We start from the raw sequence: 57671 nt of genomic DNA on the forward strand, positions 1-57671 counted from the left end.
CCAGGCCGCAGGCGAGGTGCACCGCCGCGAGCGGGGAGCGCGCCAGGCGCAGGGCCTCGGAGAGCAGGGCCCGCGGGAGAGTCATGCGCGGCGTCGGGTCGGAGAGTCGTGTCATGGCCATCACCTCTCCTCGGAGCGCGCGAACCAGGCCGCGCCCGCCGCCGTGAGCGCGGCGAACGCGAGCGCACAGACCGCAAGGCCCGCCAGCGTGAGCACGCCGTCCGCCGCGAGCGCCCCGCCGAGCGCCATGTCCGCCGCGAGCGGCTCGCCGCTCGGCAGCACGGGAATGAAGCTCGTGGGGATGACCATGCTCGCCGACGGCGGAAAGAGCTGCGGCAGCGGCATCAGCGACCAGGCGAACCCACCCACGAGCTGCGCGGCGAGCGGGCAGAAGATGCCCGCGAGCATGCCGAGCCTCGCCGTGAGGAAGAGCCCTGCGGGGATCATCCACGCCGCGGTCACCGTGTTGGCGAGCGCGCAGAGGAGCATCGTGAGCGTGCCCGCGGCCGTGAGACCCTGCGAGGAGAACGCCGATCCCGCGAGGTAGATGCCGAAGACCACGAGGTTCGAGAGCGTGCAGAGCGCGAGGCACCAGAGCGCCTTGGCCCACCAGGCGCGCCCGAGCGGGAAGCCCAGGCCCAGAAGCCCCCGCATCCGCGTGCGCGCGTCCGCCCGCGCGACGCACGCCACCACGAGCGAGAGAGACACGGGCAGGAAGAGCGCGTACCAGTAGTTCCACGCGCTGAAGATCTGCACGCCCCGGTAGGGCATCGCGCCGAGCAGCGGCATCGGCAGCGCCATGAGCACGGCCAGGCGAACCGGCGCCGCGTGGCGCGACTTCAGGGCCTCGGCGCGCAGGCCCGCGAGCAGGCCGCCTTTCTCGCCCGTCATGCCGCCACCTCCCCGCGCGCTCGTCGCCCTTCCCGGCAGAAGCTCATGAAGAGTTCCTCGAGGTCCTGCCCGGGACGAAGCGCATCCTCGTAGGCGAGGCGCCCCCCGCAGATGATGCCGATGGTGTCCGCCATCTGCTGCACCTCGGAGAGGATGTGGCTCGAGACGATCACCGTCGTGCCCGACGCCGCGAAGCCGCGGATCTGGTCGCGCAGCTCCTCGATGCCGATGGGGTCGAGGCCGTTGGTGGGCTCGTCGAGCACGAGCAGGCGTGGCCGGGCGATCAGCGCCAGCGCGAGCCCCAGGCGCTGCCGCATGCCCATCGAGAAGCGCCCGGCGCGCTTCTTCCCGGTGTCCGCGAGGTCCACGGCGGCGAGCACCTCATCTATGCGGCTCTCGGGAAGGCCCAGCAGCGTGGTGCGCACGCGCAGGTTCTCTCGCGCGGTGAGGTTGGGGTAGAGCGGCGCCTCCTCGATGAGGCTGCCGATTGCGTAGAGGTCCTCGCGGCGCCAGGCGTGCCCGGCAAAGAGGATCTCCCCGGCCGTCGGCCGCAGCATCCCGCAGATCATCTTGAGCGTTGTCGACTTGCCGGCGCCGTTGGGGCCGAGCAGCCCGTACACCTCGCCCTCGCGGATATGAAGGCTCACGTCGGCCACGGCGTCCTGCGCCTGGTCGCCGCGGCCGAAGCGCTTGGTGAGCCCGCGCGTCTCGAGCATGTAACCCATGGGTTCGTCCTTTCTCTTCCGGGCGCGCGGGCCGAGCCATCGTGCCCGCGCGCCTCACCTTTCGGGTTCACCATCCATGGTGGGGCGCGTTTCTAACGAAGCCGTAACGGCCGTTGGGCTCTTTTGGCGCCAACCCTTCTCGACCCGCACATCATGATTAATTTGCTTAAAGCAACAACTTTCCCGATCGATGTAATCACCGAATCAAAACGTGTACGTCAGCCATCAAAGATGCCGAAAAATGTCATATTTGGAGGCTGATGTACACAAATGCAGAATCCCGCACAACCCAGTAGCATCCTCCATATGTCTGGACTCTCTATGCTTACGCTGGATAGACATCGCCGGAACGGGTATAGTAGCGAAAGTTTTGTCGTTAACCAGCGGGGGAGTCCTGTGGGCATCAAAAAGAAGATCAAAAAGGAGCTTATCGGCACTTCCGATTACCCGTCGAATAAGATCTTTACGATCTCCAATTTCATCACCTTTACGCGCCTGATCCTCACCCTGGTATTTCTGTACCTGTTTGTGGCGGATAACAACCGCGTCATCGCCATCGTTATCTACGCCGTTGCCGCCTCTACCGACTGGATGGACGGTCAGATCGCCCGCATGACCAAGACGGTCTCGTGGCTCGGCAAGGTCATGGATCCCATCTGCGACCGTGCGCTGCTGTTCACCGGCGTACTTGGGCTGGTGGTCCGCGGAGAGCTGCCCATCTGGGTCTGCGTGCTCATTATTGGCCGCGACATCTATCTGGGCATCGGCACGCTTATCGTGCGTCATTATCACCGTCGCCCCATCGATGTCGTCTTTCCCGGAAAGATTGCCACTGCACTGCTCATGACTGGCTTCTCGCTCATGCTGCTCGGGTTCCCCGTTATTGACGGCCTGCATCTTTTACCTTCAACCCTTACGGCCTTCCCGGGCCTCAACGGAAGCTCGGTGCCCCTCGGCATCTTCTTTGTGTACGGCGGCGTGATCTTCTCCATGCTCACGGCTGTCATCTACTCCATTAAGGGCGGAGCGGCCATTAAACAAGCTCTCACGCATCCCGAGGACGAGGACATCGACTTTCTGAACCCTGAAATCGAAGACTGATTCGTTGGGGTATGATTACGTACGGTTCATTATTTGCGGCACGTCCGCGATAAGTTAGGGGTTGTCATGGACAACATGGTTAACAATATGCCTCACAATGATAAGACTGCTGACGCTACCTGCGTATTCCGCGTGCCTTCAAGCGACGTCACCGTTCCCGACCTCATGGCCAACGTGCGCATCACCGCCCCCGTTCTGTCCATCGTCAAGGGTCCGCAGACTGGTGCCGCCTTTGAGCTCGAGGACGACGTGACCACCATCGGCCGCGATCCTGCGAACGGCATCTTCCTCAATGACATGACCGTTTCGCGTAGCCACGCGCACATTATTCGCGAGGGCCTCGGCGCTCGCATTGAGGACCTGGGCTCGCTCAATGGCACCTGGGTCGACGGCGCCATTGTCAATGCGGCCCCGCTGCACGATGGTTCTTCCGTCCAGATCGGTACGTTTACGCTCATCTACCACGAGAGCACGCCGGAGCGCATCGAAACCGGTGAGTAGGGCATGGCCGAACGCAACTATCTGAGTATCGGCCAAGTCGTCAACCTTCTTCGAGGCGCATACCCCGATCTTTCGAACTCAAAAATTAGATTTCTAGAAGATGAGGGGCTCATTACCCCTCATCGTACGCCTAAGGGATACCGTCAGTACTCCAAGGAGGACGTTGATCGCCTGGAGGTCATTCTGCACTTGCAGAAGACCCGCTACATGCCGCTCAACGTGATTAAGCAGCGCTTGGAAAACGCCACGGACCTGTCAACGCTCGCCTACGAGGTGGGCTTGCTGTCCGATGTTCCGCTTAAGACGGAGCCCAAGGAGACCAAACAAAAGCTGCATCCCATCGAGACCATTCCCGATATGCTGGGCGTCGAGATCTCGTTTATCCGCTCGCTCGCCGAGAACGACCTCATTCGCATCATCAAGAGTCCGCAGAACCGTGAGCTCGTCGATGGTCGCGATTTTCCGATCATCCGCTACTGCTCCGAGCTGTCACGCTTCCATATCGAGCCGCGCAACCTGCGTCAGTACGTGTCTTCCGCCAACCGCGAATCCTCGATGTTTGAGCAAGTGCTCGTAAGCATGCTCGGCATGGACACCTCCGATGACGAGCGCGACGCCAAGCTCGAGCGTGCGTTTAAGAAGCTTCACGACCTGACGGAGGGTGTGCACACTGCGCTGCTCAAGAACCGCGTTTTTGAGTCGCTCAACGCCGTGGTCGAGGACGCCGACATCGATGCACTCGATGAGGAAATCACTCGCTCCGAGTTCACCAAAGCAAAAAACGAAGAAACTGTCGCGCCGGCTTCGCACGAGGATTCTCTCGTAAAGCCGCTCAAGGTCGTCGCCCCTTCGCAAACCGGCACCGCCACCGCGGGCAAATAACAGCTGCCGCTTATCCGGCAACCCATTGAAAGGTCATGCAATGTACGACTTCGAATCTCAAATCGTCGACATCCCCGACTATCCCGAGCCCGGAGTCATCTTTAAAGACATCACGCCGCTCTTTGGCAATCCCGAGGCGCTCAAAGCCATGACCGATGCCCTCGCCGAGCACTTTGCCGGCATGGGAATCACCAAGGTCGTGGGCCCAGAGGCTCGAGGCTTTATGGTTGGCGTACCGGTGGCTGTAGCCCTTGGCGCCGGCTTTGTTCCCGCACGTAAACCGGGCAAGCTGCCGCGCGAGACCGTGAGCCAAAGCTATGAGCTCGAATACGGAACGGATTCCATTGAGATCCATGCCGACGCTATCAGCTCTAAAGATACCGTGTTGATTCTGGACGACTTGGTCGCGACGGGCGGAACCGTCGAGGCAACAGGTAAACTGGTGCGAGATATGGGCGCAAAGCTTATCGGTTACGGTTGTATACTTGAGCTTGCGTTTCTCAACCCGCGCGAGAAGCTCACGCCGTCTGATGACGATGTGGAGCTCTTTAGCCTGGTGACGGTAGACTAGCCGTTACCCTTAGTTACTGGAAAGGAAGCTACATGCGCACAGCAAACACGCACAAAAACATGGCACGCTGCGCTGCTACGGCAACCCTCGCTTGTGTTTTGGGCTTGGGCCTCGCGGCTCCTGCCTACGCCGATACCGCATCCGACCTTGCCGCTGCTCGAACGAAGCTCGAGCAGATCGGTACCCAAACCCAGCAGATTTACGATGAGCTCGCCACGCAGACGCAGGCGCTCGATCAGACTGCTGGCGAGATCACGCAAAAGCAGCAGGAGATCGCTGACGGTCAGGCCAAGCTCTCGACCTATGTCGCCGGCGAGTACAAAACCGGCGGTCTGAGCCTGCTTCAGGTTTTGACGGGTGTCGATGATCTGAGCGATATGCTCAACCGTCTGTTCTACTACGGCAAAGTTTCCGATAAGCAAGCTCAGACCATTCAAGAGGTCAAGGAGCTTAAGCAGCAGCTCACCGATAAGCAGGCCGAGCAGGAGAAGAACGTCGCCACCACGCAAAAGAAGGTCGATGAGCTTAACGCCCAGCAGGCTGAAGCCCAGAGTGTCGTGAACTCCCTGGATTCACAGTTGCAGGCCGAGCTTGCTGCTGAGGCCCAGGCCAACGCCGCGCTGCAGGCTGGCATAAATGCTAGCACCGCCGAAAAGGCCACGGTGAGCAACGACACCGCCGGTACGAGCGAGAACACCAACAAGGGTGGCGGTACGACCAACGACGGCGGCGGAAACACGCCCGCGCCCGCTCCCACTCCGCAGCCCCCGACGCCCGCTCCGGCTCCGGCTCCGGCTCCGACGCCTTCCGCACCGAGCCAGTCCGTTGACGGCGGTTCCGTTGTTTCGCGTGCCTATAGCAAGCTCGGATACGCTTACTCTTGGGGTGGCATTGGGCCGAACAGCTTTGACTGCTCCGGTTTTGTAAGCTATTGCCTCACGGGACGCTACTGCCGTCTGGGCACCACGGTCGACTTCATGGGTTGGACCCGTGTGTCCGATCCGCAACCCGGCGATGTTGTGGTTAACTCCTACCATACCGGCATCTATATCGGTAATGGTCAGATGATCCATGCTTCCGACTACAAAACGGGCGTCATCATCAGTTCCGTCGCAGCCGGTATGAACAACAACTACATTTTCGTGCGCTACTAAGTCACTCTGTATAGCGAACGAAGGTGAACCTCGTGGCCTTTGAGCTGCGAGGTTCATTTATTTATGACCGTGCTCCATACATGATCCTAATGTGCTAGTTTTCAATACTAGATGCACGCTTCATCGGTGAGCAATATAGCTATAATGATTGAGAAGCATATAGAAAGGACCCTCTATGAGCTGGGCACTTATCTCCGATTCAAGCTGCAACCTCCGCGATTGGCAACCGACCGCGCCCCATACCGCCTTTGCATTTGCGCCCCTCAAAATTCGAGTGGGGGAGCGTGAATTCGTCGATGACCTTTCACTCGATGTACATGAGCTCAACTGCGCTGTTCAGGCGGAGACGAACGCTTCTTCGAGCGCTTGTCCCAGCGTAGGGGAGTGGGCCGAGCTCTTCAAATTGGCAGACAAGACCATCTGCATGCCAATCTCTGAGGGCGTGTCGGGCAGCTACAACGCAGCAGCCACGGCTCGCGATATGGTTCTTGCCGAGGAGCCCGACCGGCAGATTCATCTAGTCAATTCGCGCGCAGCAGGCGGCAAGATGGACCTGATCTTCTTGCTGTTTGATCGTTATCTTGCAAGCAACCCGGATGTCTCATTCGAGGACGCTTGCGCATACTTCGATAGCCTTGAGCAGAACAGCAAAATCCTCTTCAGCTTGTGCAATTACGAAAACCTGGCCAAAGCCGGACGTATCCCTAAGGCAGCCGGCGTCATTGCCAACAAGCTCAATATCCGCATTTTGGGCACGGCGAGTGAGGCCGGTAAAATCGAACTCGTCGGTCACACGCGTGGCGAAAAGAAGATGCTCAACAAGATCATCGACACCATGGAAGCTGAGGGCTTTACGGGCGGTGAGGTCGTTATCGACCATGTCGAGAATGAGGCAGGCGCCCAAGCACTTGCCAGCCGAATTGTGGAGCGCTGGCCCGGCTCCAAGACCATCATCATGCCCTGCAACGGCCTGGATTCCTATTACGCCGAGATGCACGGCCTCATCATCGGCTACGGCATGGACGTGGCTTCGGGCCAATAAAGTCCAACCAAGCAAAAATACGGGCGGGACAAAGTGACAGATGACCCTTTGCTCCGCCCGTTTTATACGTCGGCTAGCTATTAAACCCATTAAACTTTAGATAGCTCATCAGGTACGCCTTCGAAACGAAGGATGAAACCGCACTGCGCACAAGCAGCGACTCACGCGTTACCTGATGCGCCGTATCGGGAACCGGCGTCTGCTCGACGGAAAACGCCGAACGAATCGATGCCTCGAGCTGATCGACCACATAATCGAAGGCCGTCGGGGCATCGTAGCTCAAACGCTGAATGTTAAAGAGTGCCTGCACCGCAGCAATAGGTAACACCTGCTTAAAGAGGCAGATAGCGATCAGGCGGGCAATCTGCTCGCGGCCATATTGCTTTTTGACCGGAGCAGGCACCAGGCCGACCTTCACGTAGTTATTGATCATCGATGGCGTAATGACAGGGTGCTCAACGCAAATGGACAGCGGCTCCATCCACAGCGCAACATACTCAATGACCTGGTCGCGGTAGAGCGTCACATTGGGCAACTGGTTATAGCGCGGCAGACTCAACGTATTGAGTTTACGCACGATATCGGACTGAATGAATGCATCGGGTAGCACCGTGGGCTGAATATCCTCAGGCTTAATACTGACCGACGAATCGGACATCGGAATAACGTGTTTAACGTGGTTCATAAAGGTCCTCCGTTCATTTTCTATATTGTATTCTAGGTTATCTAGTTTTGCATACCACATAGCCGGCAAGTAAAAGTGGTTGGACAACACATTGATGCATCGTCCAACCACTTTGTGTAAAGATAGCAACCTTACATAAGATATATTATCGTACTTATTCACGGAGAAACGCGTATGCGCTCGTTGCTGCTATGGCTCCGTCCGAAACGGCGGTCACAACCTGGCGTAAACGCTTGGAACGGATATCGCCGGCTGCGAATAAGCCGGGCGTACGGGTGGCCATCGAATCGTCGGTGACAATGCCGCCGTCAGGAGCCAGATCGACTAGATGCTCAACCAGCTCGGTATGCGGCAGCATCCCCGTAAAGACAAAGATGCCAAACGAGCCAGGTTCAAATGACTCGGTATGAGTCTCATCGGATGCATTGTCCTTAAAGGTGATCGTCGTTGGCATTGCTTCGCCCGAGAGCTCCACAATACTAGTTTGGTACCTAACTGTAATATTGTCCTTTTCGAGTACTTTCTGAACAACACCATCAGGCGCACGAAACTGGTCGCGGCGCAGCACGATGGTCACGCTGGTGGCAATGTCTGACAGGAACAGCGCCTCTTCGCATGCCGAATTGCCACCACCGATTACAAAGACCTGTTTGCCGCGGAAGAACATGCCGTCACATGTTGCGCAATATGAAACGCCACGACCGCGATACGTATCCTCGCCTGCGAAACCTGCCGGACGCGGCGTGGCACCCATGCAAGCGATAACGCTCGAGGCCAGCGTATCGCCCATATCGTGATGTACCGTAAACAACGCTGCATCGGCATCGTAATCGATACCCGTAACCATGCTCCATGTAACCTGTGCTCCCAGGCCCTCTGCATGCTGCTGAAAACGCTCGCCGAGTTCGGCGCCACTCAGGAGCGGGAAACCCGGATAGTTCTCGACCTCATTGGTTGTGGCGATCTGCCCTCCCGACATGCCCTGCTCAATCACGGTCGTCGTCAGGTTGGCACGCGCAGCATAAATGGCGGCAGCATAGCCCGCGGGGCCGCCACCGATAATCGCAACATCGATCGGCTTATCGGTAGTCATGAAGCGTCCTTTCGTCGAAACGTTGTCGTTCTTTGCGCTCGTACCCAAATTTACGTGAACGTGACACTCATGCACTACAATGATAAAACCGTATTGCAAAGCTGAAGGGGAGTTATCGATGGACCAGGCGCAGACGAGTGACGACGCTCCCCTGCTCACGCACAGCACTCCTCAATCGGAGCAAACCACGCTCCTGGCTCAGCAAAAACCTCTCGTGACCATCGTGCACGCCTCCGTTGGCTCGGGCCACAAGGCCGCCGCAAATGCGATAGCGCAGGCCTTCGACCTCATCCGCGGCACCAATGGCATCCCCGAGGATGTTGAGATTGAAGTGCTCGATATCCTTGATTTTGGACGTATTAAATTCGACGGTAATAAGACCGCGGCTTCTTTTACGGGAGCCACGCGCCCCATTTACGACCTGACCTGGAGATATACACTTACGGGACATCTTCTCTGGGGTGGCGGCACGGCATGGTCGCGAATCATGTTCCCCGCCTTCAACGAATATATTCGTAGCCGCAGGCCCATAGCCGTGGTCGCAACGCACATCACAGCAGCCAATGTTGCCGTGGGTGCCCGCATAATTACGGGTATCGATTATCCAGTCATCTGCGTACCGACCGACTACGAAGTCGAGGGCTGGTGGCCCCACAAGGACACCGATCTATTCTGTGTTGCCAACGAATTTATGTCCGAAACGCTGCGTCCGCGCAAGGTGCCCGAGGCAAAGATTCGCATTACCGGCATTCCTATTCGCGCCGGATTCGACACGGATTACGATCGCGAGGAAGAGCTAGCCAAGTTCAACCTCCCCACCGACAAGACCGTCGTGCTGGTTATGGCCGGCGCCAGTTTACCTCAACCGTACGTCCGCTTTCGCGCGGCGATGGACCAGACCCTCCCCTTCCTACGCAGCTTTGAGGACATGCATTTTGTCTTTTTGCCGGGCAAGGATGAGGAATACGCCGACCGCCTCAAGACGCTCTTCGACGCCATGAAACTCGAAAACGTTACGGTTCTGGACTACGTGGACGACATGGCGGCCCTCATGCACGGCTGCGACCTGGCAATTCTCAAATCGGGCGGACTCACCGTCACCGAGTGCCTGTGCGCGCATCTGCCGATGATCCTGCTGGGCAAGTCCTATGGCCAGGAAAAGGCCAACACCACCATGCTCACCGGCATGGGCGCCAGCATGCATGTCACCACCGCACGAGAGCTCATCGTGACGTTGCGTCATCTCCACGATCATCCTGAGTCGCTCAAGGCACTGCTCATCAACGGCGAAGTACTACGCCGCCCCCACGCAGCCGAAGACATAGCCATCGCAACCATGGAGCTCGTAGGCAAACCCCAAAAGCGCAAACGAGCCTTCTGCCGCTTCTACTGGGGCGAAAAACCTGCGCATATCCGCTAGGCGATAGTCCGCTGCTCGGCGGGAGCCGCCCATATATCATTCCATGCTCAAACATTCTCGCTGCGCAGGGCGCACTAATCCCGCCCGTCCGGGGCTCACCCATATCATTCCATGCTCAAACATTCTCGCTTCGCAGGGGCGCATCAATCCCGCCCGTCCGGGGCTCACCCATATCATTCCATGCTCAAACATTCTCGCTTCGCTGCGCTCGCTGCGAAACTGCGCGTGGAACGATATGGGTGAGCCCCGGACGGAAGGCTTCTTGCTTGAAAACAAATTACAAATCTAACCAGTAAGCCGATGCGACAAAGGAGCCAGACCTTTGTCGTATCGGCTTACCAATTAGGCATGATTTTTGGCTTCTAATGAAGGTGAGGCATGGTTAGTCGCGAGAATGTAAACGTAGCTCACCAGTGGGAGGGGCCTATATATCGTCCCGCGCGCAGTTTCGCAGCGTAGCGAGAATGTTTGAGCACGGGATGATATATAGGCCCCTCCCACTGGTGAGCGGACGATTGAGTTTAGGCGACGCCGCTAGAACCGAAACCGCCGGCTCCTCGGTCGGTTTTGTCTAGTTCTTCTACTTCTATGAGGTTGACCGTGGGGACTTCTTGGATGACGAGTTGGGCTATGCGGTCGCCTTTGTTGATTTGGATGTCGTTGGTGGGATCCAGGTTGATGAGGATAACCTTGAGTTCTCCTCGGTAGTGGGCGTCGATGAGGCCCGGCGTATTGACTATAGACAGGCCCTGCTTGATGGCCAAGCCGCTGCGGGGCTGGACGAAGCCGGCGTAGCCATCGGGCAGGGCGATGGCCAGCCCCGTAGAGACCAGACGGCGTTCGAAGGGCTTCAGGACGCAGTCCTCGTTGGAGCGCAAATCCAAGCCGGCATCAGTGGGATGGGCGTATTTGGGAAGCTCAACGGTGGGATCGAGACGCTTTATGTTGACGGTAATGTTGGACATGGAATCACCTTAGCTTGTCGAGCTCTTGCAGAAACTCATCGACGTCTTTGAAATCGCGGTAGACCGAGGCAAAGCGGATGTACGCCACCTTGTCAATCTTGGCCAAGCGCTTGAGCACCATGTCACCCAACTCATGGGACGTGACGGCCGTCAGTGTGCGAGAGCGCAGCTCGACCTCGATGTCGTCGATAATCTCATTGAGCTTCTTAGTGTCGATATCGCGCTTGATGGTGGCGCGCATCAAGCCGACGAGCAGCTTATTGCGATCGAACCGCTGCTTGGTTCCGTCTGACTTAATGACCTCGATTGGGTCTTCGCATCGCTCGAACGTTGTAAAGCGATAGTTACACGAGCAACATTCGCGACGGCGCTTAATGGTGTTATTTGACTCCTGCATACGAGAATCAACGACGCGGGTATGTGCCTTGCCGCATTTGGGACAGCGCATGGTACCTCCTCTTAAACGATAACAAGGGTACCATGCGCAGCGCGATAATGATTACGAACGAGCAGGAACCTTAAGATGCGCACCGGCGGCGAGCGAACCATGCTCCAGATGATTGACGTTACGGATCATGTCGGAAGTCTCTTGCGTGGAAAGGCCTTCGATTGGATATTCCTCGGCAAGCGACCAAAGAGAATCGCCAGTCTGAACGCGAATGGTCTCGTAAGTAATGTTGGAAACGGACTCGGCATACGCGGCGTGACGAGAGCTAAAGACCGAAGTAGCGAGGACAAAGAAGAGCGTAAGCGCAACGGCGACGGCGACAATCGTCGGAACCTTCAGGGCAACGCGGGCCGGCGCGACTACAGCCTGCTGATTGCGCGCAGGCTTTACGGTCAAAGGTTGAATGCCGGAGCGGCCACCCTGAACAACCGTAAAAGTGGGTTCTGCAGGCGTCTCGAGCTTAAGGGCGAGGTTTCCCTGGACCATATTCGTTGCGTTCATCATGTTCTCCTCTCGCGTGTTTTGCTGAGAACAGTTTTATCAAGCCGCGCGGACAAAAATGTCTAGCGCGAGAACGAATGTTCGGTTATTATTATCTTCGAACAGTTGTTCCTGTCAAGCAAAATTCGAACATTTGTTTGACATGGGTAGAGAGGATGCCCTGATGGCTCGCAAAATTACCAAGCGTCAGCAGCAAATTTACGACTTCATCAAGGAGTATCAGCAGGAGAAGGGTTATCCGCCCAGCGTGCGCGAGATGGCTTCTGCCGTGGGCCTTTCCTCCCCCAGCACCGTGCACGCCCATCTCTCTGCCCTGGAGGCGCGCGGGCTGCTCAAGCGCGATGCCACCAAGCCGCGTGCCCTGGAACTCTTTAACGAGGATGGTTCCTCTGTCTCAATTTCTAAATCTGACGAGCCCACCGCACCTCGCGGAACGGTCTCGCTACCGCTCGTTGGTCGCGTCGCGGCTGGGATTCCCATTCTGGCCGAGCAGAATATCGAAGACACGTTTACTATCCCGACCGAAATCGCCACTGATCAGGGTTCCTTTATCCTTGAGGTGCATGGGAGCTCAATGATCAATGTCGGCATCTTCAATGGCGATTACATCATCGTCCGTGAACAAAAGAGTGCCATGAACGGCGAAATTGTCGTGGCCATGATTGATGGTTCGGCGACCGTCAAGACGTTCTACAAGGAGCAGGGGCGTGTGCGCTTGCAGCCCGAGAACGACACCATGGAACCTATCTATGCAACGAATCCCGTTATCCTGGGCAAAGTCGTCGGCTTGATGCGCCGGTTCTCGTAATGCAAAAACGCATAACCATATTTGATACCGTCCGCGGGTTTACGATGATTTCTATGGCAGGTTTTCACGCTTGCTATGATCTCGCCTACCTGTACGGCTGGGATATGCCCTGGTTTACCCAGTCAGCCTTTCAAGACATCTGGCGCGCCAGCATCAGCTGGGTATTTTTGTTTATCGCCGGTTGGATGTGCACCCTTTCGCGCAACAATATCAAACGTGCCGCCAAATACGCCTTAGCAGCACTCGTTGTCTGGTTGGCAACAACACTTGTCTCAGTCGACGATTCGGTTAATTTTGGCATCATCTACTGCATGGCCGCATGCACCGGCATCGTGGCGTTGACCGATCCCGTCCTTAAGAAGATAACGGCGAGATGGGGCATGCCCCTATGCCTTATGTTGTTCGCAATCACCTGGAGCATCCCCAAAACGATCTACCCTGTCCCCTACCTGGCGTGGCTGGGATTTCCGAGCCCTGGGTTTATCTCAGGTGATTACTACCCCATCATCCCGTTTATCTTTATGTATCTTGCAGGATACTTCGCCGCACACATAGCGCAGGGAATCGATAAGACCGTCCCTAGCTGGGCCTACGCCAACCCCCTGCCGGCGCTCGCCAGCCTTGGACGTCACGCTCTCCCCTTTTATCTGCTGCATCAGCCCATCATTCTGGGCATTTTGGAGCTCGTCTACTCGGTGCGATAACGCTCGAGCCGCGGTGCAATACGAGCCGGCAACTTCGCCACAATGCGAACGCCGTCCTCGAGATATTCCTCATGCAGAAGGGTTCCCTGCTCATGCACCAGCGTGATGAGAGCGCCCTCGCGATACGGGATATCAGCGGAGAGCAACACATCGGTGGCAGCTGCCTCGCGAGCAATCCGGTCGACGAGATCGTCGAGCCCCTCGCCCGTTTGGGCCGAGAACAGAACGGCCTCCGGATAGCGACGACGGAAACTCAATCGATCGACGCTATCGAGAAGATCGATTTTATTGAATACGGTCAGCGTTAAACGCTCTCCGGCGCCGATCCCATCAAGCACGCGGTCGACAGCCTCCAGCTGCCGCTCATAGTCCTCGTCAGACGCATCTACGACTTTGAGAATTAGATCGGCACCCAAAACCTCGGACAGCGTCGATTTAAAGGCATCGACCAGACCATGCGGCAGCTTTTGAATAAAGCCGACGGTATCGGTAATCGTCATGCCGCGACCGCCGGGCAGACGATACGAACGCGTCGTCGGGTCGAGCGTAGCAAACAGCTTGTCCTGCGAAAGTACCGTAGAGCCGGTCAGACGATTGAGTAACGTCGATTTACCGGCATTGGTATAACCGGCTAACGCGACGCGAAACGCCGGTGACTCAATGCGACTCTTGGATTGAACATCGCGACGCTGTTCAACCTGCTTGAGCTCACGACGAAGCGCAGCGATCTTATTACGAATGAGGCGACGGTCGACCTCGAGCTGACTTTCGCCCTGACCAAAACGTGAGCCGATGCCGCCGCGCGTCTGCTCCTTGGCGAGATGGCTCCACATGCCACGCAGGCGAGGCAACAAATATTGAAGCTGTGCCAGCTGTACCTGCAGGCGTCCCTCACGCGTCTGAGCATGCAGGCCAAAGATATCCAGGATCAGTGCTGTACGATCGATAATCTTTACCGGCTCGCCCACGGCTTTCTCCAAATAGGATTGCTGCGAGGGGGTCAGGTCGTCGTCAAAAATAACGACATCGGCATCCATGCGATGCACCAGGCCGCACAGCTCTTCAACCTTACCGGAACCGATAAACGATTTAGGATACGGCTTTACCAAACGCTGCGACAAGCGTGCCACGCACCGGGCACCAGCTGTGTGGGCAAGACGCTCCAGCTCATCAAGCGAGCGATCGAGCGGCCATGCATTGTCGCGCCACTCAACACCAACTAAAATGGCACGCTCGGGCTCGGGTGCCGTGGGAACAAGGGGGAAACGGGCCATTAGGCAGCCTCAATACGATGCAGGATATCCTCAACGACCTCATCGATCGTACATTCATCCATATCAAACCACACGATACGGTCATCGCGCTTAAACCACGAAAGCTGACGCTTGGCATAACGACGCGAACGCATCTTAATGAGTTCGCGGGCCTCATCCATGCTCATCATGCCATTGAAAGCATCGATGATCTCTTTATAACCAATTGCCTGCATCGACGTCAGGGCATCTCCCAGCCCCTGGTCCATAAGACCACGGACCTCATCGACAAGACCCTGCTCAAACATCAGATCGACGCGCAGATTAATGCGCTCGTAGAGCACCTCGCGATTACGCGTCAAACCAAACCATAGGGCATGATAATGCTCGTGCGGAACACTAAACTGCGACTTTTGCTGCGCATAGGAGACGCCATCATCATGCATCTCGAGCGCACGAATCACACGGCGCACGTTATGGGGATGAATAACAGCAGCCGATTCTGGATCGCGCTCGGCAAGCAAGGCATGCAGTTCTTCCTCGCCAATACGCTCGGCAAGCTCCTGATAGCCCGCACGACGATCGTCCTCAAGTTCACCCGAGGGAAAGTCCATCTCATCGAGGGCGGCCTTGAGATACAGCCCCGTACCTCCGCAAAAAACCGGCAGGCAACCCGAACCAAGGAGACGTTCAACATGCGCGCGAGCGTCGGCCTGATAAAGCGCAGCAGAATATGCCACACCCGGCTCTACAATGTCGACGAGACGCAGCGGCGCTGTGCACTCATCGGGCGCCATCTTTGCGGTACCGATGTCCATGCCGCGATAGATTTGCATCGCATCGCACGACAGCACTTCGGACGAAAGACGAGCTGCCAAACGGTCGGCAACATCACTCTTACCAACCGCCGTCGGACCGACGATCGCAACGGCGGAAAGACCTGACCCGGGAGAAACCATTAGCGCGGCTCGCCCACAACGGAGCCGGACAAATACCAGGTCTTGGCAACGTCAACGTCAACATCAACGATCTTGCCAACAAGCTGATCGATGCTGTAACCCTCGGGGATAGGCGCATGCACGGTCTGATTCTTGGGACTCTTGCCCAGCAGGACCGCGTCGTTCTTTTTACTCGTTCCCTCAATGAGCGCCGGAACCACAGTATGAAGCTCACCCTGGTTATACTCGTGTGCCGTGGTCTCGATAACCTTAACCAGACGGTTGAAACGCTCGAGAATAACCTCATGCGGCGTAGGATCGTCAATCTCGGCGGCCGGGGTACCGGCGCGCTTGGAATAGATGAAGGTATAGGCCTGAGCATAGCGGACCGTCTCGGCAAGTGAGAGCGTCTGCTCAAAGTCTTCTTCAGTCTCGCCCGGGAAGCCAACGATAATGTCGGTCGAGAGCGCGATATCGGGCATGCGGTTGCGAATGCGATCGACCAGGCCCAGATAGTCCTCGCGTGTATAACGACGATTCATCTCTTTGAGGATCCGCGTCGAACCTGACTGGACGGCCAGGTGCAGTTGCGGCATAACGGCAGATGTCTCGGCCATGGCGTCGATGGTCTCGGGCAGCAGATCCTTGGGATGCGAAGACGTAAAGAAGATACGCTCCACGCCCGTATCGCCCACGGCACGCAGCAGATCGGCAAAACGCGGCTTGCCAAACAGATCGCGACCATATGAATTAACGTTTTGGCCCAACAGCGTAATCTCACGCACGCCCTGGCGCACCAAACCGGTCACCTCGTCGACAATCTCCTCGAAGGGGCGGCTCTTTTCGCGACCGCGCACGTACGGCACGATGCAATAGGTGCAAAAATTATTGCAGCCCGTCATGATGGGCACCCAAGCGTGATACTGAGTCTCGCGATGCCACGGCATGCTCATGGCGTCCGTATCCTCATGCTCATTGGTGCGGATATGACGCTTGCCATCAAGGAACGCCTCGGCAATGAGCTCGGCCACATGCGCGATGGAATGCGTGCCAAAGATGACATTGACGTTATCGACGTTGGTGAGCAGGCCCTCGCCATCGCGCTGCGCGATGCAGCCACCAACGGCAACCACGCGCTTGCCAGAAGGCGAAGGCGGCAGGCTTTTGCAGGAATTGCACTGACCGTACAGGCGAGTATCGGCGGCCTCGCGCACGCAGCACGTCATGAAGACAACGATATCGGCATGCGCGGGATCGAGCGCCATGAGGCAGCCATACGAATCAAGCAGACCGCTCACGCGCTCGGAATCGTGCTGATTCATCTGGCAGCCAAAGGTGCGGATAAAGTAGGTTTTACCGGCAAGAATATCGCGTACGGAACGCTGGTCCATGTGCATAAGTCCTAACGATGGGGAGCGAAACAAAGCAAGCAGAAGCTATGCCACAGGCTTAACATCATCAATGACGACGTTATCCATAGCAGCTCGATTGATCTGGTGAACGTAGATAGAAAGGCGGATGGCCGTGCGCGACTCCCCGTTAATGAGGATGTCGGAGAACACGGGCGCGCAGGAAATATCAAAACCGGTTGGAATCAAAAAACCGCGCGCGATAGCAACGGCCTTAATGGCCTGGTTGACGGCACCGGCGCCGACACACTGGATGTTGACGGGTACACCATCCTTGACCATGCCGGCGATGGCGCCGGCAACGGACGCGGGCGATGATTTGCTTGATACCTTCAGGCAATCCATGAAGAAACTCCTGCATTTAAAAGTACGTTTTAACTGCAATAACTGTATCGTACCGAGTGGACTCGGTAAAGGCACTATTCCTCTTTGGCAAGATCAAAGGTCACGGTGATTCGATCACGCGAAACGCGAATCTTTGGGTCGCCGCAAAGGTTGAGATAGTACCGGGCAGCAAGGTCATTAAAATCGCGCTCCACAGCACGCGAAAACTGTGCCATGTCATCCTTAGCAATACGTAGCCCGCGACGATCCTTCGCGAGATCGACAGGAGCCGGCGCATGCGAGGACGAGTCGCGCTCGCGCAGCAGACGCGCGGTCACACCGCGAACAGGCTTAATCTGCCCTGCCAAAATGCGATGGGCCGTGCGCTCGGACATCTCAAGACCCAAACCCGAACAGATACGGATAAAGTCCTCGGCATCAGAAGCAAGGCCTAAACGATCGACAACCGGAAGCTCGCTCTCGTCATCAATGAACAGGAGACGAGACGTATCAAGCCGGCTTGACGCCTGAGCATAAAGGGTCGCGGCAATCTCGGACGGAGAACCAAGATAGACATCGCAACCACGCAACTCCTCGAGCGCAAACTCACAAGCAGCGCGAATAATATTATGCGGACCGCGAGCACAGACATAACGTCCGTCCTCATCCTTGACGGCCTGGGGCCAGCTGGACTGATCGGCACGCTCACTGAGGCGGTCGGCCGCGACGCTCACCTTAAAGGCTGAACCAAGATCGACGCCGGACGTGACCACACGGGCCTCATCGGTGTTCTGCTTGATCGAAAACAATGCCATGCCACGACCGTGAACGCCCCAACGGTCCATCTTCATGCTCTCGAGCTTGGAGGTAACGCGGGCATCAAAGATTCGCTCTTGCATATCCTGCGGAACGCCCGAACCGTTATCCAGAAAGACAAGCGTGCGGACGCCGTCTTCCTTGGTCGTGGCGAGATAGACCTTGTCGGCGCCGGCATCGCGAGCATTACGGAGCATTTCGATGACGATATCCTCGACATGCTGAATGTCGTGCTTTGCCTGGCGCCGCTCGGCCTCCGAAACGCGGAGGCGGACATACCCCTCGCCAAGGTTCTCCTCGACGCGAAGGTTGCCCTCCCCCGACATCGACGCGATAAATGAGATGAGCTCGTTCGCGTCGCTCATGTTATTTAGCGATATCGACAGCGCGGCTCTCGCGAATCACGACGACGCGCACCTGACCGGGATACTCCATCTCTTCCTCGATCTGATGGGCGATATCGTGAGCCAGGACCGTGGACTGGGCATCGGAAATCTTGTCCGGCTGGACCATGACGTGGACCTCGCGACCGGCCTGCATGGCATAGGTACGTTCGACGCCGTCATGGGAGTTGGCGATCTCCTCGAGCTTATCAAGACGCTTGATGTAGTTCTCGGCAGACTCGCGACGGGCACCGGGGCGAGAGGCAGAGACAGCATCGGCGGCCTGTACCAGGACATCGAGCACCGTATTGGGGTCGACATCGGCATGGTGAGCCTCGATAGCGTGGACGATAACGGGCTTCTCGCCATAACGGCGGGCAAGCTCGGCGCCGATGACGGCATGCGGGCCCTCGACGTCGTGGTCGATTGCCTTGCCCAGGTCGTGCAGCAGGCCGGCGCGCTTGGCGGTCACAACGTCCAGGCCAAGCTCGGAAGCCATCACGCCGCACAGATCAGAGACCTCGAGGGAATGCTGAAGCACGTTCTGACCAAACGAGGTACGGTAGCGCAGGGCACCAAGGGTCTTGACGATCTCGGGGTGCAGATCGTGGATGCCGGTATCGAAGGCAGCCTGCTCGCCAGCCTCGCGCACGCGCTGCTGAACCAGGTCGGCGGCCTTGTGATACATCTCCTCGATACGGGCAGGGTGAATGCGGCCGTCGGCGATGAGGTTCTCGAGGGCGACACGGGCGGTCTCACGACGGACCGGGTCGAAGCTCGAAAGAACGACGGTCTCGGGCGTGTCGTCGATCACGAGGTTGACGCCGGAAACCTGCTCGAAGGTCCGGATGTTGCGACCCTCGCGACCGATGATACGGCCCTTGAGGTCATCAGAGGGAATGTGCACGGAGGTAACGGTGACCTCGGCAGTGTGATCGGCAGCGCAGCGCTGAATCGCCAGAGACAGAATCTCCTGGGCGGTCTTGTGGCACTCGGCGCGAACCTGCTGCTCGGACTCGCGAATGATCGTGGCGGCCTCGTGGGTGACCTCGCCGCGAACCTTATCGAGGAGCTCCTTGTGGGCGTCCTCGCGGGTAAGGTCGGCGATACGCTCGAGCTCGGAGGTCTGCTTTGCGCAGAGCTCCTCGAGCTCACGGGAGCGCTTCTCGACCTGACCGGCCTGGCTGGACAGCTGATGCTCGCGCTTGTCGAGAGCGTCGTTGCGGCGATCGAGGGATTCCTCGCGCTGCATCACGCGGTTCTCGAGCGTACGAATCTCGTTCTTACGCTGCTTGTCCTCGGCCTCGGCGGCCTGCTTGTTCTTGATGATCTCCTCTTTAGCCTCGAGCAGAGCCTCTTTTTTGAGGGTCTCGGCCTGACGCTTGGCATCACCGATCAGGGACTCAGCCTGTGCGTGTGCCGACTGGATTTTTTCGTCGGCCTCGTGAAGACTACCCTGCTTGGCGGTGCGCATGTAGGCAATGGCGGCGATGGCACCCAAAACGATGCCAACGAGCGCTGCGATGATAGGCATGCTCACTCCTTTTTATGGATTCGTTACACAACAAAGCGAACCGTCCTTACGAACGGCTCGCGACATTTGAGTAATATGGGCGCAGCTTATGCGGGTCGGATACAGATAAACATATAAACAAACTCATCACAGATGAGCACATATCACAAAGCAAATGACAGTGTTTATCGTACGTTGAACCACAACAACTGTCAAATAAATGGCCCCAGCACGGCGGCTAAAACGCGGTGAACGGCAGGGCCACAAAACGCATACGCCTAAACCGCACATTCCTCACGTTCGGCATCGAGACGTGCCTTAACGGCATCGGCGGCGATGTGATACGAGAAGCCCTTGCCCATCAAAAACCGAACCAGTTTTTCGAATCCGCGCGTCTCTGGAACACGCCGCTTGGCGAGCAGGGCTGACGCACGCGCCAAATCGTCTTCGACGGCAAAATAATCCTCCGGATAACCGGGAATGTCATCGAGCACGACATGAAGGCGCTTGAGCTCGGTCTCGATTTTACGCTGTCCCCAACCGCGCCGCTTGCGTTCCTCGATAAAGTACGAGCAAAAGCGGTTCTCGTCTAAAAAGCGATACTCGGTGGCGCGCTCGACGGCGAAATCGATCGCGGGCTGGCGAAAGCCGTAGCGTGCCAACTTGTCACAGACCTCACCCGTCGCATGGTCGCGTCGCGATAGCATCTCGGTCACCATGGTAAGTGCACATTTACGCTCGATGAGCTGCACCGCTTCACGAAAGTTATCCCAATCACAGGGAAGATCGGGGCGATTTTTGACATACAGGCGCGCAACCCGCACGGGAATCCAAATGGACCGCTCAAAACCGCCCTCAAGCTCACAATCGATATGTGCGCAAGGCTTTTTGGACGCATACCCGCTCGAGAACGAGGAGGCCGCCTTCTTATCGGGAAAGACGACCGTGGCCTCGGTCACCGTATACGACATGAGCGTAACCGCTACTCGTCGTCATCATCGAGCATGGCGGAACCATCGATGGCGTAAAGCTCGTCAAACTCCTCAGGCGCAGGCTGATCGGTCAGCTCGACCTCGGACGGAGCATCGTCATCAAACTCAAGCCCGCAGGCAAGGCGGACCTTATGCTCAATCTCGTCGGCGCAATCGGGGTGTTCGCGCAGGAACGCCTTGGCGGCCTCGCGACCGTTGCCGAGCTTGTCCTCGCCATAGGCAAACCAGGAGCCCATCTTCTTGCAAATGCCGCACTCGACAGCCATGTCCAGAATCGAGCCCTCCTTAGAGATGCCCGTACCGTACATGATGTCGAACTCAGCAGAACGGAACGGAGCTGCCACCTTGTTCTTAACGACCTTGGCACGCACGCGGTTACCGATAACCTCATCCTTGAGCTTAATGCTATCGATGCGGCGAATGTCGATACGCACCGAAGAGAAGAACTTAAGGGCGCGGCCGCCCGTCGTGGTCTCGGGGTTGCCGAACATGACGCCGATCTTCTCTCGCAGCTGGTTAATGAAGATGCATGTCGTGTTGGACTTGGACAGCGAGCCGGCGAGCTTGCGGAGCGCCTGACTCATCAGGCGAGCTTGCAAACCGACCGTGGTATCGCCGATCTCTCCCTCGATCTCGGCACGCGGGGTCAGCGCGGCGACGGAGTCGACGACGATGGCATCGATGGCGCCGGAACGCACGAGCATGTCAACAATCTCGAGCGCCTGCTCACCCGTATCAGGCTGGGAAATCAGTACCTCGTCGATATCCACGCCAATGCGCGCGGCATACGTGGGATCGAGCGCGTGCTCGGCATCGATAAATGCCACCACGCCACCCATTGCCTGGGCCTCGGCCAGGATCTCGAGCGAAAGCGTCGTCTTACCGGAGGACTCGGGACCGTAGATCTCGACGATTCGGCCGCGCGGCACACCGCCGATACCCAGAGCGGCATCGAGTGCCAGAGCGCCCGTGGGGATGGCCTCGACCTCGAGCTCGGGGCCACCGTCGCCGTACCTCATGATGGAACCCTGGCCGAATTTCTTCTCGATCTCGGCCTTGGTGGTGGCGATCATCTCATCGCGCTCTTTACCCGTCGTGCGAGCATGAACGGTACGTACGGGACCTGAATTCTTGGCCATGAAAAGCCCTCCTCTTAACAACCTGCATCGATAATAAACGAACGGCTGTTCGTGGTCAACCGTTCAGATAAATCATATGCAGCCGACCTTTCCAAAACCCAACCAAACGCCGACCAAACACTGACCAAATGCTTGACCACAAAGGACCAAATATGAACAAGGCAGGCAAAATTACGTCTACAACCAGCACAAACGCCAAATGAGCCTAAGGTCCCTATCTCCACAATTAAGGGGCCCGAAGGCCCCTTAAAACACGTCTATTCCATAGAGTTAAGCACAAGGACAATGCGTCCCAATGCCTCCGCGACCGCATGGGCACGAACACACGAACGGTCGCCCTCATAGTGGCAGCGCACAGAGTCCACGACCGGCACTTCCCCATCAGCCGCGCGATACGCCCAGCCAATATAGAAAGTGCCAGCCGGATCGTCCTCAGTGCCGCCGCCGGGGCCGGCATAACCCGTTGCGCTCACTGCAATATCGCTCTGGTACAGCTCCAGCGAACCCGCCGCCATCTCGCGCGCGGTCTGATGCGACACCGCGGTATAGCGGTCGAGCGTCTCCTGATCAACGCCCAAAACGCGATGCTTGATCTCATCGCAGTAGGTCACCGCACCGCCACGCAGCACCGCCGAGGCGCCCGGGATATCGGCAATCGTCGAGGCGATCATACCTGCCGTCAGCGACTCAGCCGTCGAAACCGTCACGCCCCGAGCGCTCGCGCGCTCGACAATATGACGCGCCAGCTCCTCGTTATATGCGGAAATCTGCTCAAAAGAGTCCGTCATACCCACCAGGACCTAGACCGAAAAGACGATCTTGCGGCAGTTCCAGAAGTACTGGGCGCCCGAGATAACGGTCAGGACAACGGCAACGGCGTACAGGAAGCGCGACACCGAGTAGATGCCGAGCGTCAGCGCCAGCGGGCCAAGGTGCAAGCCGGCCATCGCAAAGACGCACAGGTAACCGCAGATGGAGACCATCGTGGTCGCCGTCTTGTACTTGCCAAGCTTATCGGCGGCAACGACCACGCCGGCGGCACTCGCAACCATGCGCAGGGCGCTTACCAGCAGCTCGCGGAACAAGATGATGAACACGGACCAAACCGACACGGCACCAAAGTCCAAGAATAGCAGCAGGGCCGAGAATACGAGCAGCTTGTCGGCGATGGGGTCCAAGAATTTACCGAAGTCGGTAATCTCGTTGCGCGAGCGCGCCAGGTAGCCGTCAACCTTATCGGTGCACGACAGGATGACGTACAGAATGAAGGCAGCGGCGGCGAGCGGGCCGTCGAAGGTGCTCCAATCTGTACCGGCAACACTCGTGTGAGAAAGCGCCGACACAATCATGAACACCGGGATAAAGACGATGCGAACGCACGTCACGATGTTGGCGGGCGTCCAAACACTCGTCAGTTCCTTATTGCTCTCGTTTGCCACGATGCTCTCCTACTCCACAACATGGCCGATAAGCTCATAGCAGAAGCTATCGGTAAACTCGACCGTCAGAATATCGCCCACGGACGCCTCGCTGGCGTCCAAGTGCACCGCGCCATCGGAATCGGGCGCCTGGAACCAAGCATGGCCGATCAGCTCGGCGCCGTCCTCGGTCTCCTCGATGCCGTCGACGATCACCTGGGCGCGCTCGCCCACATGTGCGGCGGTGGCGGCAAAACCGAGCGACTCGGCCAGGTCCATGGCCTCCTGGGCGCGCTCGAGCTTGACCTCCTCATCGACCTGACCCTCCATCTTGGCGGCCAGGCTGCCCTCCTCCTGCGAGTAGGCAAAGACGCTCGTGTAGTCAAAGCCGACGGTGTCCATAAAGTCGATAAGGTCGCGGAACTCGTCGTCGGTCTCGGTCGGGAAGCCGACCATGGCCGTGGAACGGATCACGATGCCGGGGATACGCTCACGCAGATCGCGGAACAGGTCCTCGAGCTCCTGGCGCGAACCAGAACGGCGCATAGCCTTGAGGATGCGCGCGTCGCAGTGCTGCACGGGGATATCGATATAAGGCAGCACCTCGGGCGTATCGCGAATCGTATCGATAAGCTCGTCGGTCATGCCCTCGGGCTGCAGATAGAGCACGCGGACCCAGACGTTGTGCGGGCGCACGGCCTCGGCGACGGCATGCAGCAGCTGCGCCAGATTGCGCGGCGAGCCATCGGTGACGTCTTCGTCGGCAAAGTCGGTGCCCCAAATACCCGTGTCCTGGCCAATCAGCACGATCTCGCGCACACCGCCGGCAACCAGGTCGCGTACCTCGGAGATAATGCTCTCGGCATTGCGCGAATGATAGCGACCGCGAATATAGGGGATCATGCAGAAGCTGCAGAAGCGGTTGCAGCCATCGGAAATCTTGACGTAGGCGACAGCGCCCTCGACAGTGCGCTTTACTTGCGGAATATAGGCAGCGATCTCACGCTCGACACCCAGCACGCCATCGATGACCGCCACGATGCCGTCCTCCTCGTCGGCCTTCACAAAGGCAGCGACCTCGGGCAGCTCGTCAGGCAGGTCGTCGCCATAGCGCGACGGCACACAGCCGCACATGACGATGGGACAAGAACGAACGCCGTCCTGAACCTCGTTGGCGAGCTCGAGCGTGGTCTCGATGCTCTCGGACGTTGCGGAGGCGAGGAACGAGCATGTATTGACGATGGCGATATCGGCATCCTGTGGGTCGAATGCCTCCTCGTAGCCCGCGGCGGTCAAAAGAGAACGCATGCGGTCGGTGTCAACCTCGTTCTTAGCGCACCCGAGGGTGATGTAGAGCACGGAGCCCAACGGTGTATCCATGTTGGAGAGCAGTCCTTTCGAATGATATTAGCGGTAGTTGGTGAACTGCAGCGGCTGGCCGTAGTCCTGGTCGCGCAGGAACTGGATCACGGTCTGCAACGCGTCCTTCGAAGCAGAGGAAACACGCAGCTTGTCGGCCTCGATAGTCACCTTGACCTTGAGCTTTTGGTCCTTGATGTCCTTGTTGATCTTCTTGGCGGTCGCCTGGTCGATACCCTCGACGATATGGCCGAGCACGCGAACGGTGCCGCCCGATGCCGCCTGCGGAGCATCCCACGCGACAGCCTTGAGGTCGATGCCGCGCTTGATGAGCTTGGAGCTCAGCACGTCGATAATCTGCTTGGAGACAAAGTCGGCCGGGGCGTTGATCGTAAAGAGCTTGTCGCCCTTCGAAAGCTCGATCGTGGCGCCGGAATCCTTCAGGTCATAGCGCTGGGAAATCTCGCGCGTGGTTTGCTGGAAGGCGTTGTCGACCTCTTGCATGTTGACCTCGGACACGACGTCGAAGCTGGAATCTTTAGCCATGATGTTTCCTTTCGCGTACGAGCGGCTTAATAGCTATCGTACGAATAGTCGGTAGAATCGGTGGGCGTCTGGCCGTCAGTTGCGGTATCGGCGCCATCCGTGGACTGGGCATCGGTGCCGTCGGTGGTGTCGGTACCATCGGTGGTGTCGGTACCATCAGAACTTTCACCATTCTCGGAACCAGTCGTCTCCTTCTTGGGAACGGTGATCGTCACACGCGCCACGCCCGAGGTCTTGGTATCGTAACGGACCTTTTCGCCGTTCTTGGTAACGGTGACATCGGAAGGCTTGGACGTGGTGATCTCGATCGAGGACTCAGGCGTGTACTCCTGCTCAAAGGGGCCAGTCGCCTGGGCGCCATAGACCGACTTGCCATCGACCTTGACCTCAATCCACGCAGTCTTTCCCTTAGCAACGGAGACTTTGACCTTCGTGACCTCGTTCTCTTCCTTCTTGGCCGTCGTCTTGGTAGCGTCCGAATCGGTCGACTCATCCGTCGCCTCATCGGTGTCCTCATCCTCGTCGACGATTTCGGTCTTCTTAGAAGACTTCTTGGTCGTCGTCTTGGTAGCAGTGGGCGTCTCGGGCGTGGTCTCGGGCGTCGAAGATGCGCAGCCGCGCAGAAGTACCACGATGAGCACGATCAGCAGCAACGCCACGGCACCGATACCGGCGTAGACGATACGCGGATCGAGCCCGTTGTTTTGAGGAGCACGGGAACCGCCGCGTCCACGACTGGAACTGCTGCGGCCGCCTCCCTGAGGCATACGGCCACGATGGCTATCGGAACGGCCGCGATAGCCACCCTGGCCCTGAAGGCTGCGCTGACCCGATCGGGGCGCAAGTTCACCGCGGCCTTGATAGCCACGCTGGCCCGCACGCGGAGCCGAAGAGCGCTGGCCATACGGCTGTGATTGAGAGCGAAGACGCGGCGTCACCTGCGTGGTATCGGCGTCCGCATAGCCGCCGCGAGCACGACCGGCAGAGATACCACGGTGACCGCGATCGGAATAGCCGCCGTCGCCGTAGCCGGCACGAGGGTCACGCGCCACGCCGCGGGCAGCGGGAAGTGCACGGTCCTCGGGCATCGGCGTACTGCGGAACCGGTCACGCTGCGAGCGAATCTCCTCGCCCGAACCCGTCTCGGTAATATAACCGGCCTGCTGAGGACGCTGTCCATAGCGAGTCGAATGACCGCCCTGAACCATCAGGAAGCGCCCGTTATCGACAGAGGAACGCGAATTGACGTAGCCGGCGGCGTCCTGGAAACGACCGCCCTGCTGCGACGTCTCGCGTTCGTATGCCATCAGTTCGTCAAAGTAGGCATTGACGACCTCGCGCGGATTGAGGCCCAAAAAACGAGCATAGCTCGAAATCATGCCCTGCGCATAGCCGCGCGGCGGCATCGAAGCAAAGTTACCGGTCTCGAAAAACTCGATGATCTGCGGCCTGATTTTGATGGTGTTGGCGACCTGCTGAATGGAAAGGCCCATTCGGCGACGCTGCTCGAGCAGCATGTCACCAAAGCGTGCAGCCATCAGAATCCTCCAAACTCACGATCTTCACGTGCCATCTCGGCGTCGACAGATTCCAGCGCGGCAAGCCCTTCCTCGTCCAACAGGACCTCGCGCGGCTTGGAACCGTCGGGCGGGCCGACGACACCCTTTTCTTCCAGCATGTCCATAATACGCCCGGCACGCGCATAGCCAACCTTCAGGCGGCGTTGCAGGCCAGATGTGGAGCCCAGCTGCGATTCCACCACAATATGGGCGGCTTCCCAAATGAGCGGATCATCGTCTTGCGGCTCGGCGACTCCAGTGCGGACAATGCCGCCACCAGCCATGGACATGGAAGCGGGCGCCACGGCGGACAGAATCTCCTCGTGGTAGTCGGGCTCGCTCTGCGACTTGACGAACTCGACAATCTCGTTGATTTCGTCGTCCGAGACAAAGCAGCCCTGGATACGGCGGGGCTTGCCCCAGTCGACCTTGGAGAACAGCATGTCGCCCAAACCGGTGAGCTTCTCGGCACCCATCTGGTCGATGATGACGCGCGAGTCGATGCCCGTGGCGACGTTAAAGGCGATGCGGTTGGTGATGTTGGCCTTGATAAGGCCCGTCACCACGTTGGAGCTGGGGCGCTGCGTGGCAACGATAAGGTGAATACCGGCGGCACGGCCCAGCTGTGCAATACGCACGATCGAGGCCTCGACATCCTTACCGGCGACCATCATCAGGTCAGAGAGCTCGTCAATGATAATGACCAGGTAGGGCATCTTTTGCGGCGGGTTGTCGTAATGCTCAAACTCGCCAGCAGCCTGCTTTTCGTTGTAGGTCGAGATCTTACGCACGTTGAGACGCTCGAAGACCTTCAGGCGACGCTCCATCTCGGACACAGCCCATTGCAGAGCGCTCGCGGCCTGCTTAGGCTCGGTCACCACGGGCACATAGAGATGCGGAAGACCGTTATAGCCCGCAAGCTCGACGCGCTTGGGGTCGACCATAATCAGGCGAACGTCCTCGGGAAGGGCGCGCATGAGCAAGGTCGTGATGATGGAGTTGATCATCACCGACTTACCAGAACCGGTCGTACCGGCAATCAACAGGTGAGGCATCTTGGCGAGGTCGGCGACAACCGGCGTGCCCTCGGCGTCGCGGCCGATGGCGAGCTCGAGCGGACCGCCCTTCACATAGGGCAGCACGTCGCCCAGATTGACGTTCTGGCGCTTGCGGTTGGGAATCTCGATGCCCACGAGCGAGGTGCCGGGGATCGGGGCAAAGATACGCACCGACTGGGCAGCGAGCGAAAGCGCGATATCGTCCTCGAGGCTCGAGATTTTGCTCACGCGCTCGCCCTCACCGGGCTGCAGTTTAAAGGTCGTCACCGTGGGGCCGGCGATCCAGCCGACCACGCGGGCACTGCGGCCAAACTCAAGCAAGGTGGATTGCAGTGACTCAGCGGTCTGCTCCAGCTCCTTGTCCGAAGACGCGGCGGAAGCCGACTGCGGGTTGGCATGCAGGATTTCGAGCGGCGGAAGCTTGAGTCCGTCCTCTTCTTCGCCCTCGTTATCTGCGGCGCCGTCGTCCACTCCCCCATCACGAGCCGCAGCCGATTCGATAGCACTCGTGGCAGGCGCACCGGCAACCTTGGGATGCTTCAGGAAGTCGGGAATCTGAGGTGCGGCCGAGACGGGATTCACGACAAACGGCGGCTCGGACTCGTCGATCTTATCGGAGTCGTCTTCCATCGAAAGCTGGCCGGTTACCTGGCCGCGCTTTGCATGGCGACGCGGCAGCAAAGTTGTCTTTGCGGTCTCAATCGGACCCTCGTCGTCCTCGTCATCGCCCTCGGTGAGCTCAATCTCGCTATCGGACCAAGACGGGTCGGGCTCACTCGTATTGAGCTTAGGCGCAGCCTTGCCCTTCTTGGCATGGCGACGCGGCAGCAGCGTGGTCTTGGCCCGCTCGGCTTCAACCGACTCGGATACGTCGACAAACGGGTCATCGTCCTCGTCGTCATCCAAAACCGGGTCGACATCGCCACCCATGACCGTGGTCACCGCGGCGTCAGTCCCCTTCTGGCGCAGAATGCTCAGGTGCGGACGAGCGACGCCGGGAACAGACAGGGCCTCTTCATCGCCCCACGGGCTGGCGTTGACATCGGCACGACGGCGTTCGGCAAAATCTGCCGCACGATCGCGTGCGGAGCGCAAAACGCCACCCACCGAAAAGCCGATAATGACCAAACCAACGACGACAAGCCCCAGCAAGACAACCATGGCGATAGGTTTACCCAGGGCGTTTTGCAAGGCACTTGCGATAAAGGCGCCAATGTAGCCGCCCGACACGGAAAGGTTCTGCGGCGTAAACATAAGGTCGCACGAATCGCTCGTGCCCGGCACCATCAGCGAAAGAATGGAGACGACGGCGATAAAGACCACGGCGCCACCCGCAACCGAGCGCACGTTGAGCGGCGAGTCCTCACCCAAAAAGAGCGTGGCGGCAAACAGCAAGATGACGATCGGCAACACGTAGGCGCCCAGGCCAAAGCCGAGGTGATAGAAACCGGCGACAGCAGCCGTCACGGGCGCCGTTGCTGGCGAAATCACGGCAATGAAGGATGCAATCGCCAAAACGGCAATGACCACGCCGGCAATATCGCGATTGGCCGAAGGCTCGACCAGGGGCTCGAACTCATCGAACTCCGCCTCGTGACCCTTATTGGCACGGAGATGGGAACCGGCACCCTTAGCAGATGCCGGTTGATTGTTGGCTTTATTGCCTTTGGCGTTTTGTGCAGATCCGCGCGCCAAACTAAACCTCCATGACGACCGGAATGATCATCGGACGGGTGCGCGTACGGCTCCAGATAAAGTTGGAGAGCGAATCGCGCACGGCCTTGCGAATGGCATCGGAGCCGCTGCTGGTAAAGCTAAACTTGCCCTTCTCGATCGTCTTCATGATGGCTGCGGAGGCATCCTCGGAGAACTGGTCGTCGATAGCAAACGAAACACCGCGGCCCGAGAACTCGATAGCCTCGATCTTCTTGTGTTTGAGCGAGACGATGGCAACGGCCGTGACCATACCGTCGTTGGCGAGCTTTTGGCGATCGCGCAGAACGATGGGATCGGTGTCACCGATGCGCAGACCGTCGACATAGACGACGCCGGACTCGACGGGCGTACCGCGCTTGACGATACCACCGCGCATCTCGAGCGTGTCGCCGTTATCGAGGATAAAGATATGATCGTCCTTGATGCCCATCTTGCGGGCCAGCTGGGCATGGGCGCGCAGATGCACGGCCTCACCGTGAACCGGCATAAAGTACGTGGGCTTGGCCATGGCCATCAGGAGCTTGAGCTCCTCCTGGCTACCGTGACCCGAGACGTGGACGAGAGCGCGGTTCTTATCCCACACGTCGCAGCCGAGCTTGGCCAGGCTGTTGACGACCTGCTGGACGGCCTTCTCGTTGCCAGGAACGGGAGTTGCCGAAAGGATAACGGTATCGCCCTCGTGGATGGAGAGCGTCTTGTGCTCGCCATTGGCCATACGGGACAGGGCCGACAGCGGCTCGCCCTGCGAACCAGTGCACATGACGACGATCTTGTCGTCAGGCAGGTTATCAATATCGAAGGCATCGATGATATCGGCATCATCGATGTTGAGATAACCGAGCTCGCGCGCCACGCGGGTGTTCGTGAGCATGGAGCGACCGGTCACAACGACCTTACGGCCGCACTTGCGGGCGGCATCGCAGATCTGCTGCAAACGATGGATGTGGCTCGAGAACGATGCGACGAACACGCGACCCGGGGCGTTCTTGATGGCGTGCAGCAGGTTGGGACCAACCTCGGCCTCGGACTTGGTAAAGCCGGGAACCGTGGCATTGGTGGAGTCGGAAAGCAGCAGGTCGATGCCCTGCTTGGCAAAGCGGCTGATAGCGGCATAGTCGGGCGTGACGCCATCGATGGGCGTCTGGTCGAGCTTAAAGTCGCCGGTGTGCATAACGGTGCCCTGATTGGTGCGGATGAACACGCCCAGAGCGCCGGGGATGGAGTGCGTCATCGAGAAGAAGTCGAGCGAGATGCCGCCGAGGTTGACATGGCTGCCGCCCTTGACCTCGCGGAACTTGGGTGCGCGGATGCGGAACTCGGAGAGCTTGCCCTCGATAAAGCCAAGCGTCAGCTTGCTCGAGAAGATGGGCACCTTGTTGTTGAGGTCCTGCAGCAGATACGGAAGCGAACCAGTGTGGTCCTCGTGGCCGTGAGTGACGATGATGCCGCGGAGCTTTTCCTCGTTCTCCAGAACGTAGGTGTAATCCGGGAGCACCAGGTCGATACCGGGCTGCGAGTCATCGGGGAACATGAGGCCAGCGTCGACGAGCACCATGTCGTCGCCGCACTCGAAGACCGTCATGTTCTTGCCGATGCCGTCAAGGCCTCCGAGCGGGATGATCTTCAAGGGAGATGATTTTTTAGCTGCCATAGGTGAGTGTGGTTTCCTTTCTTCGAAACGGGTCTGGAACAACCGACGGGGCGCTTCTGGCAAACCGACCGCCGGGAACGTACAAACATGCATCGCAGAGTCGATGCAATAACCACAGTATGATACCCATTTGCCCACCAACAGACCACCCATGCATCAAAGCCCCATCCAAACCGGTCTATCCCGCCGGTTTCCCGTGGGGCGGGCACTGATGAAGTTTCCTGCTCTACAGTCCTGCTCACGACGGAGGCCACATTAAGTGGCCTCCTGTTCGTGCGGAACTCGCGATAAACTTCATCAGTGCCCGCCCCACGGGAAACCTGCCAAAAAGGGACAGGTTTGTTTTGGTCGGTTTTATCTGGGAAGATGCTGCTGCGGCTATCTACAGATCTGAAATCTGACTACTGAATAGACTGTCTAACTAAATAGCGAGCGGCACTAACCAGCCCTTTTGCTTGCGACCGGGAGGGGCGCATATGTAGTTTATCGCGAGTTCCGCACGCAAAGGAAAGCACTTAATGTGCTTTCCGTCTTGCGCAGGACTGTAGAGCAGGAAACTTCATATGCGGCCCTCCCGGGCGCAAACAAAAGGGCGACCCCTGTCCAGAGTCGCCCTTGCGGTGCTGGTTATGTACGGCTGTTACTCGGCGTCGTGGTGACGGCGGGGCTTGCGGCCTCCGTTGTCACCGGGACGGCGCGGACGGTCGCTGCGCTCGGAGCGCTCGCGACGCGGACGATCACGGCGCTGGAAGTGCTCGCCGTCGCCCTCGGAGGCACCCTCGGCGCGAGCCGGGGCCTCGGGCTTATCCAGACGATCAAGCGAGATCTTGCCGCGATCGTCGACCTCGATAACGACGACCTTGACCTCGTCGCCGACGTTGAGGACGTCCTCGACCTTCTCCACGCGGCCCTTGGCGACGCGGGAGATGTGCAGCAGGCCGTCCTTACCAGGCAGCAGGTTGACGAAGGCGCCGAAGGGCTGGATGGAGACCACACGACCGGTGTACTCCTCGCCCGGCTCGGGAACCTTGATGATAAGCTTGATACGCTCGACAGCCTGATCGACGGACTCGCCGGTGCCGCCGACAAAGACGGTGCCGTCCTCCTGGATGTCGACCGAGGCGCCGGTCTCGTCCTGGATACCGCGGATGACCTTACCGCCGGAACCGATGACGTCGCGGATCTTGTCGGTCGGAACCTGGATGGAAACGATGCGCGGGGCAGTGCTGCGCGTGGTGTGGCGCGGCTCGGGGATCACATCGAGCATCTTCTGCAGGATGTACGCACGACCCTCCTTGGCCTGCTGCAGAGCGCGGGCCAGGATGTCGAAGGTGAGGCCAGTGGCCTTGTTGTCCATCTGCAGGGCGGTGATGCCCTCGGTGGTGCCGGTGACCTTAAAGTCCATGTCGCCCAGGAAGTCCTCGAGACCCTGGATGTCGGACAGGACCACGGTCTTGCCCTCCTCCTGGATCAGGCCCATGGCGATACCGGAGACCGGGCGCTTAATGGGCACGCCGCCGTCCATAAGGGCGAGCGTGGAACCGCAGGTCGACGCCATCGAAGAGGAGCCGTTGGACTCCATGACCTCGGAGACCACGCGGATGGCGTAGGGGAACTCGTTCTCGTCGGGGAGTACCGGAAGCAAGGCGCGCTCGGCCAGGTTTCCGTGACCGATCTCGCGGCGCTTGGGGCTGCCCATGCGGCCGGTCTCGCCGGTGCAGAAAGGCGGGAAGTTGTAGTGGTGCATGTAGCGCTTGCCCTCGGTAGGCTCGATGGTATCCAGACGCTGACCCTCGTTGAGCATGCCGAGCGACAGGACGGAAAGCACCTGGGTCTGGCCACGCTGGAACAGGCCGGAGCCGTGAACGAGCGGCAGGTAGTTGTCCTTCACCATGATGGGGCGAATCTCATCGGCGGCACGACCGTCGACGCGCTCGCCGGTCTCGACGACCATGGTGCGCATGGCCTTCTTCTCGAGCTTCTTGAGCGCCACGGGGATCTCGCGCTCCCAAGCGGCCTGCTCCTCCTCGGTGAACTCGGCGCGGATGGACTCCTTCAGAGCCTCGACCTTACCGATACGGGAGAGCTTGTCGGCGTCGCGAAGGGCGGCGGCCATCTCGTCGTAGTGGGCGAAGATGCGCTCCTGGACCTCCTCGACGGGCTGGTCGAGCGGGTACTCCTTCTTGACGATGGCGCCGTTGACCTGCTCCCACTCGGCAACGAACTCGTCTTGAGCTTGGCAGAAGGCGGCAAGGGCCTCCTGGCCAAACTTCATGGCGGCAAGCATGTCGTCCTCGGAGATCTCCTCGGCGCCGGCCTCGACCATCGAGATGAAGTCGGCAGAGCCGCCCAGCTCCAGGTCCAGATCGGAGTTCTCGCGCTCCTCATAGGTGGGGTTGACGATAAACTCGCCGGTCTCCACGTTACGGCCGATGCGCACGCAGGCAAGCGGGCCCTCAAAGGGCACGCCGCCGAGCGTCATGGCCAGGGAGGCACCCATGACGTTGATGACGTCGAAGGGGTTGACCTGGTCGGCGACGAGCGAGGTGGCGACGATGTGGACCTCGTTGCGGAAGCCGTCCGGGAAGCTCGGGCGAATCGGACGGTCAATCATGCGCGCGGTGAGCGTGGCCTTCTCGCTGGGACGGCCCTCACGCTTGAGGTAACCACCCGGGATGCGGCCGGCTGCGTACATCTTCTCGTTGAAGTCGACGGTCAGCGGGAAGAAGTCGTAGTTCTTGCGCTCCTTGGAGACAACCACGGTGTCGAGCATCGTGGTGTCGCCCTGCTTGACCAGGCAGGCGCCGGTGGCCTGCTTGGCAAGCTCGCCGGACTCAAAGGTGTAGGTCTTGCCGTACAGCTCAAAGGTCTTGGATACGAGTGTCATTGTTCTCCTTTACCCCACAGGCCCCTTGCCTGTGGGCTTCTCATGTGACGCGGGCCCCCTGCCCCCGCCACGCTTCAGAGCGTGATTGTTCGCGCCCTTACACAAAAAGAGCGCCCCGCTGCGCAGGACGCTCTTAGCATGTACAAATCCTTACTGGATGTTGTCGCGGATGCCCAGAGCCTTGATGAGCTCACGGTACTCGACGATGTCGTTCTTCTTGATGTAGGAGAGAAGACGACGACGACGGCCGACGAGCATGAGCAGGCCACGACGGGTGTGGAAGTCCTTCTGGTGGGACTTCATGTGCTCGGTCAGCTCCTTGATGCGCTCGGACAGGATGGCGACCTGAACCTTGGGGTTGCCGGTGTCGACCGGGGTGTTACCGAACTGGGCAGTCAGCTCAGCCTTGCGCTCTTTGGAAACAGTCATTGTTTCACCTTTCGTTTCTTGTCGCCCGCGGGCGACACTATTCGCCTCGGACTGGGAAGCCGTCGGTGGAGCGAGCATCCAAGGTCGAGGTACCAACAGGTCGGTATGTTACCACAAGCAGACCGCCCATGCGCATCATCACCGACCCAACATGAATTCCATCGCACGGAGGCGCTGGTCGGTGTGCGTCGCAGCCCACACATGCGAAAGCCCGAGCAAGAACGCCGCCGTATGCGGGTCGATTCGCTCGACCATGAGTGCATCGAAGGTCATGGACATGAGGGCGCGCAGCCACGCGACCTCACCGGTCGAAACCAGCTCGGCACCCGGAACGCTCGACGCGCACGAACCGCACATGAGCCCGCCCGCCTGGGGCGAAAAGTACGACAGCATGGGGTCTCCGCACAGCACGCAGGCCGAAAAATCGGGTCGATAGCCCACGTGCGACAGAAGTTTAAAGACAAAGGCCGCCACGAGCAGGTCCATATGTGCCGAGTCGAGCCCGCAGCCGACAAGCGTGAGCGCCCGCTGCGTGATGGCAAAGGTAAACGGGTCCTCGGCGTCCTCGAATGAGCACACGCGCGCGACCTCGGCAATCGCGCTTGCGGCGCAGGTCGTCTCGTAATCGGGCGCGGCGCCAACCGGCGCTTCCAAAAGCTCGGCCTGAGAAACAACGTCGAGCGAGCGTCCATGTGCGAGCAGCATATCGACGGTACAGAATAATTCGCAGCGCGCCGCCAAGCGCCCACCGGGTTTGCGGGCCCCCTTTGCCACGGCACGAACCTGGCGACCCCGCTCGTCAAGCATCGTCAGAATCAGATCGGTCTCTTTGAGCTTGGTCTTGTCGAGCACGAGCACCTTCGTGCGATATGTCCGGGAGCCTGCCATGCGCGCTGCGCGTCCTTAGTCCTCGGCGTTGTAGCCAAAACGGCGAATCTGAGCCTCGTCGTCGCGCCAACCGGCCTTGACCTTCACGTCCAACTCCAAAAAGACCTGCGTGCCAAAGATGCGCTCAAGATCGCGACGGGCGTCGATACCGATATGCTTGATCATCTCGCCGCCCTTGCCGATGATGATGCCCTTTTGGCCCTCACGCTCGACATAAATGGTGGCGTGCACACGCAGCACCTTCTTGGTCTGCTCGAGCGCATCGCAAATAACGCCAACGGAGTGCGGAATCTCATCACGGGTGCGGCGCAAGACCTTTTCGCGCACAAACTCGGCAACGAGCGTCTCGTCGGAAGCGTCGGTACCCATGTCCTCGGGGAACCAACGCGGACCCTCGGGCAAAAAGTGCGCAACGGTCTCGATGAAGGCATCGACGTTAAAGTTCTTGACCGACGACGTCACGATCTCGTCGTCATATTCCATAAGCTCGTGGGCGGCCTTAAGCTGCTCCATGACCTGTGCGGGGTCGGCTTCATCGGCCTTGGTGAGCACCAGGACCTTCTTGGAACGGGCATTCTTGACACGCTCGGCAACCCAGGCGTCTCCCCTGCCGATCGGTTTGGTGGCATCAATCAAAAACGCGACAACATCGACATCGTTCAGCTCGAACAGCGCGCTCTTGTTCAGCTCGGACCCTAGACCGTCCTTGGGCTTGTGGATACCCGGGGTATCGACAAAGACCAGCTGGTAGCCGGGGCGGTTGACGACGGCGCGCATGCGGCGGCGGGTCGTCTGGGCCACCGGCGAGGTGATGGCGACCTTTTTGCCATAGCAGGCGTTGAGCAGCGTTGACTTACCGGCGTTGGGGCGGCCGACCAAGGCCACGAAGCCACTGCGGAAACCGGGCTCAACGTCGCCAAAGCCCGCGAGGCTGTCGTCCTCATCGCACAGGGCGTCGAGCTCCTCGTCGCTCATGCCCTCAAACGGGTCGAACTCCTCGACTTCCTCATAGGCCTCGGTCGCCTTAGCATCCGGGGACTCGTCGTCCAAAATCTCATCGGTAGACTGCATATTGTCGGACATGGGAATCCCTTTCTAAATAAAGCCGAGCGCGTGGGCAAATACCAGCACGCCCACAATCGCGGCGGTGATTGAAAGAACGTATACAGAGGCGGCGGCGATGTCCTTCGCACGCTTGGCCAGCGGATGGAGCTCCTGGGTCGCTAGGTCGACGATAGCCTCCATAGCGGTGTTGCACAGCTCGCCGTGAATCACCAGGCCACAACAGATGATAATCGTGGCCCACTCGGCAATGTCGAGCCCCACGATGCAGCCGGCAATGACGGTGCACACGCCCGCCACGAGCATGACCTTAATGTTGCGCTCGGTCTTGACGGCGGTGACGAAGCCCTCCATGGCGTAAGAAAACGACTTTAAAAAGGACGGATGGTCCTTGTTCGATCCGGGAATCATAGACGGCTCCTAGTCGTGGGCGTGGTTGGTGATGGGGCCGACGTGGACTAGCTTGGGGTCCTCGCCGCGCTCGAGCGCCAGATCGCGCAGGATGGCGTCCTCGCGGGCCTCCATGACCTCGGCCTCGTCGTCCTCGATATGGTCATACCCCAGCAGGTGCAGCATGCCGTGTACGAGCATCAGGCGGCACTCGTCGGCAGGGCTATTGCCAAAGCCGGGGGCCTGACGGGCAATGACCTGCGGGGCCAAGATGATATCGCCGAGCTCGAGCGTCTCGTCGGCGGGAATATCCTCGTCAAAGGCCGAGTCGCATTCAAACGAGAGCACATCGGTGGTGCGGTCGATGCCACGCCACTCGTGGTTGAGCTCGTGCATCTCGTCCTCGTCGACATACGAAAGGGAAATCTCGACTTCACGTTCAACGCCCTCGGCGGCAAGCACAACCTCGCAGATGTGCTCCACTTCCTGCGCGTCGAGCAGCGTATCGAGCTCGGCATCGTTGCTGATCAATACACTCAACGGGACTCCTTTCGGTCGCGCGAGCGCTGCTCACGCACGTCATCATAAGCATCGTATGCCTCAACGATACGACCCACCAGGGCATGGCGCACCACATCGGCGCGCTCCAGGTGTGCAAACGCCACATCGTCGACACGGCCCAAAATCTTCTCGACATCCGCCAAGCCACCACGACGACCCACCAGGTCGCGCTGGCTGAGGTCGCCGGTAATCACGAACTTGGAGTTGAATCCAAGGCGTGTCAGGAACATCTTCATCTGCTCGGGCGTAGTATTTTGCGCCTCGTCGAGCACCACGAAAGCATCGCTCAGCGTACGACCGCGCATGTAGGCGAGCGGGGCGATCTCGATCACGCCGCGCTCCATAAGCTCATCGGTGCGCTCACGATCCATCATGTCAAAAAGGGCATCGTAGAGCGGGCGCATGTACGGATCGATCTTTTCCTCGAGGGTGCCGGGCAAAAAGCCCAGGTTCTCCCCTGCTTCGACAACCGGACGCGTCAAGATCAAACGGCCCACCTCATGGCGCTTGAGCGCGGCAACGGCGAGCGCCATGGCCAGATAGGTCTTACCGGTACCGGCAGGACCCAAGCCAAAGGTGATGGTATGCGAGCGAATGGCATCCACATAGCGCTTTTGCCCAAGCGTCTTGGGACGAATGACACGACCGCGGTATGAAAGCAGCACGTCATCGCGAAGCGATGTGGCCTCATGCTCGCCGTCGCGCAAGACGGCCAGGCAACGCGAGACATCGTCGGCAGACAGGGTACGACCGGCCGCCGCCTCGCGAAAAGCATGTTCGAAAAAGCGAGCCACGAGCTCGACCTCGTCCGGGTCGCCGCTCACGGAGATCCTATCGCCACGGGCAACCACGTGAGCGCGAACCAAGCTCTCGAGCGCACGAAGGACGCCGTCGCCGGCGCCCAAAACACGCGAGGGATCAACTCCCTCGGGAACGGTAAGTCTAATCTTCGAGGCTTCCATGGACCTCCCTGCGCGCATGGACCAAGCCGGAATCATCGACTCCGATGATAGCAACATCGAGCAGGCACGGGGCTGTAAGTCCACAGGTATCGTCAAGACGGGCATGATGGAACGAACCGAGCGTCAGGTTGTCACCATACTCGAGCACGGCACGCTCGACAGTGCCCACGCGATGACGAGCATCGGCAATAGCGAGCTCCTGCGCCGCGTCTCGCATACGGCGGCTGCGCTCGGCCATAACCTCGGGCGGCACCTGGTCGGGCATGTCGGCAGCAAGGGTACCGGGACGCTTACTGTAGCGGAACACGTGCATACGCGAGAACCCCACGCGGCGGCACAGCGCCAGCGACTCCTCGAACTCCTCGTCCGTCTCACCAGGAAAACCGACGATGACGTCGCACGAAAGAGACGCCTGCGGCAGGATGGCGCGAATCATGCGCACCGTGTCCTCAAAGGCCTCGGCACTATAGGGACGGCCCATGCGATGCAGCGTCGCCGTACAGCCGGACTGTACGGGCAGGTGCAAAAACGGGGCAATACGCTGCGGATAGCGCGCCATAACCTTAAGCAGGCGCTCAGAGATATCCATGGGTTCGACCGAGGAAATGCGCACATGCGCAATAGTCGTGCGCTCCATGATGGCCTCGAGCAGCTCATCGATTTCGACATGCTCGTCGGTCGCGCTCTTGCCATCGTAGGCACCCAGGTTCACACCGGTCAGCACCACCTCGGGCACGCCGGCCTCCTGGGCTTCGCGCACCTGTTCGAGAACGGACTCGACGGGCACGGAACGCTCGGGGCCGCGGGCCTTCCACACGATGCAATAGGTACAGCGGTGGTTGCAGCCATCCTGGATCTTCACGCCCAGCCGCGAACGACCGAGCGCATCGACCACGTCGCCATCGCTGCAGGCGGGCACGCTATCGGATTCGACACCCAGCACCTCGCAGACGCGCTCGGCGACGTCAATCTTGGACGGTTCGGCGATCACGCGATCGGAGAGCTCCAGCAACTCCTCGGGATGCAAGTTGACGACGCAGCCGGTTACGACCACGTAAGGCTCGCCCGGATAGGCCAGCGCATGGCGGACGGCCTTACGGGTCTTGGCCTCGGCCTCCCCCGTCACGGCACAGGTGTTAATGACGATCAGCTCTGCATCCTGGGGCTCCACCATTGCAAAACCCAAGCGCATAAGATCGGCAGTGATACGGTCGGACTCAACCCGGTTGACACGACAACCGAGGTTGACAACAGAGATATGAGGTGCGAGCACACGGGCTCCTTAATCGAGGATGTCGTCGAGGGCACTCTTGATACGGTCGGTCACCGACTTCTTACCGGATGCGACGTCATCGCCCATCTCGTCGGCAAAGGCGCGAAGCAGCTCGCGCTGCTTGTTGGAGAGATTGGTGGGGACGACCACGCGCAGCTGCACGACCAGACGACCGCGCGAACCGCCACCGCCGATACGCGGCATGCCGTAATTATTGACGCTCACGGTGTCGCCGTACTGGGCGCCGGCGGGAACCGTCACCTTAACGACCTCGTCGGGCATAATGCCCTCGACCTCGATCTCGCAGCCAAGCGCAGCCTGCGCAATCGAGATATCGCTCACCAGGTACAGGTCGTCACTGTTGCGCTTAAAGCGCTCATGGTCGGCAACGCGCACGTTGACAATCAGGTCGCCCGAAGGCTCGCCGCGAAGGCCGGCCTCGCCAAAGCCGCTCACACGCAGCTGGCGACCGGTCGAAACGCCGGCGGGAATATCGATGTCGATCTTTTCGTGCGAAGGCGTGCGGCCCCGACCGTCGCAGGTCTCGCAGGGATGGTCGATAACCGTGCCCTCGCCATGGCAGTCGGGGCAAGGCGAGGAAGACTGAACCTGGCCCAAAAACGATCGCTGAACCGTCGTGACGTAGCCCGTACCGTGGCAGCGACTGCACTGCTTTTCCTGTGCACCCTCGGCCCTACCGGTACCGTTGCAGTCCTCGCAGGGAGCAAGGCGGTCATAGCTGATTGTCTTTTTGCAGCCGAGCGCCGCCTCCTCGAGCGTCACCGAAAGCGAGATGGCCATGTCACGACCGCGACGACGCTCGCGACGGCTGCGGGCGCCACCGCCGGCACCGCCGCCAAAAAACGACGAGAACAAGTCGTCCATGCCCATACCACCAAAGATATCGTTGATATCGACGTAGCCCGAACCACCAGGGCCGTCGGCAGTGCCGTAACGGTCGTAGTTAGCACGCTTCTGCTCATCGGAAAGAACGGAATAGGCCTCGTTGAGCTCCTTGAACTTGGCCTCGGCCTCGGGGTCGTCCGAAACGTCCGGGTGTACGGTACGGGCCTTCTTTAGAAACGCGCGCTTAATCGTCCGCGCGTCGGCATCCTTGTCGACGCCAAGTACCTCGTAGTAATCCCTATTTTCCGACACGACCGAATCCTTCCGACTTTCATTATTGTCACAGTGCGTCCTATACCCAAGCTGGGCCAACCGCAAACAGAGGGTTTGATGTTATTGCATTCCGTAAGGCGAAAGCATGGCCCGTTGCGAGCAGCTCGCGAACCAAACCGACACGAGCGCGAACATGAAGCCATTGGCAAAACCGTTGGCAAACTGCATCGCACCGCGCTTCCACCACAGCAGGCTGCGATGAAGCACGCCGTCCGAAAGCACCATGAACAGGCCCATGGTAAACGGAATAAAGCACATCACGGCAAAGGCCGAGAACACGCCCGAGATGGCCGAGAGTACCAAAAACGGCGCCACGATGCCCATCAGGTAAAAACCGGTACGAGCTTTGCCTTCCAAGCGCTCGGACTCGACATGGGCACGGCCGACTAGATCACCGCCAGCGGCACCGTTAGTGCCGGCGTGACCCATGCCGCTAATGCGGACCTCGTCGCCATCGTGCGTGCCGGCAGGAAACTCAATCGTCTGCTCGGAGGTTACGCGAGTACGACCGCTGCCACCGCAATCGGGGCAGGGGTCGGCCACGACCTTACCGGAACCGCCGCACTCGGGGCAGACCGACTGGAACGTGCCCGCACCAAACAGGAAGGACAAGTCGACGTCGATGTGCCCGCGGCCACCGCAGCTCGGGCAGGTATGGGCATGCTCAGACGAAACGGAGCCCGAGCCGCCGCAGTTGCTACAGGTATCGAAGCGCGTGTAGCGGACGGTCTTGCGGGCACCGCCCTTGGCCTCCTTGGCGTCGAGTTTGATATCGACGACCACGTTGGCGCCGTTCTCGGGATTGTAGGCAGCCTGGCCGCGACGCTGCTGGCCCCAGGCGCCACCAAAGGGAAAGCCGCCCTCAAAGGGATTGCCATAGCCCGTGCTGCCGGCGTAGCCGCCACCATAGGGCGAAGCCGTAGGAGCACCGGCAAAGGGATTGCCAGAACGCATGGCGTCGTAGCGCGCACGTTTTTGTTCATCCGAAAGCACGGCGTAGGCCTCGGAAACCTCTTTAAACTTTTCCTCGGCATCCGGCTCTTTATTGACGTCCGGATGGAGCTTACGGGCCTTTTGCTGGAAGGCCTTTTGAATATCACGCGAGGTGGCGTCCTTGGAGACACCCAGAATCTCGTAGTAATCTTTTTCGTTCATCGTCGCCATGCGCGGCAACCTCCTGCTCACAGCAGCGTATATATTCCGGTAATTCTACCCGAGCGGCCTAAGCTAGATCCCAAAACAGCTCGAACAGAACATTTCCATCGAGCCAGCCCAGATGGGTCGGCGCCAGACGGGCACAGGAGCAGCCAGCGATGACATCGACAGAGGCGATAGGCCCCGCATGGGTATCACCGTGCTCGGGCACCCAAGTGGCAAGCCCAAGCTCAAGAGCGCGATCACAAGCCGCTGCCAGTTCATCGGCAGGGATGACACGAGACGCGCGAACCAACAGGTCGGAATCAACACCGCGCGTCATGCGACAAGCGAGCATCAGGTCCTCGGCCGCCGCCTCGCGCCGCGACAGATACTCGGCATCAAACATCGTCGCGGCATCGTCGCGTTGTACCAAACGCACGCGGTGAAAGTCACCACGGGGAGCCACGCCGGGAAACAGTCCAGCCAAGCGGTCGAAATCCTCGTCGTCGAGCATGCCCGCGGCAGAACGACCCAGGCCCAGGTAGCCCCGACCAGTCCAGTAGGCGATATTATGGGCACATTCATGCCCATCGAGCGCGTAGCTCGCCACCTCATACGGATGGTAGCCGGCCGAACTCAGCCGCTGGCGCGCAACGTCCATGCATGCGGCCTGGAAATCCTCATCGGGCTCAAGCGACTCGTCACGGCATGCCATGCGATAGAGTGGTGTGCCCTCCTCGAGCGTGAGCGGGTACACCGATACATGATGCGGCGCCGCCGCCAGCACGCCATCGAGCGTGCTCCGCCAGCTTGCGGCCGTCTGCCCGGGAAGGCCGCACATCAGGTCGCACGACGCATCGAGGCCAGCGTCCTTCACCGTCGCGATAGCCGCAAGTGCCCGATTGGCATCGTGAATGCGGCCAATAGCAGCCAGCTCGGTATTGTCGAGGGTTTGCGCGCCCAGAGAGATGCGCGTGACACCCGCCTCGGCAAGCGCTGAGGCGAGCTCAGCGGTCAGGGACTCAGGATTGGCTTCGCAAGTAAATTCAACGGGTTTGCACCACATGGAGATACGCCGGGCAAGTTCCACCAAGCGCTCCCCTGCCAGCGATGGCGTGCCGCCGCCAGTATAGACCGTGCGGACCTGCGCAAGCGCCCCGGCGTCGCCAAAGGAATCGAGGCGCGCATACAACTGCTCAAAATAGGAATCAAGCGCGGCATCCAAATCACACGCAGCAAAGCTGCGCGAGTCAAAGTCGCAGTACCGGCACTTTTGAGCGCAAAACGGCACGTGCACGTACAGCGCGGTAACGGCCACCGTTAGGCCTCCAGCGGATGAGCAGGCACCGACTCGCCGGCGGCAAGCGCGGCCTCGCAGGCCACCACGTCGCGCTCGATATCATCGACCAGCGCCATAAACTCCTCGTACGTAGAGCAACGCACCACCTGAGCGCGCCAGGCGGCGGCATGGGGCATGCCCTTTAAGTACCAGCTTGCGTACGTGCGAGCACGCGACATGAGCGGCAGAAGCTCGTGCGTCAACGTCAGGTGCTCGCGCAGAGCCTCCAGGCGCTCGACCGAGGAGCGAGAAGGAACCGGCGTGCCATCGAGTGCAAGGGCTCGGGCATCGCCGAACACCCACGGATTGCCGTAGATGCCGCGCGCGATAAACACCGCGCTGGCACCCGAGCCGTGCAGATGCTCAGCAGCGTCCTCGGCCGAGAACACATCGCCCGAACCAATCACGGGAATCTCGACAGCGTCGGCAACCTCATCGACGACCGACCAATCGGCCTGGCCCGTGTAGAGCTGCGTGGCGCAACGACCATGCACGGCGACTGCGGCAGCCCCTGCACTCTCAAGCATCTGGGCAAATGTCGCGGCATTGCGGTCCTCGGCATAAAAGCCCTTGCGAATCTTGACGGTCACGGGCACGTGCGCCGCGCCAACCGTGGCCTCGACGATCTTCTCCGCCAGGTCGGGCGTGCGCATGAGCGCCGAACCCTCGCCCTTGGTGACAACCTTGCGGGCGGGGCATGCCATATTGATATCGATGAGCGACAGGCGATCGCCAACGCGCTCCTCGACGGCGACGACGGCGCTCGCAAACTGCTCGGGCTTGGAGCCAAAGAGCTGCACGCAAATCTGCTGCTCCTCGTCGGCCGGTAGCACCAGGCGCCAGGTCTTGTTGCTGGCATAGGCAAGACCCGCCACGCTCACCATCTCGCTGTAGGCAAGGTTGGCACCGCGGCGGCGACACATGATGCGATAGGCGGGGTCGGTCACGCCCGCCATGGGAGCCATAAGGAACGGCTGCTCGGCATAGGCACCCAGCAGCCGCTTGCTGTATTCAGAAAGCGCCATGGACCTACTCGTCCACCTTGAGGATCGCCATAAACGCCTCCTGCGGGACCTCGACCGATCCGATGGCCTTCATACGCTTCTTGCCCTCTTTCTGCTTCTCGAGCAGCTTGCGCTTACGCGAGATATCGCCGCCGTAGCACTTAGCAAGAACGTCCTTGCGACGCGCCTTGACGGTGGAACGGGCGATGATCTTGTTGCCGATAGCACCCTGGATGGGCACCTCGAACAGCTGACGCGGGATGATCTCCTTGAGCTTGTCGCACAGGCCACGGGCCAGGCCATATGCCTTGTCCTTATGGACGATAAACGAAAGCGCGTCCACCTCGTCGCCCGAAAGCAAAATATCGAGCTTCACGAGCTCGGAGGGACGGTACTCGTTGAACTCGTAGTCGAGCGAGGCATAGCCCTTGGTGCGGCTCTTGAGCTGATCGAAGAAGTCCAAGATGAGCTCGGCGAGCGGCATATCGAAGCGCATCTCGACCGATTTGCTCGTCAGGTGGATCATGTCGGTTGTGACGCCGCGGTGCTCGATGGCGAGCTGCATGACGGCACCCGTGTACTCAGGCGGGCAGATGATCTTTGCCTTGAGGTAGGGTTCCTCGATACGATCGATGCGTGTGGCCTCGGGAAGGTCCTGCGGACTGCGGACATCGATCATTTCGCCGTCGGTCTTGTAGACGTGATAGTCAACCGAGGGACTCGTGGCAATGAGGTCCAGGTTGAACTCGCGCTCCAGGCGTTCCTTGACGACTTCCATGTGCAGCAGGCCCAGGAAGCCCACGCGGAAGCCAAAGCCGAGCGCCACCGAGGTCTCGGGCTCCCACACCAACGACGGGTCGTTGACGTGCAGTTTATCGAGCGCGTCACGCAGGTTCTCGTAGTCCTTGTTGTCGATCGGGAACAGGCCCGTATAGACCATGGGCTTGGCCTCACGATAACCGGGAAGCGGCTCGGGGCAGGGGTTCGACGCCCACGTAAGGGTATCGCCCACGCGAACGGCCTCGGGATCCTTCAAGCCCGTGACCACATATCCGACCTCGCCGACCGTCAGCGCGTCGACCGGGGTCTCGGCAGGACGCTTGACGCCCACGCCGTCGACCAAAAAGTCGCCCTTGGCTTGCATCATAAGCAGGGTATCGCCCTTTTTGATGGAACCATCGAAGACGCGCACCGTAGCCACCACACCGCGATACTCGTCAAAGTACGAATCCAAAATGAGCGCTTTGAGCGGAGCGTTTGCATCGCCCTTAGGCGGCGAAATCAAAAAGACAATGGACTCCAGCAGATCGTGAATGCCCTCGCCGGTCTTGCCCGAGACGCACACAGCATCATCGGCAGGGATCGCCAGGTCATCCTCGATCTCGGTCTTAACCTCATCGGGATGGGCCGAGGGCAGGTCGATCTTGTTGATGGCCGGCACAATGTCCAGATTGGCGTTCATGGCGAGCGTCGCGTTGGAAACGGTCTGCGCCTCGACGCCCTGCGTGGCGTCGACAACGAGTACCGCGCCCTCACAGGCTGCCAGCGAGCGCGAGACCTCATAGGTAAAGTCCACGTGGCCCGGCGTATCGATCAGATTGAACTGATACGTCTCACCATCGTCGGCGTCATAGGAAACGCGGACGGCATTGGACTTGATCGTAATGCCGCGCTCGCGCTCGATATCCATGGTGTCGAGCAGCTGCGACTCCATGTCGCGTTCGTCGACGGTATGGGTGAGCTCGAGGATGCGGTCGCTGATCGTGGACTTGCCATGGTCGATATGCGCAACGATCGAGAAGTTGCGGATGTGGGAAATGTCAATTGAAGTATTCATGCGGACTATCTTACCCGAGCGGTACAAAAAATGGAGCCTGTTCCATAAAACAGGCTCCATTTATGCGCGTAATCTGTGTGGTGTGAAATTTACAACTTAGGCGTTGATGCTGTTCACGAGCTTGGCAAGACCGGACTTGCGGTTGGAAGCCTGGTTCTTGTGGATAACATGCTTGGCGGCAGCCATGTCGAGACGCTTGGTGACGGTCTTGAGGGCAGCCTGGGCCTTCTCGGCGTCGCCCTCGGCGACGGCGGACTGGACGTGCTTGGTCAGCGTCTTGAGCTCGGACTTGACAGCCTTGTTACGCATGCGAGCTGCCTCATTGGTGCGGATACGCTTCTTCTGAGACTTGATGTTTGCCACTTCTGGAGTTCCTTTCGAGTTCCTTGCAAAAAATGTATGACACCTCTGAGACACGGTGAGGTCATGCAAGCGCCTACTATAGCACGCTCCCTCTCAAAGGGATAGAACGAATTTGTCAAATAGGCAGGTATCATCACGATTTTCTCAAGATGTTCGTAATCCAGAGCAAAAGCGCCGTCTGAGAATCGGCCGAACCCTTGAGCGCGAGCTCCACATCAACGGCACCCTCGAGCGCTGCGACGAGCTCGGTCATCGAAAAACGACGCGCCCAGGTAAGGTGATTCTTGACCTGCCAGGACTGGAGCTTGAGCGTTGCGGCCAGCTCGCGACCCTGCCCACGCGCGTCGAGCGCCTTGGCGACGATAAGCTCGCGAATGCGACCGCACAGCAATGTGTAAGTCCACACGTAGCTCTTGGAGGGCAGGAGCTTAAAGAGCTCGAGCGAACGCCGCATATCGCGAGCCGAGACGGCGTTGAGGAAGTCCCAGGGTTGGACCTCGGCCGTACGTACAATCCAGCGATCAACATCGGCAAGTTCAATCTGGGGCGACTCGACCATCTGGGCAAGCTTGGCCAAGTCGTTATCGAGCATGCGCGTGTTTTCGCCCGAACGCGAGACGAGCTCCTCGGCGGCCGCCGTCGAAATCGACTTACCGCGCTGCGTCGCCATCTGCTGAACACGGCGCGGCAGTTCCCAGCGCTTGGTACCCGAGCAATCGACGATAGCCTTCTTGTCGATCTTGGCGATTGCCTTATACAGGCGCGTATTCTTGGCAAGTGAGTCAGCGATGATGAGGCAGACCGTTGTTGGGCTGGGACTCGCCAGATACCCAACGAGCGGCTCCGAGACCGCCTTGGCGAGCTTTGAGCAGCCATCGAGGATTACCAGACGAAACTCGCTGCCCATCGGAAAGGTGTTAAGCGATCCGATAATGGACTCGATATCGGGGTCCTTGGTCATGTCTCGCTCGTCGAGGTTGAACTCGACCATACCCGATTTTTCCAGACGCGCTTTCATACGCGAGACGGCGTGGTCGCGCTTGACTCCGTCGGTACCGACGATCAGATATGCCGGCAGCAAACCGGTTTCGGACATTGCGCTCCCCTCCCGCAGGCCTTCGTATTCGTTCCGTGCCATTCTAGCCCAGGGGCCCACCACACGCCAACGACGTCGTCACGGTCGCTGGCATCGCATCGCAAAGCCATTCGCAGTCGGTGTGACGGTAATGTCGCCGTGTTCGATGGTACACGCGAACACACCACCCGCTTCCTTAACGGCATCGATGCAGGCATCGGACGGATGGCCGTATCGATTCCCCTCACCGGCGCTTGCGAGGGAAAGCTCGGGCTTCAGGACGTCCAGCAACTCGCCATCGACTGAAACCTTGGAGCCGTGATGCCCAAGTTTAAGGACATCGATATCCCCCACCTCCTGCACGAATTCCCGCTCTTGGTCGAGCTCGGCATCACCGGTGAGAAGTATTCGCAGGCCCTTGCCTTCCTGAACATAAGAGAGCAGCAGGACAAGCGAGTCCTCATTTCCCTCGCCATCCACGAACTCGAATGGCCACATCACGCGAGCGCAAAATGAGCCGATGTCGACCGTATCCCCACGGCGCACCTGCCGATACTCCACGCCAGGTCGGTTCAATACCTCGGCAGGAGCATCCTCCAGCGCATCCGCCGCCACGGCAATCGTTCCGACCGAAAACTGTTCGAGCACGGCAGGCAAACCACCCCAGTGGTCCTCATCCCAATGCGTCACAAAGACGGCATCGATATGGTGCACGTTATTGCGAACCAACGCCGCAACCACACGCTCGTCGAGCCCGCAGTCGACGAGAGCTACTGCGCCGCCTTGGCGGATAAGAATCGCATCGGCCTGGCCCACATCGAGCACCGTCACCGAAGGCGGAGCAAATCGATCCCAATAGACGTACGGAATCGCAGCCAAGAGCACCAGGCATGCAAGCCCCACCGCCATAGGACGTACACGGGGACGCGGCCACCAGACCAGCAGAACCGCCAGCAAACACGGCACTAGGTAAATCCACATGCTATCGGGCGGCACGCCCACGGATGCACCCGGCATGGCGGCAAACAGCTGCTCGAAGAACAGCGCGCAACGGGCGGCAATCATGGGCACAACGAGAGCCCAAGTCCGCAACGGTCCCACGAGCGAAAAGGGAGCCAGCACGATCGACACAGCGAGCAATACGCTCACAACCGGACCGATGACCGCATTTGCCAACGGAGCAATGAGCGAGAATGTACCGAAGGCAGGAATGGTAATGGGAAGTGTCGCCAGTTGCGAGCACAGCGTGACGGAAAGCATGCTGGCAACGCCCGATGGCACACCCAGCTCACTCAAAGCGTAGGTCGCATAGGGGCAAAAGCACAGAATGGCAAAGACGCTGGCACATGAAAGCTGAAAGCCCATCTCGAACAGCACCGTCGGCCGCAGTAGCACAAAGATGGACATGGTTACGAAGAGTGCCGATGCGCCGTGCCGGCGACGCCCCGCGCCGTTTACGACAAGCGTCGCGAACACCATACAGCACGCACGCACGGCCGAGGGAGACGCGCCAGTAAAGGCAGCGTAACCCACAAGCGTTATCGCCAATATCGCCCGCTGAAGGCAACGTGGGCACCGAATCTTTTGCAATACACCCTCGATTACAAACCCCACGATGGCCAAATGGCTGCCCGAGACGGCGATAAGATGCGCCGTTCCCGTCACCGAAAACCAGTCGCCCGCCGGCTGGACGCGCAGCTCGGCCGAACGACCGCAGACGACACCGGCTATGAGCGCACGCGCCGGGTCGGTCGCAGGCGCGATGGACGCAAGCAGCCCATTTCGCAGCCGAAGCAGCGGCCCCGGAGAACCCTCATCGACCGACACAATCCGAACGGCTTTAACCTTGCGCGCCTCGCCTCGGAGCACGCGCGATCGTCCATATGCATCGTTCTCAAAACGTGAAACGCGACCGATAACACGCACGTGCGCCCCGACCTTGAGCTCACGATCACACGATAGGCGAACCGTTGCCAAGTTCTTACCGTCCGCGCGTGCCTCGCAGGTATAGGAATACACGTCGTCGTTTATGGATGGGTCACCCTGCACGACAAACTCGAGGCTGCTTGCCGCTCGACCATCGAGCGCCTTCGAGGCACTGAGCACATCCACGGCCCACCACGCCGAGACGACCGCTCCCGCCACGAGACCGACGGAAGCGGCATACAGCCACCGCTTCCAAGGGGCAAGCCGCGCACAAGATTGAGCCAGCACAACGAATACCGCTGCCGCAACGGGAATGGCCCATAGCGGCCCGACCGCCGGCGCCCGCTCCCTCAGCAGCGCATCAGCGGCTATGTTGAGCACCAAGACGCAGCTCATGCACATGCCGGCACACAGGGCCATCGTCCACGGAATCAGGGGCCGCGGAGGCATCACGTGCTCGCGCTCGGTCGCACTCATACGCAGATGCAATCTTTGATTTTGGCAAGCTTCTTCTCGCCGATTCCCGACACACGCATCAGATCGTCAACCGAGGCGAAAGCACCGTTCTTTGTCCGCTCATCGATAATCGACTGGGCCATGGAGGGGCCGATGCCCGAGAGCGTCTGCAGCTCTTCTGCGCTTGCCGTATTGATGTTTACTAGACCTGTTGCGCCACTAACGCCCGACGATGCGGAAGCCCCAACATCAACACCGGCTTCCGCAATGGACGCCTGCTGCTCCCCTACCGTTGGAACGTGAATCTTCTGTCCATCGACGACCTTAGATGCCCGATTGAGCCCCGTGACGTCTGCCTCGGGCGCCAGCCCGCCGGCGGCATCAATCGCCTGAGCCACCCGCGCGCCGTCCTTGAGACGATATACGCCGGGCGACACAACGGCGCCATCGACATCGACATAGACCTCTGCCGCGGCAGAAGCCTTAGTCGAAGAGCCTTCGGATGTCTTTCCGCTCGAGGCATCGCCGGATCCCGGCTCCACTAACGAGCCCGAACCATCAGTACGCTCAAACGACACGCCGCCGGCACTGCCGCCAAGGTTCGCCATTGCCAGTCCACTCGCCATCGCAATGACGACCAGTATCGCCATCACCACTGCCTTATGACCGAGCAGTTTGCCCGCCCAGCGGTCCATCTTTTTGACTCGTTCATGTTGTTCGCGCTGCGCCATAGCAAAACCTCCCAACACCATCGTGTCAGGAAAGGAGCTCCGCAACAGCCACGCCCCAAAACCGGTTTTCGCGGTCAAACCAAAAGCTGACCAAAACCTTGCGCAATAATGTCCATTTATTCAGGCAAACGTCGACAAATGAACCGTTTATCGCCTAATGCCCAGATAGCAAAAGACCGACGATGCAGGCGCATCGTCGGTCTATGCACAAATTTATTCGTGATCTTGGTAAATCTCACGCGGAGCAAGCTCCGAATGTTTGCGTTTTAAGGTCTTAGGGGCCTTGTACGTGTTGCTCTCGAAGTCGATGTACTCGGTCTGCTTAAGCAGGCGCTCGATCATCTCCTCATGATCGAACAACTCCCAGGCCTCATGCACGGCATCGAGTTTAGCGTGCGTCTCGGGACGGCGCGGCATAAACAGCGTGCAGCAGTCGGGAGCGGCCTCAGTCGAGATATCGAATGTACCGATCTCCTCGGCACGTGCGATGATCTCCTGCTTGTCCGAACCGATGAGAGGACGGAACACGGGGATCTTCACGGCCTCGTTGACGGCCATGATGTTCTCAAGCGTCTGGGAGGCAACCTGCCCAAGCGATTCGCCCGTAACGATAGCCTTGGCACCCTCGATGTGTGCAATGCGCTCAGCAACCGAATACATAATGCGGCGGTACATGATCACGCGCAGGTTGCTGGGGCAGGTAACCGAAATCTCACGCTGGCAGTCGCCAAACGGCACCACGTACAGACGACCGATCTGGACACCCGGCGCAAGCGCACGGATGATGTCCTGCACCAAATACTCGCTCGTATCGGGCGTCTGCGGACGACCGGAGAAATGCACCGGCACGCACACCGCGCCGCGACGCGCGAGCATCCAGGTCGCCACCGGAGAATCGATACCCGACGACAGCAGCGTCACGACCTTGCCGGCAGAACCCACCGGCAGACCGCCCACGCCGCGCTCAGAGCGCGCGTACACATAAACGCTGCCCTGGACCACCAGTACGTGCACCATTGCATCGGGGTCGTGCATTTGAACCTTTTTATCGGGGAAGGCCTCACACAGTACCTCGCCCACCTGACGATTGATATCGATCGAGGTGAGCTCATAGTCAGTATTGGAGCGCTTGGCGTGCACCTTAAACGAATCGAAGGAACCAAACTCGCGCAGCGCCTTCACGGCGGCGGCGCAGTACTCCTGCGGGTCGCGGTTGGTGTGATACGCCAAAGACACACGAGCAACGCCGGGGACGGTGCGGATGACACGCGCCGCCTCGTCGGCCTGATGCTCGTTAAAGGTCACGAGGATATAACCGGAAATTCGAGACACGGCGTTCACGGAAAAGGCGGCCAAGGCCGCCTCGATGTTATCCATGAGGATATGCTCAAAATGTGCGCGGTTCTTGCCCTTCAGTCCAACCTCGTGATAGTGGACCAGGCAGACGCGAGCCGCCATTTAGGCTTCAGCAACCTTGTGGCCGAGCGCCTTCTCGTAACGGGCCTCGTCGTAAGAGATGTCACCGTCGACAATCTCGTCCATAGCCATCGAGATGGTATCGGCACCGGAAAGCCCGATGGTGATGTCATCGACATCCTGGACGGCAAGCACGCGGTTGTGCTGGCCACGCAGCATGCTATTGATGTCGCAGGCGCGCTTGGAGGCAAGCGAAGCGAGCAGGAAGCGGTTGTGATCGGTCTTCTCCAGAAGATCGTCAATGCAAGGCTTTACAACGGACACGGACCTCAGATCCTTTCATGCATATCGAGAACGCGAACGAGCTCATCGGTCGCGCGGTCGAGATCGTCATTCACCACGACGTCGTCGTAGCGGTCGGCAAGGGCAAGCTCATCGGCGGCGTTTGCCATACGCAGCTCAATCGTCTCGGGCGTCTCGGTACCGCGACCGACTAGACGCTCGCGGAGCACCTCAAGCGAAGGCGGCTTGATAAAGATCAGCACGGCCTCGGGGAAACGCTCCTTCACCTGCAGGGCGCCCTGGACATCGATCTCCAAAATCAGAGACGAGCCCGAGGCGAGCTTGGATGTGACCTCGCTCACCAACGTGCCGTAGCAGTTACCGTGGACCTCGGCCCACTCAACAAACTCACCGTTTGCCACGCGGCGGTCGAACTCCTCGCGCGTCAGAAAAAAGTAGTTGACGCCGTCGACCTCACCTTTGCGTGGTGCTCGCGTGGTAGCCGAAACCGTCAGGCCCAGGTTCGAGCGGCGCTCGCGCACACGAGTGACGAGCGTACCCTTGCCTGCGCCTGACGGTCCAGAAATCACAAAGAGCTTGGAATCCTGAGCGCTCACTTATTTGGTCAGCTGCTCGAGGAGCTGCTCGCGCTGACGGACGCCGAGGCCCTGGACGCGACGGGAAGCGGAGATACCGAGCTCCTCCATGATCTTGGCGGCCTTGGCCTTGCCATAACCGGGGAGAGACTCGATGAGAGTGGAAACCTTCATGCGGGAAGCGATGGGGTCATCGGAGTTGAGCACGGACTCGAGGGACTTCTCGCCCTTCTTGATCTGCTCGCGAAGCTCAGCGCGGGCGTGACGTGCGGCAGCAGCCTTCTCAAGAGCCTGCTTGCGCTGCTCGTCGGTAAGCTGAGGGAGTGCCATTCGTACCTCCAAATAGTTGGGTTATATCTGATTCAATAATTAGCATTTTAGCACGTAGAACGTACAAAATGCCCAATCGCGGCTCCATAGGTTAGACGATACCCGCAAAAAGTGCAATATACTGCGCCCAAAGTTAAGCCCCTGACCTGCGATTCCACACAAAGGATGGGAAAGTTTACGCAGGCACAGAGGCTATTTTGTGCTAATGAGACCCAAAAGTGGTGACTTAGGGGAATCTTTTACGCGACGTTTTCGACCAGCTCGGCGACGATGGCGTCAAAGGCGGCAACCGGATCGTCGGCACCGGTGATGGGACGGCCCACCACAATGTGGCTTGCGCCGCGCTCGATAGCCTGGGAGGGCGTCGCCACGCGGGACTGGTCACCAAGGGCGGCACCCACCGGACGCACACCCGGAGTCACGATCAGGGCATCAGGACCCAGCAGCTCACGCATGTCGTGAGCCTCCATCGGCGAGCACACGATGCCATCGATGCCGTTGGCCTGAGCAAGCTTTGCCAAGCGGGCGGCCTCCTCGGCCACGGGCGACTCGACGCCGATCTCGCTCAAGGCATCCTGATTCATGCTCGTGAGCACGGTGATGGCGACGAGCTTGGCGCGGTCCTCGCGCGCCTCCTCGGCACCCTCGCGGCAGGCAGCGAGCATAGTACCCGAGCCCAGGCCGTGGACCGAAAGCAGGTCGGCACCGGCAAGCGAGGCCGAGCGGGCAGCGCCGCGCACCTGATGCGGAATGTCATGGAACTTAAGGTCGAGGAAGACCTTAAAGCCAAGGTCCTTAAAGGTCTTGACGATCTGGGGACCCTCAGCGTAATAGAGCGTCATGCCGACCTTGAGCCAGGCGGCATGGCCCGAAAGCTCGTGGGCGAGCTCGAGCGCGCGCTCACGGTCGCAGTCGAGGGCGACGATAACACGGTCGCGGGCATCATTCTCTAGCATTCGAAAGCACCCACCAGCTCGTTGATGTCCTTTACGCCCTGGGACTCGGCCCAGGCCTCGAGCTCATGCGCGATCTTAAGCGAAGCACACGGATCGACGAAGTTGGCCATGCCGACCGACACGCAGGTGGCGCCGGCCAGGATAAACTCAGCCGCATCCTCGCCAGTCATGACACCGCCGACACCGTTGATGGGGATATCGACGGCCTGGGCAACCTCCCAGACCATGCGCACGGCGATGTGGTGGCACAGCGGGCCCGAAAGGCCGCCCTTGGGCTTGGCCACGCGGGACTTGCGGGTATGAACGTCGATGGCCATGCCCTGGATGGAGTTGATGACCGAAAGGCCGTCGGCGCCGGCGGCCTCGAGAGCCTTGGCAATCTCGGCAACGTTGACCGGAGCCATCTTTACGAACAGCGGCTTATCGGTCACCTTGCGGCAGGCAGCCATAACGGAAGAGGCGCCCTCGGGCGTTGATCCCATGGCGGCACCGCCGGCGGCAATATTAGGGCAGCTCACGTTGATCTCGTAGCCGGCAGCCCAGGGGCACAGCTCGACATACATCTCGAGTGCGCGGACAAACTCGTCAACGGAGTGCCCGGCAACCTGGCAAATGACCTGGCAACCGTCCTTGGACAGCTGCTCGAGCCACGGGCCGGACTCACGGGCAAAGGCGGCGACACCGGGGTTCTGCAGTCCCACGGAGTTGATCATACCGCCAGGAATCTCGGCCATGCGAGGCGCAGGGTTGCCCGGCCAGGGCTCGGCGGCACAGCCCTTGGTGGTAATGGCGCCCAGCTGGGAAACATCGAAGAAATTCTGGAACTGCCAACCGTAGCCGAAGGTACCGGCTGCGGTGTTGATGGGGTTCTGCATCTTGACGCCGCCGAAATCGACGGCCATGTTCACGGTACCCACTAGAAGACCACCACCTTGGAAGCATCGAACACGGGGCCGCACATGCAGGCGCCCTTCATACCGTCGACCGTCTCGACATTGCAGGTGTTGCAGGCGCCAAAGCCGCAGCTCATCATGCGCTCGAGCGACACCTCGCAGTACGCACCGGCCTCAGCGGCAGCGGCGGCGACTTTCTTCATCATGACGGCGGGGCCGCAGCTGGCCACGTAGTCGTAGCCGCCCTCGCCAAGCAGTTCTGCGGCAGGATCGGTGCAAAAACCGTGCGTGCCGAGCGAACCGTCGTCGGTGCACACGTTAACCGTGGCGCCCAGCGCGCGGAACTCATCGACACCCACGACTTTGGAAGCGGTGCCAAAGCCCAGGCACACGTCCACATCAACACCCTGCTCGGCAAGCATGCCGGCAAGACACAGCACAGGCGGAACGCCGATGCCACCGGCGACGAGCAGTGCCTTCCTGGTGCCCTCGGGTACCATCCAGCCACGGCCACCGGGGCCCAACAGGTTAGAGGTGGAGCCAGGGCCCATCTGGGACAAACGGCGGGTATCGTCGCCCACGACGGCGTACCACAGCTCGACGGTGCCAGCCTCGGCGTCGGCGCGGTAGAAACTCAAGGGCACACGAAGCAGAGAAGACGCATCGCCGGGGACGGCGATGTTCACAAACTGACCGGGCTTGAGCGCACTTGCAAGCTTGGGGGCCGAGATGACGAGCGAGAAGATGCCGTCGGCGATCTCCCGGTTCGAGACGACCTCGAAGTCGTGCATGCGTGCAGTGGAAGGTGTGGGCATAGACGCTCCAATCCCCCATGCGGTTGCATGGTCTAAACGAACAGAAAGCGCGGCACCGCAAGGGCGCCGCGCACAAAAGCGATAAGGCTATGCTAGCAGATGCAGCCGTCGGCGAGCGTCTGCTTGCCACCGACAAATACATCGGTGGCACGACCGGTGAGCGTGCGGCCGGCAAAACCGGAGTTCTCGGCGCGCGACTCGTAACCGTCCTCGCCAACCGTCCAGGTTGCGGAGGGGTCGAACACGGTCAGGTCGGCGACAGAGCCCGCCTTGACCTGAACCTGATCGAGGCCCAGAATCTCACGCGGCTTGATGGCCATGAGCTCGACCATGCGGCTCACGCTCATCTTGCCCGTGTTGACCAGCTCAGTGAGCACGAGCGACAGCGAAGTCTCGAGGCCAATCATTCCAAAGGGCGCGAGCTCGAACTCGCGGGCCTTCTCCCACGGGGTGTGGGGAGCGTGGTCGGTAACGATAGCGTCGACGGTACCGTCGATGACACCCTGACGGATGGCCTCGGCATCCTCGTCGGTGCGCAGCGGCGGATTGACCTTGAGCGAGGTGTTGTAGGTCTCGTCCAGGTCGTTCTCGGTCAGGAACATGTGGTGCGGGGTAGCCTCGCAGGTCACCTGGATACCGGCAGCCTTACCGGCACGCACGAGCTCCAGGCCATGAGCGGTGGAGATGTGCTGGATGTGCAGCTTGGCACCGGTCAGCTTGGCAATCTCGATGTCGCGGGCGATCTGGAGCTCCTCGCCGGCAGCCGGCCAGCCCTCGAGAGCCAGACGGGTCGAGACCTTGCCCTCGTTGATCTGGCCGTGGCCGACCAGGTCCTCGTCCTGGCAGTGGCTCATAAAGACCTTGCCGAACATCTTGCCGTAGTCCATGCAGCGACGGAGCATGCCCGCGCCCTGCACGCCACGACCGTCGTCGGTGAAGGCGACGGCGCCGTGGGCGACCATATCGCCCATCTCGGACATAGCCTCGCCCTTAAGACCGCGGGTCATGGCGCCCGACGGATAGACGCGGCAGTGACCGACCTCGGCAGCGCGGGACTTGACGAACTCCACGACGGTGCCGTTATCGGTGACGGGATCGGTGTTGGGCATGGCGCACACGCCGGTGAAGCCGCCCTTGGCAGCAGCGCGAGTGCCACTCTCGATGTCCTCTTTGACCTCGTAGCCAGGCTCGCGCAGATGCACGTGCATATCCACCAGGCCGGGGACGAGATACTTGCCGGAAAGGTCGCGGACCTCGGCTCCCTCGACGGCGAGATTCTCGCCGACCTCGGCGATCTTATCGCCGTCAATCAGGACGTC

Annotated in this window: 56 protein-coding genes (1 of these 56 only partly in view); 9 read left to right on the forward strand and 47 right to left on the reverse strand. The window is 59.7% G+C overall.

Features of this window, described 5'->3' with window-relative positions; genetic code table 11:
* Positions 1 to 120 precede the first annotated feature (120 nt).
* Both DW899_RS04195 and DW899_RS04200 read right to left on the reverse strand, forming a co-directional pair.
* Complete coding sequence (locus DW899_RS04195) at positions 121 to 891, reverse strand: hypothetical protein (RefSeq protein ID WP_117800102.1); 771 nt, start codon at positions 889 to 891, stop codon at positions 121 to 123.
* Positions 888 to 1616 (reverse strand): lantibiotic protection ABC transporter ATP-binding protein, encoded by a 729-nt coding sequence (locus DW899_RS04200; RefSeq protein ID WP_117800103.1) that lies wholly within the window; start codon positions 1614 to 1616, stop codon positions 888 to 890. Before DW899_RS04200 ends, DW899_RS04195 begins: the two co-directional genes overlap by 4 nt.
* Positions 1617 to 2012: 396 nt before the next feature.
* On the opposite strand from DW899_RS04200, the gene DW899_RS04205 reads away from it, so the two are divergent.
* From DW899_RS04205 to DW899_RS04230, 6 genes are all read left to right on the forward strand, one after another.
* The gene (locus DW899_RS04205; RefSeq protein WP_117800104.1) at positions 2013 to 2717 is read left to right on the forward strand and encodes a CDP-alcohol phosphatidyltransferase family protein; all 705 of its coding nucleotides are present in this window, start codon (positions 2013 to 2015) and stop codon (positions 2715 to 2717) included.
* A gap of 66 nt (positions 2718 to 2783) precedes the next feature.
* A complete protein-coding gene (locus tag DW899_RS04210) occupies positions 2784 to 3218 on the forward strand; it encodes an FHA domain-containing protein (RefSeq protein ID WP_199570262.1) in 435 nt (144 codons plus the stop codon).
* A gap of 3 nt (positions 3219 to 3221) precedes the next feature.
* A complete protein-coding gene (locus tag DW899_RS04215) occupies positions 3222 to 4100 on the forward strand; it encodes a MerR family transcriptional regulator (RefSeq protein ID WP_117800105.1) in 879 nt (292 codons plus the stop codon).
* Between the two features lie 40 nt (positions 4101 to 4140).
* Positions 4141 to 4671: an adenine phosphoribosyltransferase gene (locus tag DW899_RS04220; RefSeq protein ID WP_117800106.1), complete on the forward strand. Its 531-nt coding sequence runs from the start codon at positions 4141 to 4143 to the stop codon at positions 4669 to 4671.
* A 32-nt stretch (positions 4672 to 4703) separates the two neighbouring features.
* The gene (locus tag DW899_RS04225) at positions 4704 to 5825 is read left to right on the forward strand and encodes an NlpC/P60 family protein (RefSeq protein ID WP_117757799.1); all 1122 of its coding nucleotides are present in this window, start codon (positions 4704 to 4706) and stop codon (positions 5823 to 5825) included.
* 175 nt (positions 5826 to 6000) lie between these two features.
* Positions 6001 to 6867 carry a DegV family protein gene (locus DW899_RS04230; RefSeq protein ID WP_117800107.1) on the forward strand — a complete coding sequence of 289 codons (867 nt, stop codon included), beginning with the start codon at positions 6001 to 6003 and terminating at the stop codon, positions 6865 to 6867.
* A 73-nt stretch (positions 6868 to 6940) separates the two neighbouring features.
* On the opposite strand, the gene DW899_RS04235 is transcribed toward DW899_RS04230, so the two are convergent.
* Together DW899_RS04235 and DW899_RS04240 are read right to left on the reverse strand one after the other, a co-directional pair.
* Complete coding sequence (locus DW899_RS04235; protein WP_199570263.1) at positions 6941 to 7552, reverse strand: DUF1836 domain-containing protein; 612 nt, start codon at positions 7550 to 7552, stop codon at positions 6941 to 6943.
* A 154-nt stretch (positions 7553 to 7706) separates the two neighbouring features.
* Positions 7707 to 8645 (reverse strand): NAD(P)/FAD-dependent oxidoreductase, encoded by a 939-nt coding sequence (locus DW899_RS04240; RefSeq protein ID WP_117800108.1) that lies wholly within the window; start codon positions 8643 to 8645, stop codon positions 7707 to 7709.
* A gap of 118 nt (positions 8646 to 8763) precedes the next feature.
* On the opposite strand from DW899_RS04240, the gene DW899_RS04245 reads away from it, so the two are divergent.
* Positions 8764 to 10065, forward strand: coding sequence for a glycosyltransferase (locus tag DW899_RS04245; RefSeq protein ID WP_117800109.1), 1302 nt, complete (start codon positions 8764 to 8766; stop codon positions 10063 to 10065).
* Positions 10066 to 10586: 521 nt separating this feature from the next.
* Here the strand turns inward: DW899_RS04245 and dut are convergent.
* The 3 genes from dut to DW899_RS04260 are packed head-to-tail and all read right to left on the reverse strand — an operon-like array spanning position 10587 to position 11979.
* The gene (gene dut, locus DW899_RS04250) at positions 10587 to 11030 is read right to left on the reverse strand and encodes a dUTP diphosphatase (RefSeq protein WP_117800110.1); all 444 of its coding nucleotides are present in this window, start codon (positions 11028 to 11030) and stop codon (positions 10587 to 10589) included.
* Between the two features lie 4 nt (positions 11031 to 11034).
* Entirely contained in the window at positions 11035 to 11478 is a 444-nt protein-coding gene (gene nrdR, locus DW899_RS04255) for a transcriptional regulator NrdR (RefSeq protein WP_022093781.1), read from the reverse strand.
* 51 nt (positions 11479 to 11529) lie between these two features.
* Positions 11530 to 11979 carry a LysM peptidoglycan-binding domain-containing protein gene (locus DW899_RS04260; RefSeq protein WP_158566569.1) on the reverse strand — a complete coding sequence of 150 codons (450 nt, stop codon included), beginning with the start codon at positions 11977 to 11979 and terminating at the stop codon, positions 11530 to 11532.
* Positions 11980 to 12142: 163 nt separating this feature from the next.
* Between DW899_RS04260 and lexA the strand changes: the two genes are divergently transcribed.
* Both lexA and DW899_RS04270 read left to right on the forward strand, forming a co-directional pair.
* Positions 12143 to 12787, forward strand: coding sequence for a transcriptional repressor LexA (gene lexA / locus DW899_RS04265; protein ID WP_040359862.1), 645 nt, complete (start codon positions 12143 to 12145; stop codon positions 12785 to 12787).
* Positions 12787 to 13491 (forward strand): heparan-alpha-glucosaminide N-acetyltransferase, encoded by a 705-nt coding sequence (locus tag DW899_RS04270; protein ID WP_117800112.1) that lies wholly within the window; start codon positions 12787 to 12789, stop codon positions 13489 to 13491. Before lexA ends, DW899_RS04270 begins: the two co-directional genes overlap by 1 nt.
* Here DW899_RS04270 and hflX read toward each other — a convergent pair.
* From hflX to DW899_RS04470, 40 genes are all read right to left on the reverse strand, one after another.
* The gene (hflX, locus tag DW899_RS04275; protein ID WP_117800113.1) at positions 13476 to 14765 is read right to left on the reverse strand and encodes a GTPase HflX; all 1290 of its coding nucleotides are present in this window, start codon (positions 14763 to 14765) and stop codon (positions 13476 to 13478) included. The genes DW899_RS04270 and hflX overlap by 16 nt on opposite strands.
* On the reverse strand, positions 14765 to 15703 hold the full coding sequence (miaA, locus tag DW899_RS04280) for a tRNA (adenosine(37)-N6)-dimethylallyltransferase MiaA (RefSeq protein ID WP_117800114.1): 939 nt from the start codon (positions 15701 to 15703) through the stop codon (positions 14765 to 14767). The genes hflX and miaA overlap by 1 nt, the downstream gene beginning before the upstream one ends.
* Complete coding sequence (gene miaB / locus DW899_RS04285; RefSeq protein ID WP_117800115.1) at positions 15703 to 17073, reverse strand: tRNA (N6-isopentenyl adenosine(37)-C2)-methylthiotransferase MiaB; 1371 nt, start codon at positions 17071 to 17073, stop codon at positions 15703 to 15705. Before miaB ends, miaA begins: the two co-directional genes overlap by 1 nt.
* Before the next feature lie 45 nt (positions 17074 to 17118).
* A complete protein-coding gene (locus DW899_RS04290; RefSeq protein WP_117564291.1) occupies positions 17119 to 17436 on the reverse strand; it encodes a stage V sporulation protein S in 318 nt (105 codons plus the stop codon).
* Between the two features lie 74 nt (positions 17437 to 17510).
* A complete protein-coding gene (locus DW899_RS04295) occupies positions 17511 to 18596 on the reverse strand; it encodes an ATP-binding protein (RefSeq protein WP_006235981.1) in 1086 nt (361 codons plus the stop codon).
* A 1-nt stretch (position 18597) separates the two neighbouring features.
* Positions 18598 to 20148, reverse strand: a complete 1551-nt coding sequence (rny, locus tag DW899_RS04300; protein ID WP_117800116.1) for a ribonuclease Y — start codon at positions 20146 to 20148, stop codon at positions 18598 to 18600.
* 257 nt (positions 20149 to 20405) lie between these two features.
* A complete protein-coding gene (locus DW899_RS04305; RefSeq protein WP_117800117.1) occupies positions 20406 to 21098 on the reverse strand; it encodes a regulatory protein RecX in 693 nt (230 codons plus the stop codon).
* 11 nt (positions 21099 to 21109) lie between these two features.
* Positions 21110 to 22258 carry a recombinase RecA gene (gene recA / locus DW899_RS04310; protein WP_022094695.1) on the reverse strand — a complete coding sequence of 383 codons (1149 nt, stop codon included), beginning with the start codon at positions 22256 to 22258 and terminating at the stop codon, positions 21110 to 21112.
* Positions 22259 to 22515: 257 nt separating this feature from the next.
* Positions 22516 to 23046, reverse strand: coding sequence for a CinA family protein (locus DW899_RS04315; protein ID WP_117800118.1), 531 nt, complete (start codon positions 23044 to 23046; stop codon positions 22516 to 22518).
* Between the two features lie 12 nt (positions 23047 to 23058).
* Complete coding sequence (gene pgsA, locus DW899_RS04320; RefSeq protein ID WP_229071689.1) at positions 23059 to 23607, reverse strand: CDP-diacylglycerol--glycerol-3-phosphate 3-phosphatidyltransferase; 549 nt, start codon at positions 23605 to 23607, stop codon at positions 23059 to 23061.
* Between the two features lie 99 nt (positions 23608 to 23706).
* Positions 23707 to 25056 (reverse strand): 30S ribosomal protein S12 methylthiotransferase RimO, encoded by a 1350-nt coding sequence (gene rimO, locus DW899_RS04325; protein ID WP_117776236.1) that lies wholly within the window; start codon positions 25054 to 25056, stop codon positions 23707 to 23709.
* A 27-nt stretch (positions 25057 to 25083) separates the two neighbouring features.
* A complete protein-coding gene (locus tag DW899_RS04330) occupies positions 25084 to 25581 on the reverse strand; it encodes a YajQ family cyclic di-GMP-binding protein (protein WP_117800119.1) in 498 nt (165 codons plus the stop codon).
* Positions 25582 to 25607: 26 nt separating this feature from the next.
* Entirely contained in the window at positions 25608 to 27119 is a 1512-nt protein-coding gene (locus tag DW899_RS04335; protein WP_117800120.1) for a RodZ family helix-turn-helix domain-containing protein, read from the reverse strand.
* On the reverse strand, positions 27119 to 29893 hold the full coding sequence (locus DW899_RS04340) for a DNA translocase FtsK (RefSeq protein WP_233539901.1): 2775 nt from the start codon (positions 29891 to 29893) through the stop codon (positions 27119 to 27121). The genes DW899_RS04335 and DW899_RS04340 overlap by 1 nt, the downstream gene beginning before the upstream one ends.
* A gap of 1 nt (position 29894) precedes the next feature.
* Positions 29895 to 31565, reverse strand: a complete 1671-nt coding sequence (locus DW899_RS04345) for a ribonuclease J (protein WP_117800121.1) — start codon at positions 31563 to 31565, stop codon at positions 29895 to 29897.
* 640 nt (positions 31566 to 32205) lie between these two features.
* A complete protein-coding gene (locus DW899_RS04350; protein WP_117800122.1) occupies positions 32206 to 34452 on the reverse strand; it encodes a polyribonucleotide nucleotidyltransferase in 2247 nt (748 codons plus the stop codon).
* Between the two features lie 150 nt (positions 34453 to 34602).
* Positions 34603 to 34881: a 30S ribosomal protein S15 gene (gene rpsO, locus DW899_RS04355; RefSeq protein ID WP_035138510.1), complete on the reverse strand. Its 279-nt coding sequence runs from the start codon at positions 34879 to 34881 to the stop codon at positions 34603 to 34605.
* 138 nt (positions 34882 to 35019) lie between these two features.
* Positions 35020 to 35769 carry a DNA repair protein RecO gene (recO, locus tag DW899_RS04360; protein ID WP_117800123.1) on the reverse strand — a complete coding sequence of 250 codons (750 nt, stop codon included), beginning with the start codon at positions 35767 to 35769 and terminating at the stop codon, positions 35020 to 35022.
* A gap of 15 nt (positions 35770 to 35784) precedes the next feature.
* The gene (gene era, locus DW899_RS04365; protein ID WP_187362360.1) at positions 35785 to 36852 is read right to left on the reverse strand and encodes a GTPase Era; all 1068 of its coding nucleotides are present in this window, start codon (positions 36850 to 36852) and stop codon (positions 35785 to 35787) included.
* Between the two features lie 12 nt (positions 36853 to 36864).
* Positions 36865 to 37242 carry a diacylglycerol kinase family protein gene (locus tag DW899_RS04370; protein ID WP_117639888.1) on the reverse strand — a complete coding sequence of 126 codons (378 nt, stop codon included), beginning with the start codon at positions 37240 to 37242 and terminating at the stop codon, positions 36865 to 36867.
* 9 nt (positions 37243 to 37251) lie between these two features.
* Positions 37252 to 37761, reverse strand: a complete 510-nt coding sequence (gene ybeY / locus DW899_RS04375; RefSeq protein WP_117564282.1) for an rRNA maturation RNase YbeY — start codon at positions 37759 to 37761, stop codon at positions 37252 to 37254.
* A complete protein-coding gene (locus DW899_RS04380; RefSeq protein WP_117800124.1) occupies positions 37758 to 38744 on the reverse strand; it encodes a PhoH family protein in 987 nt (328 codons plus the stop codon). The genes ybeY and DW899_RS04380 overlap by 4 nt, the downstream gene beginning before the upstream one ends.
* Positions 38725 to 40017: a MiaB/RimO family radical SAM methylthiotransferase gene (locus DW899_RS04385; protein ID WP_117800125.1), complete on the reverse strand. Its 1293-nt coding sequence runs from the start codon at positions 40015 to 40017 to the stop codon at positions 38725 to 38727. The genes DW899_RS04380 and DW899_RS04385 overlap by 20 nt, the downstream gene beginning before the upstream one ends.
* A 9-nt stretch (positions 40018 to 40026) precedes the next feature.
* Positions 40027 to 41175, reverse strand: a complete 1149-nt coding sequence (gene dnaJ, locus DW899_RS04390) for a molecular chaperone DnaJ (RefSeq protein WP_117800126.1) — start codon at positions 41173 to 41175, stop codon at positions 40027 to 40029.
* Between the two features lie 81 nt (positions 41176 to 41256).
* Positions 41257 to 42360: a DnaJ domain-containing protein gene (locus DW899_RS04395; protein ID WP_199570264.1), complete on the reverse strand. Its 1104-nt coding sequence runs from the start codon at positions 42358 to 42360 to the stop codon at positions 41257 to 41259.
* 58 nt (positions 42361 to 42418) lie between these two features.
* A complete protein-coding gene (gene hemW, locus DW899_RS04400; protein WP_117800127.1) occupies positions 42419 to 43651 on the reverse strand; it encodes a radical SAM family heme chaperone HemW in 1233 nt (410 codons plus the stop codon).
* A 2-nt stretch (positions 43652 to 43653) separates the two neighbouring features.
* The gene (dusB, locus tag DW899_RS04405; RefSeq protein ID WP_117757121.1) at positions 43654 to 44697 is read right to left on the reverse strand and encodes a tRNA dihydrouridine synthase DusB; all 1044 of its coding nucleotides are present in this window, start codon (positions 44695 to 44697) and stop codon (positions 43654 to 43656) included.
* A gap of 4 nt (positions 44698 to 44701) precedes the next feature.
* Positions 44702 to 46513: a translation elongation factor 4 gene (gene lepA / locus DW899_RS04410; protein WP_117776228.1), complete on the reverse strand. Its 1812-nt coding sequence runs from the start codon at positions 46511 to 46513 to the stop codon at positions 44702 to 44704.
* Between the two features lie 96 nt (positions 46514 to 46609).
* Positions 46610 to 46876, reverse strand: coding sequence for a 30S ribosomal protein S20 (gene rpsT, locus DW899_RS04415; RefSeq protein ID WP_022094714.1), 267 nt, complete (start codon positions 46874 to 46876; stop codon positions 46610 to 46612).
* Between the two features lie 133 nt (positions 46877 to 47009).
* A complete protein-coding gene (gene holA, locus DW899_RS04420; RefSeq protein ID WP_117800128.1) occupies positions 47010 to 47972 on the reverse strand; it encodes a DNA polymerase III subunit delta in 963 nt (320 codons plus the stop codon).
* 78 nt (positions 47973 to 48050) lie between these two features.
* Positions 48051 to 50354 (reverse strand): DNA internalization-related competence protein ComEC/Rec2, encoded by a 2304-nt coding sequence (locus DW899_RS04425; RefSeq protein ID WP_117800129.1) that lies wholly within the window; start codon positions 50352 to 50354, stop codon positions 48051 to 48053.
* Positions 50351 to 51064, reverse strand: coding sequence for a ComEA family DNA-binding protein (locus tag DW899_RS04430; RefSeq protein ID WP_117800130.1), 714 nt, complete (start codon positions 51062 to 51064; stop codon positions 50351 to 50353). Before DW899_RS04430 ends, DW899_RS04425 begins: the two co-directional genes overlap by 4 nt.
* Before the next feature lie 213 nt (positions 51065 to 51277).
* Positions 51278 to 52522: a tRNA uracil 4-sulfurtransferase ThiI gene (gene thiI, locus DW899_RS04435; RefSeq protein ID WP_117800131.1), complete on the reverse strand. Its 1245-nt coding sequence runs from the start codon at positions 52520 to 52522 to the stop codon at positions 51278 to 51280.
* Entirely contained in the window at positions 52523 to 52804 is a 282-nt protein-coding gene (locus DW899_RS04440; protein ID WP_035138532.1) for a DNA-directed RNA polymerase subunit omega, read from the reverse strand.
* Positions 52805 to 52809: 5 nt separating this feature from the next.
* Positions 52810 to 53379 (reverse strand): guanylate kinase, encoded by a 570-nt coding sequence (gene gmk / locus DW899_RS04445; RefSeq protein ID WP_099431806.1) that lies wholly within the window; start codon positions 53377 to 53379, stop codon positions 52810 to 52812.
* On the reverse strand, positions 53380 to 53688 hold the full coding sequence (mihF, locus tag DW899_RS04450) for an integration host factor, actinobacterial type (protein WP_117800132.1): 309 nt from the start codon (positions 53686 to 53688) through the stop codon (positions 53380 to 53382).
* Positions 53689 to 53927: 239 nt separating this feature from the next.
* Positions 53928 to 54644, reverse strand: coding sequence for an orotidine-5'-phosphate decarboxylase (pyrF, locus tag DW899_RS04455; protein ID WP_117800133.1), 717 nt, complete (start codon positions 54642 to 54644; stop codon positions 53928 to 53930).
* Entirely contained in the window at positions 54638 to 55546 is a 909-nt protein-coding gene (locus DW899_RS04460) for a dihydroorotate dehydrogenase (RefSeq protein WP_006236128.1), read from the reverse strand. The genes pyrF and DW899_RS04460 overlap by 7 nt, the downstream gene beginning before the upstream one ends.
* 14 nt (positions 55547 to 55560) lie before the next feature.
* Entirely contained in the window at positions 55561 to 56328 is a 768-nt protein-coding gene (locus tag DW899_RS04465) for a dihydroorotate dehydrogenase electron transfer subunit (protein WP_117800177.1), read from the reverse strand.
* A gap of 116 nt (positions 56329 to 56444) precedes the next feature.
* Positions 56445 to 57671, reverse strand: the 3' portion of a protein-coding gene (locus tag DW899_RS04470; RefSeq protein ID WP_117800134.1) for a dihydroorotase. 63 nt of this gene lie beyond the right edge of the window; only the last 1227 of its 1290 coding nucleotides appear in the window; the start codon falls outside the window, past its right edge; its stop codon occupies positions 56445 to 56447.

This window comes from Collinsella sp. AM41-2BH, assembly GCF_003468085.1.
In the GTDB taxonomy this organism is placed as follows: Bacteria; Actinomycetota; Coriobacteriia; order Coriobacteriales; family Coriobacteriaceae; genus Collinsella.

Bases quoted from the DNA above. Each gene is read 5' to 3' on its own strand.
- rimO (WP_117776236.1), bottom strand. From the start codon at position 25,056: ATGGATACACCGTTGGGCTCCGTGCTCTACATCACCCTCGGGTGCGCT.
- DW899_RS04235 (WP_199570263.1), bottom strand. From the start codon at position 7,552: ATGAACCACGTTAAACACGTTATTCCGATGTCCGATTCGTCGGTCAGT.
- DW899_RS04305 (WP_117800117.1), bottom strand. From the start codon at position 21,098: ATGTCGTATACGGTGACCGAGGCCACGGTCGTCTTTCCCGATAAGAAG.
- era (WP_187362360.1), bottom strand. From the start codon at position 36,852: ATGTCCGACAATATGCAGTCTACCGATGAGATTTTGGACGACGAGTCC.
- dut (WP_117800110.1), bottom strand. From the start codon at position 11,030: ATGTCCAACATTACCGTCAACATAAAGCGTCTCGATCCCACCGTTGAG.
- pyrF (WP_117800133.1), bottom strand. From the start codon at position 54,644: ATGCTAGAGAATGATGCCCGCGACCGTGTTATCGTCGCCCTCGACTGC.
- DW899_RS04225 (WP_117757799.1), top strand. From the start codon at position 4,704: ATGCGCACAGCAAACACGCACAAAAACATGGCACGCTGCGCTGCTACG.
- DW899_RS04200 (WP_117800103.1), bottom strand. From the start codon at position 1,616: ATGGGTTACATGCTCGAGACGCGCGGGCTCACCAAGCGCTTCGGCCGC.
- DW899_RS04430 (WP_117800130.1), bottom strand. From the start codon at position 51,064: ATGGCGCAGCGCGAACAACATGAACGAGTCAAAAAGATGGACCGCTGG.
- DW899_RS04370 (WP_117639888.1), bottom strand. From the start codon at position 37,242: ATGATTCCCGGATCGAACAAGGACCATCCGTCCTTTTTAAAGTCGTTT.
- DW899_RS04215 (WP_117800105.1), top strand. From the start codon at position 3,222: ATGGCCGAACGCAACTATCTGAGTATCGGCCAAGTCGTCAACCTTCTT.
- DW899_RS04315 (WP_117800118.1), bottom strand. From the start codon at position 23,046: ATGACGGACTCTTTTGAGCAGATTTCCGCATATAACGAGGAGCTGGCG.
- miaA (WP_117800114.1), bottom strand. From the start codon at position 15,703: ATGGTTTCTCCCGGGTCAGGTCTTTCCGCCGTTGCGATCGTCGGTCCG.
- recO (WP_117800123.1), bottom strand. From the start codon at position 35,769: ATGGCAGGCTCCCGGACATATCGCACGAAGGTGCTCGTGCTCGACAAG.
- DW899_RS04210 (WP_199570262.1), top strand. From the start codon at position 2,784: ATGGACAACATGGTTAACAATATGCCTCACAATGATAAGACTGCTGAC.
- lepA (WP_117776228.1), bottom strand. From the start codon at position 46,513: ATGAATACTTCAATTGACATTTCCCACATCCGCAACTTCTCGATCGTT.
- hflX (WP_117800113.1), bottom strand. From the start codon at position 14,765: ATGGCCCGTTTCCCCCTTGTTCCCACGGCACCCGAGCCCGAGCGTGCC.
- DW899_RS04290 (WP_117564291.1), bottom strand. From the start codon at position 17,436: ATGGATTGCCTGAAGGTATCAAGCAAATCATCGCCCGCGTCCGTTGCC.
- holA (WP_117800128.1), bottom strand. From the start codon at position 47,972: ATGTCCGAAACCGGTTTGCTGCCGGCATATCTGATCGTCGGTACCGAC.
- rpsO (WP_035138510.1), bottom strand. From the start codon at position 34,881: ATGACTGTTTCCAAAGAGCGCAAGGCTGAGCTGACTGCCCAGTTCGGT.
- lexA (WP_040359862.1), top strand. From the start codon at position 12,143: ATGGCTCGCAAAATTACCAAGCGTCAGCAGCAAATTTACGACTTCATC.
- DW899_RS04425 (WP_117800129.1), bottom strand. From the start codon at position 50,354: ATGAGTGCGACCGAGCGCGAGCACGTGATGCCTCCGCGGCCCCTGATT.
- DW899_RS04195 (WP_117800102.1), bottom strand. From the start codon at position 891: ATGACGGGCGAGAAAGGCGGCCTGCTCGCGGGCCTGCGCGCCGAGGCC.
- rny (WP_117800116.1), bottom strand. From the start codon at position 20,148: ATGCCTATCATCGCAGCGCTCGTTGGCATCGTTTTGGGTGCCATCGCC.
- DW899_RS04260 (WP_158566569.1), bottom strand. From the start codon at position 11,979: ATGAACGCAACGAATATGGTCCAGGGAAACCTCGCCCTTAAGCTCGAG.
- DW899_RS04395 (WP_199570264.1), bottom strand. From the start codon at position 42,360: ATGGCGACGATGAACGAAAAAGATTACTACGAGATTCTGGGTGTCTCC.
- nrdR (WP_022093781.1), bottom strand. From the start codon at position 11,478: ATGCGCTGTCCCAAATGCGGCAAGGCACATACCCGCGTCGTTGATTCT.
- recA (WP_022094695.1), bottom strand. From the start codon at position 22,258: ATGGCCAAGAATTCAGGTCCCGTACGTACCGTTCATGCTCGCACGACG.
- thiI (WP_117800131.1), bottom strand. From the start codon at position 52,522: ATGGCGGCTCGCGTCTGCCTGGTCCACTATCACGAGGTTGGACTGAAG.
- DW899_RS04245 (WP_117800109.1), top strand. From the start codon at position 8,764: ATGGACCAGGCGCAGACGAGTGACGACGCTCCCCTGCTCACGCACAGC.
- DW899_RS04380 (WP_117800124.1), bottom strand. From the start codon at position 38,744: ATGGAAGCCTCGAAGATTAGACTTACCGTTCCCGAGGGAGTTGATCCC.
- DW899_RS04295 (WP_006235981.1), bottom strand. From the start codon at position 18,596: ATGAGCGACGCGAACGAGCTCATCTCATTTATCGCGTCGATGTCGGGG.
- DW899_RS04345 (WP_117800121.1), bottom strand. From the start codon at position 31,565: ATGGCAGCTAAAAAATCATCTCCCTTGAAGATCATCCCGCTCGGAGGC.
- DW899_RS04240 (WP_117800108.1), bottom strand. From the start codon at position 8,645: ATGACTACCGATAAGCCGATCGATGTTGCGATTATCGGTGGCGGCCCC.
- DW899_RS04465 (WP_117800177.1), bottom strand. From the start codon at position 56,328: ATGCACGACTTCGAGGTCGTCTCGAACCGGGAGATCGCCGACGGCATC.
- mihF (WP_117800132.1), bottom strand. From the start codon at position 53,688: ATGGCACTCCCTCAGCTTACCGACGAGCAGCGCAAGCAGGCTCTTGAG.
- miaB (WP_117800115.1), bottom strand. From the start codon at position 17,073: ATGGACCAGCGTTCCGTACGCGATATTCTTGCCGGTAAAACCTACTTT.
- DW899_RS04230 (WP_117800107.1), top strand. From the start codon at position 6,001: ATGAGCTGGGCACTTATCTCCGATTCAAGCTGCAACCTCCGCGATTGG.
- DW899_RS04330 (WP_117800119.1), bottom strand. From the start codon at position 25,581: ATGGCTAAAGATTCCAGCTTCGACGTCGTGTCCGAGGTCAACATGCAA.
- DW899_RS04335 (WP_117800120.1), bottom strand. From the start codon at position 27,119: ATGGCTGCACGCTTTGGTGACATGCTGCTCGAGCAGCGTCGCCGAATG.
- pgsA (WP_229071689.1), bottom strand. From the start codon at position 23,607: ATGATTGTGTCGGCGCTTTCTCACACGAGTGTTGCCGGTACAGATTGG.
- DW899_RS04460 (WP_006236128.1), bottom strand. From the start codon at position 55,546: ATGGCCGTCGATTTCGGCGGCGTCAAGATGCAGAACCCCATCAACACC.
- dusB (WP_117757121.1), bottom strand. From the start codon at position 44,697: ATGGCGCTTTCTGAATACAGCAAGCGGCTGCTGGGTGCCTATGCCGAG.
- DW899_RS04350 (WP_117800122.1), bottom strand. From the start codon at position 34,452: ATGACACTCGTATCCAAGACCTTTGAGCTGTACGGCAAGACCTACACC.
- DW899_RS04270 (WP_117800112.1), top strand. From the start codon at position 12,787: ATGCAAAAACGCATAACCATATTTGATACCGTCCGCGGGTTTACGATG.
- DW899_RS04220 (WP_117800106.1), top strand. From the start codon at position 4,141: ATGTACGACTTCGAATCTCAAATCGTCGACATCCCCGACTATCCCGAG.